The organism is Enterococcus sp. AZ163 (genome assembly GCF_050498925.1).
Classification (GTDB): Bacteria; Bacillota; Bacilli; order Lactobacillales; family Enterococcaceae; genus Enterococcus_A; species Enterococcus_A ferrettii.
This window is the reverse complement of record NZ_JBIPAO010000001.1, coordinates 2,182,672-2,240,342: the sequence shown is the minus strand read 5'-3', so window position 1 is coordinate 2,240,342 and position 57,671 is coordinate 2,182,672. Positions and strand designations below refer to the sequence as shown.

The 57,671-nt window shown below is 40.8% G+C and carries 57 protein-coding genes and 1 pseudogene (2 of these 58 only partly in view); 11 read left to right on the top strand and 47 right to left on the bottom strand.

What is annotated here, in order from left to right; all coding sequences use genetic code 11:
- The 14 genes and pseudogenes from IGI46_RS10595 to IGI46_RS10530 all read right to left on the bottom strand — a co-directional run.
- On the bottom strand, positions 1-198 hold the 5' portion of the coding sequence (locus IGI46_RS10595) for a CobW family GTP-binding protein (protein ID WP_207703409.1). The gene continues 792 nt to the left of window position 1, outside the view; 198 of the gene's 990 nt are visible here — the first part of the coding sequence; it begins with the start codon at positions 196-198; the stop codon falls past the left edge of the window.
- A 21-nt stretch (positions 199-219) separates the two neighbouring features.
- Positions 220-369 carry a 50S ribosomal protein L33 gene (gene rpmG, locus IGI46_RS10590; RefSeq protein WP_207703408.1) on the bottom strand — a complete coding sequence of 50 codons (150 nt, stop codon included), beginning with the start codon at positions 367-369 and terminating at the stop codon, positions 220-222.
- A gap of 13 nt (positions 370-382) precedes the next feature.
- Entirely contained in the window at positions 383-760 is a 378-nt protein-coding gene (locus IGI46_RS10585) for a hypothetical protein (protein ID WP_207703407.1), read from the bottom strand.
- A 12-nt stretch (positions 761-772) separates the two neighbouring features.
- Positions 773-940: a 50S ribosomal protein L32 gene (rpmF, locus tag IGI46_RS10580; RefSeq protein ID WP_207703406.1), complete on the bottom strand. Its 168-nt coding sequence runs from the start codon at positions 938-940 to the stop codon at positions 773-775.
- 14 nt (positions 941-954) lie between these two features.
- Entirely contained in the window at positions 955-1,224 is a 270-nt protein-coding gene (rpsN, locus tag IGI46_RS10575) for a 30S ribosomal protein S14 (protein ID WP_207703405.1), read from the bottom strand.
- 206 nt (positions 1,225-1,430) lie between these two features.
- Positions 1,431-2,465 (bottom strand): glycosyltransferase, encoded by a 1,035-nt coding sequence (locus IGI46_RS10570; RefSeq protein WP_207703404.1) that lies wholly within the window; start codon positions 2,463-2,465, stop codon positions 1,431-1,433.
- A gap of 41 nt (positions 2,466-2,506) precedes the next feature.
- The gene (locus IGI46_RS10565; protein ID WP_429973418.1) at positions 2,507-2,728 is read right to left on the bottom strand and encodes a hypothetical protein; all 222 of its coding nucleotides are present in this window, start codon (positions 2,726-2,728) and stop codon (positions 2,507-2,509) included.
- 89 nt (positions 2,729-2,817) lie between these two features.
- Positions 2,818-3,171: a hypothetical protein gene (locus IGI46_RS10560; protein WP_207703402.1), complete on the bottom strand. Its 354-nt coding sequence runs from the start codon at positions 3,169-3,171 to the stop codon at positions 2,818-2,820.
- The gene (locus IGI46_RS10555; RefSeq protein WP_429963149.1) at positions 3,168-3,863 is read right to left on the bottom strand and encodes an ATP-binding cassette domain-containing protein; all 696 of its coding nucleotides are present in this window, start codon (positions 3,861-3,863) and stop codon (positions 3,168-3,170) included. The genes IGI46_RS10560 and IGI46_RS10555 overlap by 4 nt, the downstream gene beginning before the upstream one ends.
- Positions 3,860-4,225 carry a GntR family transcriptional regulator gene (locus IGI46_RS10550; RefSeq protein ID WP_207703400.1) on the bottom strand — a complete coding sequence of 122 codons (366 nt, stop codon included), beginning with the start codon at positions 4,223-4,225 and terminating at the stop codon, positions 3,860-3,862. The genes IGI46_RS10555 and IGI46_RS10550 overlap by 4 nt, the downstream gene beginning before the upstream one ends.
- 151 nt (positions 4,226-4,376) lie before the next feature.
- A pseudogene (locus tag IGI46_RS10545) lies at positions 4,377-5,075 on the bottom strand (CPBP family intramembrane glutamic endopeptidase).
- Between the two features lie 300 nt (positions 5,076-5,375).
- Complete coding sequence (locus IGI46_RS10540) at positions 5,376-5,687, bottom strand: DUF1292 domain-containing protein (protein WP_207703397.1); 312 nt, start codon at positions 5,685-5,687, stop codon at positions 5,376-5,378.
- 15 nt (positions 5,688-5,702) lie between these two features.
- A complete protein-coding gene (gene ruvX / locus IGI46_RS10535; RefSeq protein ID WP_207703396.1) occupies positions 5,703-6,131 on the bottom strand; it encodes a Holliday junction resolvase RuvX in 429 nt (142 codons plus the stop codon).
- Positions 6,128-6,397 carry an IreB family regulatory phosphoprotein gene (locus IGI46_RS10530; protein ID WP_010755917.1) on the bottom strand — a complete coding sequence of 90 codons (270 nt, stop codon included), beginning with the start codon at positions 6,395-6,397 and terminating at the stop codon, positions 6,128-6,130. The genes ruvX and IGI46_RS10530 overlap by 4 nt, the downstream gene beginning before the upstream one ends.
- Before the next feature lie 257 nt (positions 6,398-6,654).
- On the opposite strand from IGI46_RS10530, the gene IGI46_RS10525 reads away from it, so the two are divergent.
- Positions 6,655-7,530 (top strand): LysM peptidoglycan-binding domain-containing protein, encoded by an 876-nt coding sequence (locus tag IGI46_RS10525; protein ID WP_429973417.1) that lies wholly within the window; start codon positions 6,655-6,657, stop codon positions 7,528-7,530.
- Between the two features lie 77 nt (positions 7,531-7,607).
- Here IGI46_RS10525 and IGI46_RS10520 read toward each other — a convergent pair whose 3' ends face one another.
- The 8 genes from IGI46_RS10520 to IGI46_RS10485 all read right to left on the bottom strand — a co-directional run bounded on the left by IGI46_RS10520 (position 7,608) and on the right by IGI46_RS10485 (position 14,905).
- A complete protein-coding gene (locus IGI46_RS10520; RefSeq protein ID WP_429973965.1) occupies positions 7,608-8,180 on the bottom strand; it encodes a peptidase dimerization domain-containing protein in 573 nt (190 codons plus the stop codon).
- A gap of 101 nt (positions 8,181-8,281) precedes the next feature.
- On the bottom strand, positions 8,282-9,622 hold the full coding sequence (gene glnA, locus IGI46_RS10515) for a type I glutamate--ammonia ligase (protein ID WP_207703393.1): 1,341 nt from the start codon (positions 9,620-9,622) through the stop codon (positions 8,282-8,284).
- 44 nt (positions 9,623-9,666) lie between these two features.
- Positions 9,667-10,047, bottom strand: a complete 381-nt coding sequence (locus IGI46_RS10510) for a MerR family transcriptional regulator (protein WP_010755909.1) — start codon at positions 10,045-10,047, stop codon at positions 9,667-9,669.
- 173 nt (positions 10,048-10,220) lie between these two features.
- Positions 10,221-11,486: an aminotransferase class I/II-fold pyridoxal phosphate-dependent enzyme gene (locus IGI46_RS10505; RefSeq protein ID WP_429973416.1), complete on the bottom strand. Its 1,266-nt coding sequence runs from the start codon at positions 11,484-11,486 to the stop codon at positions 10,221-10,223.
- Positions 11,470-12,714: a GTPase HflX gene (hflX, locus tag IGI46_RS10500; RefSeq protein WP_429973415.1), complete on the bottom strand. Its 1,245-nt coding sequence runs from the start codon at positions 12,712-12,714 to the stop codon at positions 11,470-11,472. The genes IGI46_RS10505 and hflX overlap by 17 nt, the downstream gene beginning before the upstream one ends.
- Before the next feature lie 3 nt (positions 12,715-12,717).
- Entirely contained in the window at positions 12,718-13,638 is a 921-nt protein-coding gene (gene miaA, locus IGI46_RS10495; protein ID WP_429973414.1) for a tRNA (adenosine(37)-N6)-dimethylallyltransferase MiaA, read from the bottom strand.
- Entirely contained in the window at positions 13,635-14,369 is a 735-nt protein-coding gene (locus IGI46_RS10490) for a glycerophosphodiester phosphodiesterase (RefSeq protein WP_429973413.1), read from the bottom strand. Before IGI46_RS10490 ends, miaA begins: the two co-directional genes overlap by 4 nt.
- 20 nt (positions 14,370-14,389) lie before the next feature.
- Entirely contained in the window at positions 14,390-14,905 is a 516-nt protein-coding gene (locus IGI46_RS10485) for a hypothetical protein (protein WP_207703388.1), read from the bottom strand.
- 192 nt (positions 14,906-15,097) lie between these two features.
- Here IGI46_RS10485 and clpP point away from each other — a divergent pair, with 192 nt between their 5' ends.
- The gene (clpP, locus tag IGI46_RS10480; RefSeq protein WP_429973412.1) at positions 15,098-15,694 is read left to right on the top strand and encodes an ATP-dependent Clp endopeptidase proteolytic subunit ClpP; all 597 of its coding nucleotides are present in this window, start codon (positions 15,098-15,100) and stop codon (positions 15,692-15,694) included.
- A 64-nt stretch (positions 15,695-15,758) separates the two neighbouring features.
- Here clpP and IGI46_RS10475 read toward each other — a convergent pair whose 3' ends face one another.
- From IGI46_RS10475 to IGI46_RS10465, 3 genes are all read right to left on the bottom strand, one after another.
- The gene (locus IGI46_RS10475; protein WP_429973964.1) at positions 15,759-16,403 is read right to left on the bottom strand and encodes a DNA/RNA non-specific endonuclease; all 645 of its coding nucleotides are present in this window, start codon (positions 16,401-16,403) and stop codon (positions 15,759-15,761) included.
- Positions 16,404-16,476: 73 nt separating this feature from the next.
- The gene (locus IGI46_RS10470; protein ID WP_429973411.1) at positions 16,477-17,421 is read right to left on the bottom strand and encodes an SPFH domain-containing protein; all 945 of its coding nucleotides are present in this window, start codon (positions 17,419-17,421) and stop codon (positions 16,477-16,479) included.
- Positions 17,408-17,638: a hypothetical protein gene (locus IGI46_RS10465; protein ID WP_207703385.1), complete on the bottom strand. Its 231-nt coding sequence runs from the start codon at positions 17,636-17,638 to the stop codon at positions 17,408-17,410. The genes IGI46_RS10470 and IGI46_RS10465 overlap by 14 nt, the downstream gene beginning before the upstream one ends.
- 128 nt (positions 17,639-17,766) lie before the next feature.
- On the opposite strand from IGI46_RS10465, the gene IGI46_RS10460 reads away from it, so the two are divergent.
- Entirely contained in the window at positions 17,767-18,450 is a 684-nt protein-coding gene (locus IGI46_RS10460; protein ID WP_429973410.1) for a CPBP family intramembrane glutamic endopeptidase, read from the top strand.
- A gap of 72 nt (positions 18,451-18,522) precedes the next feature.
- Here the strand turns inward: IGI46_RS10460 and IGI46_RS10455 are convergent, their stop codons facing one another.
- Complete coding sequence (locus tag IGI46_RS10455) at positions 18,523-19,272, bottom strand: winged helix-turn-helix domain-containing protein (protein WP_429973409.1); 750 nt, start codon at positions 19,270-19,272, stop codon at positions 18,523-18,525.
- A gap of 376 nt (positions 19,273-19,648) precedes the next feature.
- Between IGI46_RS10455 and IGI46_RS10450 the strand changes: the two genes are divergently transcribed.
- Complete coding sequence (locus tag IGI46_RS10450) at positions 19,649-21,193, top strand: helix-turn-helix domain-containing protein (RefSeq protein WP_429973408.1); 1,545 nt, start codon at positions 19,649-19,651, stop codon at positions 21,191-21,193.
- 240 nt (positions 21,194-21,433) lie between these two features.
- Positions 21,434-21,736 carry a bacteriocin immunity protein gene (locus IGI46_RS10445; RefSeq protein ID WP_207703381.1) on the top strand — a complete coding sequence of 101 codons (303 nt, stop codon included), beginning with the start codon at positions 21,434-21,436 and terminating at the stop codon, positions 21,734-21,736.
- 115 nt (positions 21,737-21,851) lie between these two features.
- On the opposite strand, the gene IGI46_RS10440 is transcribed toward IGI46_RS10445, so the two are convergent.
- The 17 genes from IGI46_RS10440 to IGI46_RS10360 form a co-directional block, all read right to left on the bottom strand.
- The gene (locus IGI46_RS10440) at positions 21,852-22,622 is read right to left on the bottom strand and encodes a helix-turn-helix domain-containing protein (protein WP_429973407.1); all 771 of its coding nucleotides are present in this window, start codon (positions 22,620-22,622) and stop codon (positions 21,852-21,854) included.
- 39 nt (positions 22,623-22,661) lie between these two features.
- The gene (locus IGI46_RS10435) at positions 22,662-23,126 is read right to left on the bottom strand and encodes a hypothetical protein (protein WP_429973406.1); all 465 of its coding nucleotides are present in this window, start codon (positions 23,124-23,126) and stop codon (positions 22,662-22,664) included.
- Positions 23,127-23,393: 267 nt separating this feature from the next.
- Complete coding sequence (locus IGI46_RS10430) at positions 23,394-24,002, bottom strand: hypothetical protein (RefSeq protein WP_429973405.1); 609 nt, start codon at positions 24,000-24,002, stop codon at positions 23,394-23,396.
- Between the two features lie 13 nt (positions 24,003-24,015).
- Positions 24,016-24,675, bottom strand: coding sequence for a CatB-related O-acetyltransferase (locus tag IGI46_RS10425; RefSeq protein WP_429973404.1), 660 nt, complete (start codon positions 24,673-24,675; stop codon positions 24,016-24,018).
- Positions 24,676-24,830: 155 nt separating this feature from the next.
- Positions 24,831-25,115 (bottom strand): hypothetical protein, encoded by a 285-nt coding sequence (locus IGI46_RS10420; RefSeq protein ID WP_429973403.1) that lies wholly within the window; start codon positions 25,113-25,115, stop codon positions 24,831-24,833.
- Positions 25,116-25,153: 38 nt separating this feature from the next.
- The gene (locus tag IGI46_RS10415; protein WP_429973402.1) at positions 25,154-27,802 is read right to left on the bottom strand and encodes a glycosyltransferase family 2 protein; all 2,649 of its coding nucleotides are present in this window, start codon (positions 27,800-27,802) and stop codon (positions 25,154-25,156) included.
- A 43-nt stretch (positions 27,803-27,845) separates the two neighbouring features.
- Entirely contained in the window at positions 27,846-28,553 is a 708-nt protein-coding gene (locus tag IGI46_RS10410) for a winged helix-turn-helix domain-containing protein (RefSeq protein ID WP_429973401.1), read from the bottom strand.
- Positions 28,554-28,587: 34 nt separating this feature from the next.
- Positions 28,588-29,289, bottom strand: coding sequence for a class A sortase (locus tag IGI46_RS10405; protein ID WP_429973400.1), 702 nt, complete (start codon positions 29,287-29,289; stop codon positions 28,588-28,590).
- A gap of 108 nt (positions 29,290-29,397) precedes the next feature.
- The gene (locus IGI46_RS10400) at positions 29,398-35,466 is read right to left on the bottom strand and encodes a MucBP domain-containing protein (protein ID WP_429973399.1); all 6,069 of its coding nucleotides are present in this window, start codon (positions 35,464-35,466) and stop codon (positions 29,398-29,400) included.
- 79 nt (positions 35,467-35,545) lie between these two features.
- Complete coding sequence (locus tag IGI46_RS10395) at positions 35,546-42,922, bottom strand: LPXTG cell wall anchor domain-containing protein (RefSeq protein WP_429973398.1); 7,377 nt, start codon at positions 42,920-42,922, stop codon at positions 35,546-35,548.
- A gap of 48 nt (positions 42,923-42,970) precedes the next feature.
- Positions 42,971-44,623: a hypothetical protein gene (locus IGI46_RS10390; RefSeq protein ID WP_429973397.1), complete on the bottom strand. Its 1,653-nt coding sequence runs from the start codon at positions 44,621-44,623 to the stop codon at positions 42,971-42,973.
- A gap of 91 nt (positions 44,624-44,714) precedes the next feature.
- The gene (locus IGI46_RS10385; RefSeq protein ID WP_429973396.1) at positions 44,715-44,900 is read right to left on the bottom strand and encodes a hypothetical protein; all 186 of its coding nucleotides are present in this window, start codon (positions 44,898-44,900) and stop codon (positions 44,715-44,717) included.
- Positions 44,901-45,740, bottom strand: coding sequence for a DivIVA domain-containing protein (locus IGI46_RS10380; RefSeq protein ID WP_429973395.1), 840 nt, complete (start codon positions 45,738-45,740; stop codon positions 44,901-44,903).
- A 15-nt stretch (positions 45,741-45,755) separates the two neighbouring features.
- The gene (locus tag IGI46_RS10375) at positions 45,756-46,571 is read right to left on the bottom strand and encodes a DivIVA domain-containing protein (protein ID WP_429973394.1); all 816 of its coding nucleotides are present in this window, start codon (positions 46,569-46,571) and stop codon (positions 45,756-45,758) included.
- A 15-nt stretch (positions 46,572-46,586) separates the two neighbouring features.
- Complete coding sequence (locus IGI46_RS10370; RefSeq protein ID WP_429973393.1) at positions 46,587-48,350, bottom strand: glucosaminidase domain-containing protein; 1,764 nt, start codon at positions 48,348-48,350, stop codon at positions 46,587-46,589.
- 124 nt (positions 48,351-48,474) lie between these two features.
- Positions 48,475-48,870 carry a DUF1149 family protein gene (locus IGI46_RS10365; protein ID WP_207705450.1) on the bottom strand — a complete coding sequence of 132 codons (396 nt, stop codon included), beginning with the start codon at positions 48,868-48,870 and terminating at the stop codon, positions 48,475-48,477.
- Positions 48,871-49,284: 414 nt separating this feature from the next.
- Positions 49,285-50,391 carry a tyrosine-type recombinase/integrase gene (locus tag IGI46_RS10360; protein ID WP_429973392.1) on the bottom strand — a complete coding sequence of 369 codons (1,107 nt, stop codon included), beginning with the start codon at positions 50,389-50,391 and terminating at the stop codon, positions 49,285-49,287.
- Positions 50,392-50,944: 553 nt separating this feature from the next.
- Here IGI46_RS10360 and IGI46_RS10355 point away from each other — a divergent pair.
- From IGI46_RS10355 to IGI46_RS10330, 6 genes are all read left to right on the top strand, one after another.
- Positions 50,945-51,706, top strand: a complete 762-nt coding sequence (locus IGI46_RS10355) for a hypothetical protein (RefSeq protein WP_429973391.1) — start codon at positions 50,945-50,947, stop codon at positions 51,704-51,706.
- 442 nt (positions 51,707-52,148) lie between these two features.
- Positions 52,149-52,364 carry a hypothetical protein gene (locus IGI46_RS10350; RefSeq protein WP_429973390.1) on the top strand — a complete coding sequence of 72 codons (216 nt, stop codon included), beginning with the start codon at positions 52,149-52,151 and terminating at the stop codon, positions 52,362-52,364.
- Positions 52,365-52,366: 2 nt separating this feature from the next.
- On the top strand, positions 52,367-52,609 hold the full coding sequence (locus IGI46_RS10345) for a DUF2922 domain-containing protein (protein WP_429973389.1): 243 nt from the start codon (positions 52,367-52,369) through the stop codon (positions 52,607-52,609).
- Between the two features lie 132 nt (positions 52,610-52,741).
- Positions 52,742-53,131 (top strand): hypothetical protein, encoded by a 390-nt coding sequence (locus IGI46_RS10340; RefSeq protein ID WP_429973963.1) that lies wholly within the window; start codon positions 52,742-52,744, stop codon positions 53,129-53,131.
- Positions 53,132-53,186: 55 nt separating this feature from the next.
- On the top strand, positions 53,187-53,780 hold the full coding sequence (locus tag IGI46_RS10335) for a DUF2922 family protein (RefSeq protein WP_429973388.1): 594 nt from the start codon (positions 53,187-53,189) through the stop codon (positions 53,778-53,780).
- Between the two features lie 80 nt (positions 53,781-53,860).
- The gene (locus IGI46_RS10330) at positions 53,861-53,953 is read left to right on the top strand and encodes a type I toxin-antitoxin system Fst family toxin (RefSeq protein WP_242704318.1); all 93 of its coding nucleotides are present in this window, start codon (positions 53,861-53,863) and stop codon (positions 53,951-53,953) included.
- Positions 53,954-54,215: 262 nt separating this feature from the next.
- Here the strand turns inward: IGI46_RS10330 and IGI46_RS10325 are convergent, their stop codons facing one another.
- The 4 genes from IGI46_RS10325 to IGI46_RS10310 form a co-directional block, all read right to left on the bottom strand.
- The gene (locus IGI46_RS10325; protein ID WP_429973387.1) at positions 54,216-54,773 is read right to left on the bottom strand and encodes an STM3941 family protein; all 558 of its coding nucleotides are present in this window, start codon (positions 54,771-54,773) and stop codon (positions 54,216-54,218) included.
- A gap of 306 nt (positions 54,774-55,079) precedes the next feature.
- Positions 55,080-55,859 carry a sigma factor-like helix-turn-helix DNA-binding protein gene (locus IGI46_RS10320; protein WP_429973386.1) on the bottom strand — a complete coding sequence of 260 codons (780 nt, stop codon included), beginning with the start codon at positions 55,857-55,859 and terminating at the stop codon, positions 55,080-55,082.
- Positions 55,860-56,144: 285 nt separating this feature from the next.
- A complete protein-coding gene (locus tag IGI46_RS10315) occupies positions 56,145-56,222 on the bottom strand; it encodes a helix-turn-helix domain-containing protein (RefSeq protein ID WP_242704375.1) in 78 nt (25 codons plus the stop codon).
- A gap of 459 nt (positions 56,223-56,681) precedes the next feature.
- A protein-coding gene (locus IGI46_RS10310; RefSeq protein ID WP_207702258.1) for a DarT ssDNA thymidine ADP-ribosyltransferase family protein crosses the window boundary here: on the bottom strand, positions 56,682-57,671 show its 3' portion. It continues 18 nt past the right edge of the window; only the last 990 of its 1,008 coding nucleotides appear in the window; its start codon lies off the right edge, out of view; the stop codon is at positions 56,682-56,684.

Below are 57,671 nucleotides of genomic sequence, written 5' to 3'. Positions count from 1 at the left end.
GATGCAGCCACCATTCATTTGAAAAATTCGTTCTTGGGAATGCAGCAGCAGTTCGTGATCAATCCCAGTCTCACCAAACTCATTTTCGATAATTACTATCTCTTCAGAAGCCAGATTAGTGCCTTTTAATACCTGATTGATCAAGGTCGTTTTCCCTGAACCTAAAAAACCAGAAATAATGGTGATTGGAATACCCATCTTGCTTCCTCCCACTCTAAACTATTTTGTTTCTCGAAAAATCGCCTTACGCCGTAGTTTAGGAGAGTACTTTTTCAGCTCCAGTCGTTCGGGAGTATTGCGTTTATTTTTGCTAGTCAGATACAAGCGTTCTCCAGTCTCTACACATTCCAAAATAATAGTTTGTCTCATATCTTTCTCCTTTTTATCGATCTGTTAAGTATTCTTTGAGCTGAAGTTCTTCATCATAATTAAAGATTTCCTCTGACAACTGTTGTAAAATCTGTTGCTTCAGACTAAGAGGAATTTCCCAGAAACCATTAATTTGCTGAAACTGATTAAGATCATACCGTTGAAATACTGGATAGAGTTTTAAAAAATTTTCAAGGCTGAGACCTTCTGCTTCATCAAAAACCTTGATCCAGCCTTGTTCAATTGCATAATCAGTCGGTTCCCCTGTTTCTGAAATCATCCTTTTTTTCACCATCGATCGATAAAATTCAGCCTTGCTGCCAACTTCCTGTTTTTGTCCCAGTAAATAGCTGAATCCTTCTTCAACTAACGGCGGGTAGATTATTTCCATCACGATCAGCTCCTAATCGATTACTTTCTTCCCTTTGTAGTACCCCTTCAACGAAACATGATGACTTCGGCGATATTCACCCATAGCTTCGTCAAAAGATATTTCAGGTCGAGAAACCTTTTGATGGGTTCGTCTTAATTTCTTCTTCGTCTTAGATGTTCTTCTTGCTGGTACTGCCATTCCAATTCCTCCTATTACCAACTAGCTTTTTTGACACCAGGAATCTTTCCTTGATGTGCTAGTCTTCTAAAATTAATCCGTGACATTCCAAATTTGCTCATATAAGCTCTAGGTCTGCCATCGACTAAATCACGATTTTTATAACGATTAGGGTTGGAATCCTTTGGTAACTTTGCTAAAGCCTGGTAATCACCAGCGGCCTTTAATTCTCGGCGAATCTCAGCATAACGATCGATCAATTCTCGCTGTTTGCGAGCTTTCGCAATTTTTGATTTTTTAGCCATTTAATCTTCCTTTCAGCATTACTATTTACGGCAGACAAAACGTAATGTTTACGATTTGATAAAATGAATTTACCACTAGTTAGAAAATGTGTCAAGGAAAAATAACATGAAATTTTGTTCAGATGAATGAAAAAGCATTTGTTAACCAAAAAATCACTAAAAAAACTGCACCTATTCTCGCTCTGGGTGCAGCCATGCTATCCTTATCAATTCTCACTTGTTGCCAAATCGCTTGAATAATTCAGTACGGACTGATAAACAGCCAGTAATTCCTTGCCAATGGACTCGATACTTCTCTTTTTAGCTGTCTGATAGCCATTTCTGGTTACATCTGGTGCTTGATTTCCAACAATTTGCTTAATTTTCCTTTTGAAACTCTTGTTATCGACTTCCATAAAACAATTCTTACCGCTTTCCAGCCACTCTTTATATACGGGAATATCTCGAACTAAAACATTCTGCTTACTAGCTAAAGCTTCTAATACTACAATTCCCTCAGTCTCTTCATAGGAAGGAAAAAAGAACAAATCAGCTGCAGAATAAGCGCCTTGAATAATATCTCCCTTGATATATCCAGGAAAAAGTACATTGCTAGGATGGTTGGTTTTCACTATTTTTCGGATTTCTTTAGGTATGCTGTACAATGGAACATATCCGAACCAGATAAATTTGTATTCCGGCATTTGTCGAGCAATTTCTACAAAGTCATAGATGCCTTTCCGTTTGAAATACAATCCCACACAAATGATCACTTTTTCGCCCGGTTTTAAGTCGAAGTACTGACGAAATTTTTGTTCCTTCTCACTATTCGGCTGATAATTCTTCATTTTGATTCCGTTAGAAACAACTTTAATTGGCATTTTGAGACCATAATTTTCTAAGAGCTCTTTAGAATAGTCAGTCGGTGTAATCAAGCAATCAGCCTTCGAATAAAGACGGACCAGATAATTTCTAAATAAAGGAGCCAATTGATTTGAACCAACAAACGAATTCCGAAAATCCTCCTCAGTAGAATGTGCATGATAAATTACCTTTTTCCCCAATCGCCGCGCCTTAGCAATCATGCGTTGGCTGTTGGGACCATAAGTATTGATATGAAGGATGTCATAATCTGTGCTGGCAGGATCTAACGTGTATTCAATGCCTACAGTAGAAAGAGCCTCCATTTGATGCTCTAACGCTCGACCAATACCAGATTTTGCTAAAACTTTTTTGCCTTCAAAATAGAGCAAAACTTTCAACCTGATCCCTCCTTCTTATGCTAAATTTATTTACTCGGTAATCAGTCTGTTTCTTCAATATACTTGTTGACGATCACCAATGAAGCTGCGATTGCTATAGCAACTAAAATAGTCAGATACAGGGCAAATGGAATCGTCGTCAAGACTCCTTGAAACAACTCTTGAATGTACAAGAAAGCCAGTACTAAAACCACGAATAGCAACGGCACCCATGCTTTAGAAATCTTAGAGGACCAACGCTGCCAGATTGCTTGAGTTGACAAGATAAAAAATTGCAAAAGAATATAAAAACCTAATAAACTTAAGCTATTCCATAAATCTCCCAAGTGCATAAAGTCAAAGTTAGGAACATTTAGACTATGAGATAAATCACTAAATGAGCTAGGCTGCAAATTACACCGTTAATTAGAGTAAAAAACACGAAATTACAAAGAGACAATAAAATATTTATTAAATACAGCTGACTGATCCTTAGAGGCAGTAAGCGAACTGTTCTTTTCGAAAAAAAGTTACCAAAGCGTGTTGTATCGCCAATTATGAATCCCCACGTCAGCAATCCGGCCACTAAAGGCAACACGCCAGGAGTATGGATATCTTTTGCTAAGTAAAAGTAGATACTTAAGCAGGTGTAGAAGAGACTCAGCACCGTACTTAATAAGTAAAGCTTTCTGGTATTATGGTCATTTAAAAGTGCTAGCCATTTCATTGTGTTAACGCCTCCCGATAAAGATTTTCCAAACCAATTCCTCTAGTTTCCCGAAGTAGTTCCATATCTTGATGCTGGATAATCTGGCGATTTTTCAAAATCATCACTTCATCAACAATATTTTCGATTTCAGTCATTTGATGCGTGGTAAGTAAAATCAAACTTTTTTCATCAAACCAACGAATTAAGGATTGAATTATTTTCTCTCTAGTCAACAAATCAATCCCACTCAGAGGTTCGTCCAAAAGATAGATTTCAGTCTTTCTAGCTAAGGTAGCGACTAAAGCCGCTTTCTCCAATTGACCACGGGATAGAGTTTTTAATTTAGATTGAGGGTTTATTTCCATGAAGTTCAATAATTCTTCAGCTCGTTCTGAGGAATAATCTGCATAAAAACGTCGATAAAAATCTAAAACCTTGCTAATGGTAAAGTCCTTAGGAAAATCATTTAAATTAACAATATAGGACACCTTGGATTTAGTTTCATCTCCGATAATTGTTCCATCAATACTCATCTGGCCTTTCCAATTAAGCGCCAACCCCGAAAGAAGTCGCATGATGGTCGTTTTTCCTGAGCCATTCTCACCTAACAGGGCTACGATCCTGCCTTTCCCTAATGAAAAATTCAAATCAGAAAATATTTCATGACTGTTTTTTCTATAATGTACGTTTTTTACTTCTATAAAACTCATTCCTGATCCTCCTCAATAAAGTGCTGCAGTTTTTCTAAGGCTTCTGTTGTGGAAAACCCCAAATGCTTCATATTACTCAAATAATCGTTCATCACTTGAGCAACCTTCTCTTGATTTAAATTTTCCAAAACTGTTTGATTTGAAGTTACGAACCGTCCTTTGCCTCGTTCCGAGTAAAGAATATTCATCCGTTCCAGCTCCTGCAGCGAGCGTTGGACAGTATTGGGATTCGTTGATAATTGGACCGCCATTTCTCGGACTGCTGATATTTTTTCACCTGGTTTAAGCTTGCCAGCAATAATTTGTTGGATGATTTCATCCATAATTTGCAAATAGATTGGTCGATCTTCCGCGAAGTTCATCTGATGCCTCCAATAGTGTACTAATACAATAGTACACTACAAAACAAAATTGTCAATAGTATGGCAGTGGAATTGTTGTACACAAAAAAACTGACTCTTCAATCAAAAGTCAGGTGGGTAAGTTCTATCAAAGTATTAGGGAGCTTCTGGATCAAGCAGCTTTTTTATAGTAAATCGACGTTTTTACTTTCGATTGATTGTTGTACATGTTGATGACAATTACCGCAACAATGATCATCATCAATAATGAAATTATCCCAGTCTCGCCTACTAGATAAGGACTCAGCGGACCTCCAAAAGATTGATCTAACAGCAGCTGACTGACAAAATTATCTAAAAAATGTAAAAAGACTGCTGGCCAAACACTTTTCGATTTCAAAATAAGGTAAAACATTGTATAGGACACAACAACCATTTGTAAAACATAAATTGGAACTTGATATCCTAACGAAATCGTTGATACATAGCCACTTAAAATTATCGGCGCATGCCATAATGCCCAGACAAATCCACTAATCAATGCACCCTTCTAAAAGCCATATAGTTCATTTAACTTAGGTACCATGTACCCTCGCCAGCCAAGTTCTTCTCCTAACGCAGTAACAAAATAAATTACCAGCATTATAAACAGCATCATTGGATTTTTGACCAACTCAAGTGGCATATTTGCCACAATGACATCTCTTCCATATATCAAGAAATAGATACCATATGAAATACCCCAACACAAGAAAGTCAGCAAAAATGTAATGGCGATATACTTTAGATGTGTTCGATTGATATGCAGTGCATTTTCTTTACGATGGTAAATCAAACTAGTAACAATCGCTGCAATTCCCGGACACCACATAAGAAGATAACTAAATTCCAGTATTTGTTTAGCAATTATTAAATAGTAAAAGATGAAGCTAATTGAAAAACATAAGATGAGAAATGTAAGTAAAGATTTTTTAGTTTTTGACATTCAAGTATCCACCCTTCAGTTATTATTTGGCTTTACTATACGTAAAAGTACCTTGAATGAACCTTGAATGGTTAGAACTTCTGAATAAGATGATTCGATAGTCAGCATGCGTTTTAAAGTTCTCGGTGGTAGCGAACAAAAAAAGGCTAAATCCTTTTTTGAGGATTTAGCCATAAGGTCTTATTTCTATTCTTCTTCTTCAGCCATGAACGTGTTGAAGACTTCTTCAATCATGTCCCATTCAGCATCCGTTTCAATTTGCAGCAATTCACCTTCGCTGCCATCTTCGTTTTCTACGTATGCGTAAGCTTGCAATTCAACATCTTCGTCCTCTGGGGCACCCGCAGGATAAAGCAATACATAATTACGGTTAAATTCTTCTTGTCCGTCAATTGTTAGTAAGATTTCATACAGGGTTTCATTTCCTTCATCATCCACCAATGTAATCATTTCATGTTCGTGATCGTGATCATGGTCATGAGTGTGTTCGTGTGCCATTTACTTTCCTCTTTTCTAAAATTTATTGCTGGTTCGATCGAGATAATTTTGTAAAATCATCACTGCAGCAACTTTATCAATCACTTTTTTTCGTTTGGAACGTGATGCATCAGCTTGCTCGACCAACATACGTTCAGCTTGAACGGTCGTTAAGCGCTCATCTTGATACTCAACAGGCAGATCAAAAAGTTCTTTGATCTTTTCGCCATATTCCATCGAAGCCTCAGCACGAGGTCCGATGGAATTATTCATATTTTTGGGCAGGCCCACTACAAATCGGTCAACGTTGTATTCCTTAACCAATTCCTTTAATCGTTCAAAACCGAATTCACCTTTGTGTTCGTTAATTCGGATGATCTCAATTCCTTGTGCGGTCCATCCAAATGGGTCGCTTACTGCAACACCCACCGTTTTGGAACCAACGTCTAATCCCATGATTCTCATGGAAGATCGATACCGTGGTTAGATAGATAGTATTTCACTAATACTTCCATCACTTCATCACGCTCGTGACGGCGAATCAGGTTACGCGCATCTTGGTAACGTGGAATATACGCCGGATCTCCTGATAATAAATACCCAACGATTTGGTTGATTGGGTTGTATCCTTTTTCTGCTAAAGCATTATAGACGATCGTTAACGTCTCGCTGATTTCTTTCTTGCGATTGTCATCAAAATCAAAACGGACTGTTTCATCTGTATATCCCATAAAGCTACACCTCTTTCTCAAAGTTTTCACACTTACCATTTTACTAAAAGAAGCACCAACTTACAAATATTGAATTCATTTATCCCGGACTTTCCACCTTTTTCTTCAGGATTCCATTAAAACCTGCTTGATAAGCTAAGCTTTTGGCTCAAACATGACTGAATGAATAAATTTTTTTAACAACTATTTTAGAAAAAGATTTTCCGGTCTTTATCCATTCTTTTCTGCTATGAGAAGGTTCACATAAGTCTATTCAGTTGGCAAAATTGATGATAGAATTTACTCATAATCAACGGAAAGAAGGAAAAATGATGAAAAAGCTGGGGAGTGTTTGTTTCGTATTAGTGATTACTTTTTTGCTCGCAGGCTGTAGCAGTAAAGTGACTGTAGAAGATTTAAAAGCACATGACTGGCAATTGGATATCAAAAAGAATGATGAGTCCATCAATTACTTGGCTACTTTCAGCAACGAGGTAATGACACTGTCCTTTGATACTTCGGATATGGAGTCTGAATCCTCCAACGAGTGGGAAAAAATGGGGGAAGATTTCGGGAAGCAGTTGTTAGAAAACATGAAATTTAAAGTTCAATACTCCTTAAAAGGTAACAGTATCCACCTTAAAAACAAGGACCTTGACCTAGATAATGATTATACCATTAAAAAGGACAATAAAAATTTAGTGCTGACTCCTGAAAAAACGGGGGAAAAACTTATTTTGAAACCCTATAAAAAAACTAAAAGCAGCTCAAAGACAACTGACACTACCACAACAACGACTAAAACTTCCAGTTCGACTTCTTCCAGCAATTTAGAGTCGTCTTCTACTGAAAATACTTATCAACAGTCAATTGATGAACAAAATGCTTCCTTAGAAGCCTTCCTTAGTGAACAGCAAGCCTCTCAAGAAGCGGAAGCTTCACGAGAATACGCTGAAGCTAGAGCCTCAATTGATGCTGACAATGCTAGTTGGGAGGCAGAGTCTCAGCGCCGAGCGGCGGAACAACAGGCTTCAGCTGATGCTGAAAACGCTCGTTACGCAGCTGAAGAGGAAGCCGAACGTTTACGGATGCAAGCCGAAGTAGATGCGCAGAATGCTTCGATCGATGCTGAGAATGCCCGTCAAGCTGAATGATAAGCCGTTACTTATATGTTTAAACTTCTTGAACAACAAAAAGCAGCGGACTCGTGCCACTGCTTTTTGCCTGTTCTTTAATTGGTAAATTCTTCGACTAGTGAAAGTAATATTTCCAGCATTTGATGTAAATCTGCTTCAGCAATACTTTCATCTGTCGAATGAATATTTTTCATATTTGTCGACAGGTTGACAGCATTTATTCCCCTCATGCGATACACATTGGTATTGCTTCCGCCGCCACAGGCCGCTCCTTGATAGCTGACACCTTGTTTTTTACAGGCCTTTTGAAAAGATACAATTAATAAGGCATTTTGATCATCGATGGCATAGCCTGGTGTTCCATAACTTAGTGTCTCTTCAAAAATAGCTCCGTTGGCCTGACAAACTGTTTGGAATTCAGTTTTCACCTGCTCGATCAATTTTTCTAATTTTACCCGATCAAAACTGCGAGCCTCAAATTGCATTTCGACCTCACCCATCACTACATTTGTGGCACTGCCGCCTTGTACGACTCCGATATTACAGGTCGTTTCTTCATCGACTCTTCCCATCGGCAGTTGGGTGATCGCTTTTGCAGCAACCGTTAAAGCATTAATCCCTTTTTCTGGGCAAACACCGGCATGGGCTTTTTTTCCAACAACTCGCAGAGTTCCTTTACAGCCATGGGGTTGTTTTGACTACTTTGGAAACGAAAAAAAAAGACCTAGTGAAGAGGGATTCTTCACTAGGTCTTTCCGTAAGTTAGGGATTAATATAATTCTAGGTACTGCTCACGTTCCCACTCAGACACCGTTTGACGGAACGCTGCCCATTCAATCTTCTTCGCTTCCGAGAAGTTGTTGTAGATGTGTGAACCTAAAGCATCCATCATTACTTGGTTTTCACGCAAAGCTTTAATTGCATTGTGGATAGTTGAAGGTAAATCAAGGATTTGTGCTTCTTTACGTTCTTCTTCTGTCATTACATAAATGTTGCGATCAACAGCTGCTGGCGGTGTTAACTTGTTGCGGATACCGTCTAAACCGGCTTCCAATAATACTGCCATTGTCATATAAGGATTTGCAGCTGGGTCAACAGAACGCAATTCTAACCGAGTAGAAAGTCCGCGAGATTCAGGTACACGAATCAACGGTGAACGGTTACGACCGCTCCATGCTACGTATACAGGTGCTTCAAATCCTGGTACTAATCGCTTGTAAGAGTTAACAATTGGGTTACATACTGCTGTGTAAGCACGAGCGTGTTTCAATAGACCAGCTAAAAACTGGTAAGCAATGTCGCTTAATTGCATTGGACCATCTTCATCATAAAAGACATTGCCTTCGTCGTTAAACAATGACATGTTGCAATGCATACCTGAACCATTGATTCCGTATAAAGGTTTTGGCATGAAGGTTGCGTGCAGACCATGTTTGCGTGCAATTGTTTTAACAACCAGCTTGAAGGTTTGGATATTGTCACAAGCTTCGATTGCATCGGCATATTTAAAATCAATTTCGTGTTGACCAGGAGCCACCTCGTGGTGAGAGGCTTCTACTTCAAAGCCTAGGCTTTCTAATTCTAACACGATATCGCGTCGGCAGTTTTCGCCAAGGTCAGTCGGAGCAAAATCGAAGTATCCGCCTTTATCATTCAAGTCTAATGTAGGATCGCCACATTCATCTAATTTAAATAAGAAGAATTCAGGTTCTGGTCCTAAGTTGAAAGAGGTAAAGCCAAATTCATCCATGCCAGCCAATACACGTTTTAGGTTTCCGCGAGGATCTCCTGCAAATGGTGAACCGTCTGGATTGTAGATGTCACAGATCAAACGTCCAACCTTGCCGTGTTCGCTTTCCCATGGGAAGATCATCCAAGTAGTCAAGTCTGGATATAGATACATATCACTTTCTTCGATCCGAACGAATCCTTCAATAGAAGAACCGTCAAACATCATTTTGTTGCTTAACACTTTTTCTAATTGACTTACTGGTACTTCCACGTTTTTAATTGTTCCTAAAATATCGGTGAACATTAAACGTAAAAAGCGGACGTTCTCTTCCTCAACGATTTTTTTAATGTCCTCAACTGATAAATCTCTCTTTGGCATAGTATCCCTTCCTTACGCTTCATTTTTTTATTATTCCACAACCACTAAAGCTTTGGCCCTTGCGATTGATATGGATGTTGTTGACTTAACCCGCTTTGGGTCAGCATTTCATCATAGAAGATTCGACGAACATCTTTGTCGGTCAACGGCGGCTTTTCTCTGGCCGCTTTTTCTTCGTCCTGGCGCATTTGATACACTCGTTTAATTCCAGCCATATTCAGACCGTCTGATAAATAATCCTTAATTTCCAGAAGCACATCAATGTCATTCAGAGAATACATTCTGCGGTTGCCTTCGCTCCGCTCTGGATGGATTAATTCTTGTTCTTCGTAATAACGGATCTGCCTAGCAGTTAAATCAGTTAATTTCATAACTGTACCAATTGGAAAAACAGCTAATGAACGACGCAATTCTTTCTCCCGCATCAAATATCCTCCTTGTTTCTTAATGTTGAAAATAGGATACCAAGCATTAGACCAGTTGTCAACCGCAAATGTTAGATTTTCTTACATAGACGCAAATAATTTTCTAACATGACTCTTTGAACGACATAAAAATAGACATCTCCCGATAGGAAACGCCTGTTTTTCAGTAAATTTTATTCAGCCTTAGACTGATGATAAACATCATTCACTGCATTTGAAACGGCTACCTTCACATGCTCAAAAGTTAAACCGCCCTGCAGGTAAAGAGAATACGGTTCACGTAAAGGCCCATCCGCACTTAATTCAATGCTGGCACCTTGAACAAAAGTTCCAGCTGCCATAATAATATCATCCTCATAGCCCGCCATGTAAGAAGGAATCGGCGCTACATAAGCATCAATCGGTGAGAATTTTTGAATAGACTGACAAAAGCGAATCATGGCATCTCGCTCCTTTAACTCTACCAATTGAATTAAATCGGTGCGGGGATCGTCCCACTTAGGGGTGGATTCAATTTGATATTCTGCTAACAGTGCTGAAGAAAAGATCGCTCCTTGAATCGCTTGACCAACTACGTGAGGGGCTAAGAAAAACCCTTGCAGCATATCATAAACATTGCCTAGCATCGCTCCACCTTCCGCACCAACTCCTGGCGTAGTTAAGCGATAAGCACAACGTTCAACGATCTCTTTTTTACCGGCAAGGTAGCCGCCGGTTTTAGCAATACCACCGCCAGGATTCTTAATCAAGGAACCAGCCATCAAGTCAGCCCCAACTTGAGTTGGTTCCAGCAATTCCGCAAACTCCCCATAACAATTATCGACAAAAATAACTGCTTCAGGTGCGACTGTTTTAACAAAGTCGCACATCTCTTTGATCTTATTGATCGTAAAAGAAGGACGAGCGGCATAGCCGCGCGAACGCTGAATCGCTATCACTTTAGTATTCTCAGTTAATTTTTGCTTCACGCCCTCAAAATCCACTGATCCATCTTCTAATAAGGCAACTTCATCATAGCCAATTTGATACTCTTTCATTGAGCCAATCCCATTGCCTTGGGTTCCAATAACTTCCAGCAATGTGTCGTAAGGTGTCCCAGTAATATAAAGCAGATCATCTCCAGGACGCAAAACACCAAACAAAGCAGTCGAAATAGCATGAGTTCCCGAAACAAGCTGAGGACGTACTAATGCCGCTTCAGCACCAAAAGTTTGGGCATAAATTGCTTCTAACGTATCCCGACCTAAATCGTCATTGCCATAACCGGTTGATGGCAAAAAATGACTTTCTGACACGTGCTGTTCCCGAAAGGCGGCTAAAACCTTTGCTTGATTGGAGAGCGCCGTTTCTCTCACTTTTTTTAAAGCCGGTTCAATTTTTTGATCAACTTTATCAATTGTTTTTACTAACTCAGGGGCTAAATTAGCCGTCCAACTCATCATCCATTCTCCTTATCCAAACGGAACTCCGCTTCGCAAAGCCACGAACTTGATAAACTTCTTTTTCTTCTTCAAATGTTTCACTCAATACTAAGCTTTCTCGTCGAACTGCATTTAGAGACTGCCCATCTTCGGCCTTAATTGTTAATAAATAAGGTTCCAGCAGTTCCATGATTTCTTTTTTGATTGCTTCAGCCAAGACTTCTTTACCTTTACTGGACTTAGCCGAAATCAAAGTATTAGGAAACAAGGTTGGCGTAAAACTAAAAGGATCAATCCGGTCGGCTTTATTGTAAATGGTTAAAATTGGGATATCATCCATTTCCAAATCCTTCAGCAAAGTCATAACTGTTTGCTCTTGCTGCAGGCGGTCCTCTGAACTAGCATCCACTACGTGCAGCAGCAAGTCCATTCCCTTACTCTCTTCAAGAGTAGAGTGAAAGGCGTCAATCAATTGCGTTGGCAAATCTTGAATGAAGCCAACAGTATCAGTAATGGTAGTTTGCATTCCTTGCGGCAATTGCCATTTCTTAGTCAACGGATCAAGGGTCGCAAATAACTGATCCTTAGAGTACGTTTCCGCATTGGTCAATAAATTTAAGATCGTCGACTTGCCAGCATTGGTGTACCCTATCAAGCCCATTTGAAAAACATTTGACTGTTGCCGCTTTTGGCGACTGCGTTCACGATGAGCTTCGACATTCTTCAATTCTTTTTTGATTGCAGAAATACGGTTACGAATATGACGACGGTCCGTTTCCAGCTTGGTTTCCCCAGGACCCCTTGTTCCAATCCCTCCGCCAAGTCGTGACAAACTATGGCCCTGTCCCATAAGACGAGGCAGCAGGTAGCTTAACTGAGCCAGCTCTACCTGCAGCTTGCCCTCTTTGGAACGCGCTCGCTGCGCAAAAATATCCAAAATCAGTTGAATCCGGTCAATTACTGGCACACCAACAATGTCTTCTACGGTTTGACTTTGTCTGGGGGTCATCGCATGGTTGAAAATAACCAGCTCAGCTTCGTGGGCATCCACTAATTGAGTCAGCTCTTCTACTTTCCCCTTACCAATGATTGTTTGACGATCTACTCTGGGACGTTTTTGCGTCATAGAAAAAACAATCTCTCCATGAGCGGTCTTGGTCAACCCAGCTAATTCCTGCATGGATTCCAGATAATTCTGTTTATTTTCTTCTGTTTCTACTCCGACAAGAATAACTCTCTCTGACATGACTTATCCCTCCTCGAGCCATTGTGCAATGGCTGATTCTATTTTTACAGTTTCATCCGGGTGCTGAACTAAATCAAACCAGTGGACCGGCATCCGATTACGAAACCAAGTCAGCTGGCGTTTAGCGTATCGTCTGGATTGTTGCTTCACATCTTCAACAGCCTGCTCTAACGATAGCTCCCCTTCGAAAAAGGGAAAGAATTCTTTATAGCCGATGCCTTGAGCAGCTTGCTGATCCTTGAAAGGGAACAGCTTCTCGGCTTCTTCCAGTACACCCTGTTGCATCATTAAATCCACCCGTTGATTAATTCTCTGATACAAGAGCGTACGATCCGCATCAAGTCCGATCAAATACGCATCATACAATAATTTCGGTGTTTCTTTCGGAGTTAAAATTGAATGTCCAGTAAGCTGATAAACTTCTAAAGCTCGAATAACCTTTTTCAAATTATTAAAATGGATTTTCTCAGCTGCCAAAGGATCCAGTGCTGCCAGCTTCTCCCACAAGGCTTGCTTGCCATGCTCTTCAGCAAAAGCGGCATATTTTTCCCGCAATGAAGGATCTTCCTGCTGGTTCTCATTGCCCAGCTTATAATCCCACAATAAAGATTGAATATAAAGTCCAGTGCCGCCTACAACAATTGGCAACTTCCCCCGTTGGTAAATCTCTTCAATTTTTTGTCTCGCAGCAACTTGAAAATCAGCTGCAGAATAGCTTTCAGTGATGTCGCGCACATCAATTAGATGATGAGGAACCCCTTCCATCTCTTCTGAGGTTACCTTGGCCGTACCTATATCCAAGGTACGATATACCTGCATCGAATCACCGCTGATGATTTCTCCATTAAAACGCTTAGCAAGTTCAATACTTAAGCTGGTCTTGCCAACAGCTGTCGGACCAACAATTGCGATTACTTTCTTCATCGCTTGATCCTGCTTCGTACTCGATGTGCCTTTTCCGGAAAGTCGGTAAACATCCCATCCACATTCAGATCCATACATTCAATCATCGATTGATAGAGATTGACTGTCCATGGACGAATCGGCTTCGGATAGCTCCCCACCATCGATAAATTCTCTTGTACCCACTCATAGCTGGGATGGATACCTTCGATAAAATCAATTTCTAAAGCCGCTTCAACCTTTGCCCGAGATTTCTTTAAAATCAAATCCAGCTGAGCCTCGGCTTCAATCTCGTGCATGATTCGCAAAGATTCCAGATTGAAGCTGGAATACCAATAAGTAAACGGCCAATCACGACTCTGCATGACCTCTGACAATGCGGCTTCAATATTAGGATAATGGTACTTATCAGTTTTAATTTCAATGTTCAAAATTCCACGATATTGCATTTGCAGCAGCAGGTTCAATACCTCCTGCAAAGTCGAAATTTTAGTAGCTTGATACTTTTTCGCAAACCAGCTGCCCGCGTCCAACTTCTTGATTTCCTCCAAAGTCAATTCGCGAACCAGCCCTTTACCATTAGTTGTTCGTTCCACACTTTCATCGTGAATCACGACCAGGTGCTTGTCTTTTGTCAAATGAACATCCAGCTCAATGCAATCTGCTCCTGCCCGTACAGCTTCTGCAAAGGCCGGCAAAGTGTTTTCTGGATGTGTTCCGCTGCTTCCACGGTGGGCCATAATTAAGGTCACGTAGTCTCACCTCTTACTTTTTACTTTACGTCAAAATAATGGAGTGGTTTTTTCGTCAGCTTACTTAACTGATTTTTCTTTTCATTAATGATTCCCACCAATTCGTCAGAAAAGGATTCCATCACGACACGACCACCCTTATAGGTGTAGCCTCCCATTTTTACGGTTTCTTCCGGCGACAAAATAGACTTCCGCTGCGAAATATTTTTGAAGAACTCTTCAATTAAATAGTTTGGCAAATAAAAATTATTTTGTGCTGCAAATGAGTGAAGATAGATGAAGTCATCAATAGTAATATAACAATCATCAAAAGAATTGAAACGGGCATAGTCTTCCATTAAAACATTCCGTTTTCCTAGCACTTCATTTATTTTTTTATTCAGAAGATTCAATGTTTCGATTTCTTTCACCCGATGTTCCAGGTCTCTTTTACGAATATCTTTTCTTTCTATATATCTGAAAAAAATAACAGCAGCAATTCCGACAATAGCTGCTCCGACCAATACGCCCAATAAGCCGATCAACGCTGTTTTCATTTTGTTCCTCCTCATTGTTTATGCGTTATTAATAGTAACATATTTTCCACTATCTGCGATAGCATTCAAACGTCAAAAAACAAAACTAAAATATTTGACCAAAACTGACCATTGGTGTATACTTTCTTTTAGGATTTAGCCTTTGAATGTGCTAAACTAATATATGACTACATTTTACAAGGAGGATTCACTATGAATTTAGTCCCTACAGTTATCGAACAATCATCCCGCGGTGAACGGGCCTATGACATTTATTCACGTCTATTAAAAGACCGCATCATCATGCTAAGCGGACAAGTAAATGACGATATGGCAAACTCAATTATCGCTCAATTACTTTTCTTGGATGCTCAAGACTCTGAAAAAGACATCTACCTTTACATCAACTCTCCAGGAGGAAGCGTATCTGCTGGTTTAGCGATCTTCGATACGATGAACTTCGTGAAAGCTGATGTTCAAACCATCGTTTTAGGTATGGCTGCATCAATGGGAAGCTTCTTATTGACTGCTGGTACCAAAAGTAAACGGTTTGCATTGCCAAACGCTGAGATCATGATTCACCAACCACTTGGCGGTGCACAAGGTCAAGCGACTGAAATCGAAATTGCGGCTCGTCACATTTTGAAGACCCGCGAACGTTTAAACAACATTTTGGCTGAACGTACTGGCCAACCAATCGAAATCATCGAAAAAGATACTGACCGTGACAACTTCATGACTGCTGAAGAAGCAAAAGCTTACGGCTTGATTGATGAAGTTATGGAAAACAAAGGTTCATTAAAGGGATAAACTGATTAAGGCCGAGACGTTTTGTCTCGGTTTTTTGTTTTGCACAAAAAAGTGAGTAGTCAGCCTACTCACTTTTCTGTGAACGTCCCGTTTGGTAATCAATCGTTACGCCCTCTTGGATATTATAAATGAAGACGTTATAGGAAACTTCATCATCCTCGATGCTCTGTGCTTCCATTTGAACCCCGCGGGCAACTAATTCATTCCCCTCAAAATAGGGAGTTACCCGATAGCGCACATGGTTTCCAGTCTTCTTTAGGTAGTCGGCTACTTGATTCTCATAGACCGTCATTCCCGGCGAATTCAGGCTGCTGGTTGCAGTCATTAAGTTCTTCAGGTTATTATTCTCTCCAGTTAGCCGAAAAGCAATTAAGTGCGCACGGTTGTATAAAGGCTGATCCTGATAAAACTTCTGCTGCCACCCCGTCGGCTTCACATATAGCCGCTCCCGTTCTTCTTTAGGAAATAAACTCTTATGCAGCATACCATCTGCTCGACCCACCCGGTTCAAGCTGTCTAAATCCGAAAACTGAGTACCCAGCGGCATTTTCAATTCTTCTTCAGTAAAATTCGGCTGATTATGATTCAGCTGAATGATCTGATGTTCTCCGTCATACGCAGGTATCTCAGCTAATTGTGCAACTTCAACTTTTTTTACCGAAGTATCCTCGGTGTGTTCCTGTGTATATAAGCCATATAAAGCAGCTATCAGCAATACGACACTGGTTAGAATCGTTACAGGAGTCTGCTTTTTACGTTTCTTTGCGATGGTGCTTCAACTCCTATTTGGTTTTTTGCCAAATTTCTTTGATTGCTGGCACATTCCCCAATTCAGTTAAATTGCTAGGCATAATAACGGTGTTGCTATTGTTTTCAACTACGTGTTTGAAGGCTTCAATACCTAGGTAGGCAATCATTTCTTCTGTCAATCCACTTTCAGAAATCGCTTGGTTGATTTCCTTGATCTTTAATTTTTCTGCTTCAGTAATCAACTTGATTCTTTCTGCCTCTGCAACAGCATCCATTTTAGTCCGTTCTGCCCTTGCCTGAGCGTCAATCTTCGTTTGCTTAGCCCGTGCTTCAGCATCAATTTGCATTTCTGAGGCTTTCGCTTCGGATTCTAAAATCACTGACTGCTTTTTACCTTCTGAAATTGTAATCAAGGATTCCTTGTCACGACTGGCGGTAATTAATTTGTTCATAGAATTGATGATTTCATTAGAAACCGAGATTTCTCCAATATTAATCCGGTCAATCGATAAGCCGTAACCAGCAGTGATGTGCTTCACACTTTCATACAAGCTCATGTTGATTTCTTCCGTTCCATTTAACACTTCATTCAATTCCATTTTCCCAATAATTCCCCGCAGGTTCGATTGACAATCCTGAATCATGGAAGTAACTGCATCCTCATTATCATAAACAAATGCACGTGCATCTGTTACATGATATTTAATAGCTTCATCAATCTCAACAATTACATTATCCCGCGTAATCACACTTTGCGGTTCAATCTGGATCGGTGTCTGCTTCAAAGAAACACGGCGACGTACATGATACAATACTGGGATTAAGAAATGCAAGCCTGGATCCAAAGACCGCACATATTTCCCAAAGCTTTCAACAACCTTCACTTCCCCCTGATGAACAATGACCACCATTCTGGAAACCACAAACAACACAACAACGACGAAAAATAAAAACAAGATGATATTAAAAATTATCAATGTAGTTCACTTCACTTTCTGTTTTTTCATTATTAACGACGACCAATAGTTCCCGACTGGTAAAATCAATCACCTCTAACATGCTTCCAGCTTCCGGTATCCCTTCAACTACTTTGTAATCGTACCAGCTGCCTAATATCTGAATGATACCAGTCTGCCTGTTGGTCTTACTGCGAAAAAGAGCACCTATTGCCTTTTGCATTTGATAATCCGCCACTATTCATCGACTCCTTTTTACTAGTATACCAAAGAAGTTTTATTAAACAGGTCATTTTTTGAAAAATTGCATATAGCTTTACATATTTCTGGAAATTTCTTACTATTAGGAAAATAAGGAGGAACAGCATGGAACAATCGAAAAAACAATGGTGGGCCTTATTAATTATTCCCATCGAATTACTTATAGGCGATTATATTTTTCCCCTCTTTTCTATTACGAACAAACCGATCCCTGCTCTGATTCTCACTACATTACTCTTTGGTACCGGCTTTGCCGTAATGATTTATATTTTTAAGGACTTTTTAAAAGCACAATGGCGGTTGTATCGCCACAAACTATTTTGGAAGCTGCTAATCAGTATTTTTCTGGTTGCTGGAGCCTTTCTGCTCTTGCATCTGGTTCGAGAACTAATCCCTGCTCATCTGTTAACAGTTAAAAGTGATTCTTCTGATACTGGTGCTCAATTATCCGCAGGATGGGCACTTTTGGCAGCTGTAATCCCCTTTATCGCACCATTCGCTGAAGAACTGACCTTCCGTTACCTATTATTAGGAAAGTTCACTAGCCGGGCAGTTAGGGGTGTTATGCTGATAGTACAAGGCATTCTTTTTGGCTTGATACATATCAGCAACTTTAACGGCAATATCTATGGAACGATTCCTTATATGGTAATTGGGATTTACTTTGGCGTAATTTACCTAGTATTTAACAACATCTGGGGGTCAATTATGGTTCACTGGATGTTCAACTCGATGAATTCGATTTTCCCTGCATTACTACTGTTTATCTTAAGCTTTTTTGGCGTTTAAGATAAACGAATAAACCCGTTATCCTGATTACGTGATTGCAATCAGGATAACGGGCTTTTTTTAGATTTTAAATCAATACTCTTCTATAGCTACTTCTTTTAATTCTTCTACATTTCTCATTTCATTAACCCTATTTATTTCTTCCAAAATATCCGGTGACAAACGGTAACCATATCCCCAGATCGTTTCAATAGCCTCTTCCTCAAATCCACCTTTCTCTAATTTGTGTTTTACACGCTTAATCAACAGCGACAGCTGGGATAAATGAGAGTTATTAGGCACATCGTTCCACAAAGCCTCACACATCTCTTGGCGAGAAACAGATTCACCCTGTGACTCGGTTAGACGCTGCAGCGTTTTTTTCTCCATTTTTGAGAACTTAATTTTAATGTCCTTTAAGTTCCTCTTTTTCATTTGATGAATGAGGTCTGTTTTGTGTGGATAACAACCTACTGTCCCCAGTTTTTCAACAAGCTGCTCCCTGAGTTGGTCCAACGTGTTTCCCTCGACTAGATAATCGTGTATTCCAATTAACTTTAATTGTTCTTTTTCTTTAGTAGAAGGATCGCTGGCAAATTTGCGCAACACCGCTCGGTTTTGACTCAAGAGATGTTCCAGAATTTGTTGAATCTCTTGGTTCGATATCGTTTCACTTAAAATAACCGCTTGATAAATAGGAAAGATAGGATCAATCGCATTGCCCATTAATAACTGATCCAAAAATTCAGTAGAGCAATAGACCTCATAGTTTAATCGTTGCAGCTGCTCCTGTAACTGTTGCTCAACCAGTAGATTTTTTGTTAAAACTAGAATTGAGCCCATAGTAGTTCCCCCTCGTAATAGTGATACTTTCATTCTTCGACCAGACAGCCTTCTTTTTAAAAGCAGCTGTCCTCCTCATGATGCCAGTAATAAATAGTTAATGCTTAATACTTCTTACCTTGAATTTTTTTCGGAAGGAAAGAAAGAAAAAAAGACCAACAAAGTTTGAAATCAAGCAGATTTTTTGTTAATTTATTAGTTGAGAAGAAATTAGTTTTATGAATTTTGAATTACATTCACCCGAATAATCTACCAATCTTTGAAACATGGATAGTTGTTTTTCTTTCAATCTCCCCGATCAAAATTAGTATAATTCTTTTTTTTAAAAAATGTGTATCCTGTTTTTGAAGAAAAGAGAATAAAAAGGAGAATACCCATGATTAACACACTATTATCAGAAAACAAATTTTTCAAACTCTGTATCCTTTACCGTTTTTATCAAAAAAGTAATGAACTACATACCATAAGCGATATTCAAGATAATTTAGGTGTCTACTTAGGAGTAACAGCGAAGACCACGCTCCGATATATTCATGAATTAAATGAAGAAATAGATCATCTGACGGGGCTTGACTCTTTCATCTACAAAACAGCACCCCATACTTATCAAATCAACCCAGCGTTTCTGGAGAAATCCTGTATGGTATTCAATACCATTCGATATTGCTATTTCAAGGAGTCGATCCCTTTCCAGGCTTGTTTGCAGCTCGTTATTGAAGGTGATCTTAGTATTAACGATCTCTGCGACTCCTTAGCAGTCAGTAGATCTTATGCTTACAAAGTCATACGAAACTTAAATAAATCACTAAAAAAATTCGATATAGCAATCACACAGGGCAACGATAAAAAACTAGCTTTTGAAGGCAACGAAGTAAATATTCGATTGTATGTATATAATTTTTTTATCTCTTGTGTTCCAAATTCTATCTGGTTGTTTCCAGTTGAAAAAGAAACGATTCAGAGACAGGTCCAAAAAATAGCCGCTAACCGGAAACTGTCAGAGTATTCCTTGAACAATTTATTGATTTTGTTTGGGATTTTGCATTGTCGTCTATCCAATGGGTTCTTGTTAAACGATCAAGAATTCGAAGTTTTGAGAAATTACTTTGAGCTCTCCCGTTTAGATTCCTTTGATTGTACTGACTACTTTTCTACTTACTGCAATGACCAGTTGAAAATAGCAAATGAGGAATTGGCTTTTAGCTTTTTTGTTCAGATTTTTCTAAATGATATTGTTTCAATTGATAAGATCTATCAAATAGCGGATCGGATTATCGCTGAAGACTCCACCATATATCAATTCATTGGACAGTTTATCAGCGATTATTCTGCCGACTTAAAAATTAGTCTGACCCAGCAGCAGTACAGACAGATTATTTATTACTATTATCTATTTTTTACCTTTTCCATTTCAGCTACTCGTGTGTATCTTTTAGATATTTGGAATCTGAATACGTTAGATTTTGAGCAATTACCTTACGTAAACGAACCCGTCCAACTTTTAGAGGCCGACGATAAAAAACAAAAGGAAATTGAACAAATATACACTAAGCTAATAAATGACCCGCGATTCGCTAGTATCCGTGAACTACTATTGGATAATAGTAATGTTAAGTACTTTATCAGCCTAACCTATATTCAATTAAGTATTCTTGATACTTCTCAAGTATCTATCTACCTGCATTTTATAAAGAACTATATCACTAAAAAATTTCTCAAAGAAAAATTACAGCTGATTTATCAAAATGGCCTGCTAAATTTTGTTGACGACTACGAAAATGCTGACATCATTATTACTGACAATCCAGAATATCTTAATGGTGACTATCGGATTGTTTTAGTCAATAACGTATTTGACCCAGTACAGTTTCTTCATATAATGAATGCTGTTAATAACGAAATACTCACTATTCTCAAATAATATCTTAGCGTTTCTAAAGCTAAAATCCCCGGCCAATCTTCCTCAATAGAGATAGCTGGGGATTTTACTTATTCCTTTATTTTTTTACATTCAGTTGCCGTTTCTCTTAAGTTTTTTTAACGTTTAGATTCAAAACGAACAATTTTGTCACATAGAAGCAAATCAATGTATTTTATTTAAACGTACTGATATGCTTGATAGTATCATTTTAGGATAAGTAAAATCTCAGGAGGTTAGATCATGAAGCGAGAGGAAAAGGTTACGCAAATGATGGATCAGATTAGTGCTGCTTATGCAGATGAAGCAGTCAAGCAAAGACCTGAGCTGCAGGATATTCTATTAGAAAATGCAGCGCTATTAGAAAAGAATGGCGAATACCAGCTGGTCGCCACTAAACTTTGCAAAGCTATCTCGTGGTATTATCTTTCCTACCGACAAGATTTTCCTAAAGCTATCGGCATTCTTTATAATCAAGTAAAAGGCGAAGCAGTGAAATATGATGCAGTTGCCATTAGTGCATTGATGATGCCGCTCTGGTTTTAGTTTATATATAAAGCAAGAACATGTTGCCGATTGTGGCAGCATGTTTTTTAATTTCTACAGCTTAAAACAACTCAAATAGCCGACAAAAAAAGCGAGATCGGCTATTCTTATTTTATCAAATCATCATACTATCCTGCTTACGATGATCGCGAATAAATTCAGGATAGCTCTCTTCTGCTTGATCAGTACTTAAATAAGTATAAAAATCAGGATTCAGCCCATATCCTTGGCCCCACTTGGTGATAATCGTGTCTCCTTGATAACCAGCTGCCTTGAACTTATTCTTAATCTTCGTAGTGATACAAGAAAGCTGGCTGCGATTCGAATCCGTCTCTCCTTCAGACCACAGCACTGCACAGATGTCACTGCGAGGAATTAATATTCCTTTCGCTTCCAACAACATCTTGAACAGCCGTTCTTCCTTCTTAGAAAAATAAATTCGACCTGCCGAAGTTTCGATGGTTCGATTCTCAATTTTATCAATCGCTGGAGATTCCAGCTTTTTATTTTCATGCAGCTCTTTGTAAAAGGCATTTTGCAACCGGACTAATTCTTCCCGGAATCCATCAAAGGAAAGGGATTTTTCCAGTCCACCAGTGACCCCCAACTCCTGCCAAACTCTTAGTTCTTCTTCATTCGGTTCATCCATCACCAAACGAACCACGAGACTATTGGTTTGATCAATGTAAGGGAGAAACTTCTCGATCTCTAAGTTGCTGATGGTTTCACTTAACATAATAACCGGGAAAAAATCGGTGATTGACAATAATTTTAGATTTCTGAAACTCTCTTTTGAACAAAACACTTCATAGTCCAACAATTGAAGCTGCTTTTGAAGCTGTTGTTCAGCTAAAATATTCTTGGTGAGAATCAGTACTTTATACACTTGTTCACACTCCTCGTTAGTCTCTGACTGTACAAATAGCTACTCTTGGTTTTCCGGATTCGCTTTACTAAAGCTTCCGTCTCTTGCCAGTCCATTTATTTTTAGTACCTCAGTGAACTTCTCCTTATCTGAAGCAGTCACTATATACTTATCTTCTAAATAGGTTAAGAATTCTTGTAAAGTTGTCGCTTCTGATTCCAGCATCAGGGTATACAGAATACCGAAGTTTACTTGATGCATCGCTTGTTCCGATCGCTCTTCATCTAAGTAGCGTTCAGAAATATGAAAAGCTTCATCCGTCGATCCGGTGTCTAACAAGTCATAGAGAACCTGTTGAACGGTGAGATTGGTTGATTTCCCAAATAACCGATTCACTCCCTGATGATCATCCTCCTGCACTAACGTATCCCTTTCTGCGAGACTCTCAGGAGCCGCAAAAAACTCACCTGCAAATAACCGCCCAGCCCTCCTTATAACTAATCTTTGGATCTGAATTGACCCCATAATGACTATCATACTCGCCGCCAGGCATTGCGAAGGTTGTATACATAGTCCAATGCGTCCACTCGTGCATAATATTGTGCATCAGCTTCTTTGTCTCAAAGTTCTTGTCACTGCGGTCATCCATCACAATGTCGGGAATTGCACGATTATCATGCCCATTGCGAGAAAAAGCATTGCTCTTATCAAGATATTTTCCCTGTTCAAAATTGATATTGATCGGTTTTATTGTGAACTTGGCAGTGTCAGGAAATAATTTGCGTGCCTGCTTTACAGCATTCGCCTGCGCCTGAACAGCTTGGTCAAAATAGTCATTGATTCGGCAGCTTGGAAATTATAGAAAAAGGTCTCTGCCTGTTTCTCTTTTCCAAACAACACCTGATGATTGGAATAATTAATGGTATTATCGCTACCTAATCTCAGTGTAAAAACAAAGCTGTAGGGCTTTTTATTATATTTTTGCACGTAGCCTCTTTGATCATTGCCTAAGATATAGCCTATTTTCAAGGAAGCACCTTGTGAAGGAATCGTGTGCAGTGCTACGTCCTTGATTTCCCCTTGGTTATTGGTGACCCCTTCGTGCAAAAACACTTCTTGCTCTTTCGTGACTAAACGAATAGTGTACCGGGTATTAGGTAACGGAACTGGAACAGAGTCCTCTGCACCATCTGTCACCCTCAGATAAAACCGTTTGAGCTGAACGGTCCGTGTTTTTTGGCTCTTTTTTCTTTTAGTACTGGTTTCTTCTGGATAATCGGCTGCGGCTTCGCCTGTTATGTCTACTGGGTCAAGGCAATCGGCGTCTTTTGCTTGCGTTATCAGTTGAAAGGCAAAGAAAAAAATGAGTAGCAGCAGGATGGATATTCCTTTCTTTTTCACAGGAACCTCTTTCCTATTCTTCAGCAGCCTTCAGAAAATCATCAATCATCGTTACGGTTGGCGCAAAGGGTTTTACTTGCTGCTGATCAATTAATTGTTTCACCTTACTGATAAAATCTTCGATCGATTCGTCTCCCCGGATCGTCGAAAACTGGCCAAAATCATACTGCCACCACTTTAATTGAAGCATCTGCTGAATACATTCAGGCGAAAAACGGAAGTTGATGATTTTTGCTGGACATCCTGCAACAATTGCATAAGGCGGGACATCCTTCGTAACAATCGCATGCGCAGCAATCACTGCCCCATCGTGAACCTTAATCCCTTTTGAACTAAACGTAACGTTCTCACCGATCCAAACATCATTGCCAATGTCAATTGGCTGACGTCGTAACTGATTTGGTGAAGGTTCAAATTGATTGGTCCATTTTTCCTTATAGGTATTCAGAGAAATATTCTTGGTTTCATACGTAATCTGGGAGGTGGTGAAGCGATCCATTGGATGATTCGGCCCCATTCGGCTTACACCTGGGGCAATCGAAGAGTAACGGCCAACGATTGTGTCCACTGGCAGATTACTGCGACTGTAACTGAAAGCTCCCATGGTGTGCAGATGAGTGCCCTTAACAAAGATTGAAAAGGGCTCAATCGCCACTGTACTATTCACAAACATCGGATCCTTCCCATGTACAAACCGGTTTTCTCGTGTGGTTAGTTTGGTAAAAATATCTCGTTCTATCAAAAGTCGATCCAACCCTTTGGAAAAAATAAATTTGTGGGTTCTCTGCCGTTTTTTTATTACAACAACCTCCTTTCCCATGAATGATACTACGACCACCTTCCCCGTTTTGGCCCCGCATTGTGAATGTATTTCTTCGCATCTTCTGGAATCCGCTGGGGAGAATCATCGGTATCCGCCTCCCAAGGATAAAGACCATTTTCATCCTTTTGGTAGCTATCTTCCACTGCATCCAATTCATCATAGGAGCGATGCTTTTTTAGTCGTTGCTTTAAAAAGGTAATAAAGGTTACTGTGATGAAAAGAATCAAGATCAGCTTTCGCATCCCTAAATTTTTTATCACTTCAAGAATGAGTTGTCCAAGCTCTGCCATTTCAATCCCTCTTTTCACGGCCTGTCTGTATGCGTCTACTATTGAACGTCATATTTTCCACTGTATAAGTCATTGATAAACTGCTTGGCTTCCGTATCCAAATAGGTACTTCTTTTGAGGAAGTAGAGCGAATGGCCTGTCTGGTCGAATAGCCGGGTCGGCGCATACCTTCCACGTTTGATCATGGTCGCATAGCGATTCAGATAAATCGCTAAAATGTCTTCTTTGCGCTTTTGCGGCACTTCTTCCAAACTAAAAACAAAACGAAAGACCTCTGCATAAATTTTCATCGCATCTCGTGGGGGTGTGCCGATTTTCGAAAGGGAAACCGTATCCCACTCGCCGCAGAAATAGTAGTCCTTCATATTCCCTAAAAACGCAATCTTGCGAACCACCGCATAAAGCTTCATTGAAAACCAATTGTCTTCACGTACCCTAATCTTGGTTGGGAATTCCAACTGATACCGATCCACAACTTCTTTACGCATCAGCTTGCCAACGATGTTCAAGCTGTTGTACAGCTTAGTATCAAGGAAATCCACTCCTTTGATAGCTGTAGGTGATTGGAAGCACGAACGACCAAGTGCGCGACGACTGCCCTCTGCTCGGAAATAAGGCATACAAACCAAATCCGTTTCTTCCTCCTCGATTGCCAATTGGTACGCATCCTCCAAGGCATGAGGGGTAAGGTAATCATCCGAGTCCACGAAGACCACCCATTTCCCTTTGGATTGCTTCAATCCTAGATTTCTAGGCACAGACGCACCGCCAGAGTTTTCCGCTAAACGCAGCACCCGCAAATGGTCAAAGTGTTCCTGAAATTCCTCAACCACTTTCACCGTCTGATCCGTCGAAGCATCATCGACCACAATCACTTCAAACTGCGAGTGGTCAAGAGTGGATTGCGCCAATTGAGTCAAACAATTGGCCAGTTCTTTTTCCCGATTGTAAACCGGAATAACCACAGAAATAGCCAGTGACTCTTCCTCTGAATTCTCAATAACTTCTGAATCCTCATCCGCTTCGTTAATCACTGCCTCAGTAACTTCTTCTGGTGAACTGTACACCTGATAATTAATCAACCCCGATAAGAAATGTTCCGCATCATCAATCCGCATTCGGCACCGATCATGACGCACATAAAAACCGCCAACAATCGTTTCCGGCTGGGCAAAGAACATCGCCAGCTCCGGCCACATGGTTCCCGTTCTTAATTCATGGATGGCTCGCTTCTCCATCACGCTCTTTAGCCAAGTGAACTCTTCTAAGGTAAACAGCGGTTCTTCAAAATCAATCTCTTGAATCCGATCGAACATTTTAACTGCCGCCACCACTAGTTCCAACATCGTTGGATAAGCGGTGTCTCTTTTCTCAATAAAGGCTAAATTCTCCAAGGCATTCCGAATCCCAAACTCAAAATACTTTCGTTTCGGTAGGTAAGTCGTCAGTTCATTGACTGAATAACTCAGCCAATGATCATGGTATCGTTCATACCTTTTTTGAATAAAGTGATTCATTAACAGCTCCGCCAGGTCCAGCCATTCTTTTTTACCGACTAATGGGTAGGCCCGCATAATCGCAAACAACGCTTCCCCATCGTAATAAATAATCCTGAAGGCTTCGCTCTCTGTTAACTCTTCATTCAGCACATGAGTGGTTGACCCATCTTCTGCAATAAACGACTTCATCCCATGTAAGAACTTTTCAATTGAAGGTAGAAACTGTTGATTCCCAGTGACTGTTTGATACTTGGTCAATGCCAAAATAACCATCGCCTGAGCCCCCAGCTTTACTTCCTCGCCGTCAACCACATAGTAGGCATCTTCAGTCACTTTGGTCAGATGCATGAGTCCCCATTGCAGACCCTGTTCAATCTTTTCTAAAAAGTCAGCTCTCACCAATTCCTGTTCTCGCAAATAATCGTAGGCTTCCAGCAACGCATACAAACTGGAATAGTGTCGGACACTGTTGTAGCTATTGATTTTCCTGCCACGTACCGGGAAATAGCCATAGATAAACTTGCCCGTCCCGGTAATCTGATCCACCAAGTATTGAGCCCCATGTCGAATGCCCTGCTCCAAGATGGTCCACTGATTGTCTGCTCCAATTTTCCGTACGCCCTGTCCATAGCCCTCCGTTTCCATCGAATAAGTTTTTCCGTCTTCAATAAAGACGCCCTTCTTTGTGAAAAACGTCCACTCTTCACCAAAATGAACTGGCGAGTTTCCCTCATCCTTTTGATCGCGGTAGTGACTATATTTTTGGATATTCTCTTCACTACTCATTAAACGCGCATCTCTTCTAGCTATTCGATGCTCTGGATGAGGAACCAGTAGCGCATTCCCAGTAATTTCTTCAGGTAAAAAGGTCGAACAAGGATCTTCGTTGAAGGACACACCATAAGGGAAATAATTATTCCGCTGTGTTTGAAAGATGGCCTGTTGTCCTTCTTTTGCACTCACCTTCTTCACTGTGTTCAGTCTTTCAATTTTTACCCATTTGGGAAAAATCGAAAAGGCATCTAAATACTTTTCTATTTTTAGCCAGCCCTGTTCAAAATTATCGCTGCTAGTCTGCCAGACCTGTCCCCGTTTATTTTCCGAACAGGTAGTCACAAAGAAATGAACCGGTTCATTTTTGGCTTGGTCAAACAATTTTTTTCTTGCTTCTGCTAACTCTTTTCTCACACCATCACCTTACTTCTTTTTTTAAGATTGCCGCTGGTTTAATTTACTCTATAAGTTCCAGTGAAAACTCAGGCGTTAAGCAATACCCGCTGCCCCAAATAGTCCGCAGTAAGTCTTCGCTAAACCCTGATTCTTTCAGCTTTTGCTTAATTTTTTTCACTAACACGGACAACTGTGACATGCGAGAATGATTAAGCTCTTCTTTCCATAAGTAGTCGCACAGCTCCTCGCGGGAAACAATTTCACCATTGGCTTCCTGTAAATAAAGGAATACCTTCTTTTCCTTTTTCGTTAATGTCTTTAGAAAATGTTCCAGCAGCTTTTCCGTCATAACGGAATGCTGCTGGTGAGAAGCACGTTCCTGCTCTTCGGTTTGCTGCAGCAGCTCCATCTTCTCAGCTAAGCGCTCCCTCAGCTGGTCACAAGGAATATCGCCTGAAATCCATTCCTTCAATCCTAACTTCCTCAGTTGTTCCTGTTCCTCTAAAGAGGGCGCCACACTGAATTTGCGAAAGATCACAAGGTTCCCTGAGACCATTTTCGGTAAGAGTTCCGCAATTTCTCGATTGGTGATGGTTTCACTGAAGATGATCACCTGGTGGTCCACCATTACATACCCTTCTTTTCTCAATTGGTGAAAGGCTTGAACCGAGCACAGCACTTCATAATTCAACTGCTGCAATTGTTCCTGTAACTGTTGTTCTACTAAAATATTCTTGGTTAATAGTAAGATTAGCCGCATACCATTCATTCCCTCTCTTCCACATAAGCCATCTGCTGGTCCTTCAATACGATTGAATCGGAAGCTGAAAGGCTTGGGCAGCTGCTTCTGACAGCTGCTTCATCGGTGTCACTTCAATTAATTCTGCCTGAACCACCAACCGATTCGTTGCATACAAGTCCCCGCAAGTAATCAGTGTCAACAGCTTTTTCTCAGGTACGACATCCAATACCTCTGTTTTAGTTGGCACAACCTTTTCCTTTTCAATTACTTCGTATGTATACACATAGGAAAGGTCGGTTAAATAAATGAGGTCACCCAACATGATATTCTCTAATGGCGTAAACAATAAATCCGGCTGATCCGACCGATGACTGGCTAAGGCATAATTGCCTGCACCCATCTCCTGATCAGGCGAAAGTGTACCTGCACCATAAAGCAAGGCCTCATTCGATAATCCCTTAAAAATCGGCAGCCGAATCTTCACACTTGGAATCGCAATACTGGCAATCACTGGCAGTTCTTTTTTTTCTCCAGCCAGCTGAGATTTTACCACTGCTTCTGAAGAGAGAGACTTCACTTGGTCGAAATCGAAAGTTTCTTCTTTCTGCTTGTTCTTTTCTAAGTCCCGCTTAGAAAGCTGACTAATGTCATAAACAGCACCCGTGTGACGTATGAAAAAATTGATTAGCGGTTTATTAAATAGAAGAAACAGACCCACAACGATCAGTAAAAAAGAACAAAATCGCAAAACTTTTTTCTTCATATTTTCCCTTTCTGTTAAAAAGAAGCTTGTAAGGGTAAAAAAACGAACGATCCGTCTAAAAAGATTAATTCTTTGTTCTAGAGAGATCGTTCGTTTCCTTATTACTTCCTACTCATCTTTATCGAAAAACTCATCAATCGTGTCTTTGGTCCTGCTTTTTTTTCGTTTAAGTTTATCTTTTAGTCCCAATAATCCAAGACCTAGCAAGCCGAGCCCGGCTGCTGGATAAGCAGCTTCCTTCACATCGGCCCCTGTCTTAGGTAATGCCCCTGTCTTCGTAGTTCGACCGGTTGTCTTTTTCAGGTTTGAACTTACCATAGGTTTACCATCGGAATCTGAATCGCTATCCGAGTCCGAATCACTGTCTGAATCTGAGTCGCTATCCGTATCTGAATCACTGTCTGAGTCTGAGTCACTGTCCGAATCTGAATCACTATCAGAATCTGAGTCACTATCCGTATCTGAGTCACTATCCGTATCTGAATCACTATCCGTATCTGAGTCACTGTCAGTGTCTGAATCACTGTCTGAGTCCGAATCGCTGTCCGAGTCTGAATCGCTGTCAGTGTCTGAATCACTATCGGAATCTGAGTCGCTGTCCGAATCTGAATCACTGTCTGAGTCCGAATCGCTGTCCGAGTCTGAGTCACTGTCTGAGTCCGAATCGCTGTCAGTGTCTGAATCACTATCGGAATCTGAGTCACTATCCGAGTCTGAATCGCTATCCGATTCATTATCAGCTCTTACGATATCCTTCACCTTTTCGCTCTCTTTTTGTTCTTCTCCAGGCTGATGCCCCTTCAGAATAATTTCAACTACGTCACCTTCTTCCAAGGTAATACCTGCCATACGAGCAAGATAGTCATTTAAGTCAATCGAGAAGCTGCTTCCAGGAGTCATTGGAACATCTGCGATAAACAATTGGCCGTTAATATATAGATCCATCGTGTAGTACCGGTCAAAATCAGTATCTTGATCTGGCACAAAGCCAGTAATGACTGAGCCACCTACATAGTTTGGATCCAGTGTTGGTGGAGTAACCACCCAATCTTCATAGTCAACATCCCCATCAGAATCCGAGTCGCTGTCCGAATCTGAATCACTGTCTGAGTCCGAATCACTGTCCGAATCTGAGTCGCTATCTGAATCTGAATCACTGTCCGTATCTGAGTCACTATCCGAGTCTGAATCACTGTCCGTATCTGAGTCACTATCCGAGTCTGAATCGCTATCTGAATCTGAGTCACTATCCGAGTCTGAATCACTGTCCGTATCTGAGTCGCTATCTGAATCCGAATCACTATCTGAGTCTGAGTCACTATCCGAGTCTGAATCGCTATCTGAATCTGAGTCACTATCCGAGTCTGAATCGCTATCTGAATCTGAGTCACTATCCGAGTCTGAATCGCTGTCTGAGTCTGAGTCACTATCCGAATCTGAATCACTGTCTGAGTCCGTATCGCTATCCGAATCTGAGTCACTATCCGAGTCTGAATCGCTGTCCGTATCTGAGTCGCTATCCGAGTCCGTATCGCTGTCTGTATCTGAATCACTATCCGAGTCTGAGTCACTGTCTGAATCTGAATCACTATCCGAGTCTGAGTCACTGTCTGAATCTGAATCACTATCCGAGTCTGAGTCACTGTCCGAATCTGAGTCACTATCCGAGTCTGAATCGCTATCTGAATCCGAATCGCTGTCTGTATCTGAATCGCTATCTGAGTCCGTATCGCTATCTGAGTCCGTATCGCTATCCGAATCACTGTCTGTATCTGAGTCGCTATCTGAATCCGAATCGCTGTCCGTATCTGAGTCGCTGTCCGAGTCTGAATCGCTATCTGAATCTGAGTCGCTGTCTGAGTCGCTATCCGAATCTGAGTCACTGTCTGAGTCTGAGTCACTATCCGAATCTGAGTCACTGTCTGAATCTGAATCACTATCCGAGTCTGAGTCACTGTCCGAATCTGAGTCACTATCCGAGTCTGAATCGCTATCTGAATCCGAATCGCTATCTGAGTCCGTATCGCTATCTGAGTCCGTATCGCTATCTGAGTCCGTATCGCTATCTGAGTCCGTATCGCTATCTGAGTCCGTATCGCTATCCGAATCACTGTCTGTATCTGAGTCGCTATCTGAATCCGAATCGCTGTCCGTATCTGAGTCGCTGTCCGAGTCTGAATCGCTATCTGAATCTGAGTCGCTGTCTGAGTCGCTATCCGAATCTGAGTCACTGTCTGAGTCTGAGTCACTATCCGAATCTGAATCACTGTCTGAGTCCGTATCGCTATCCGAGTCCGAATCGCTGTCTGAATCTGAATCACTATCCGAGTCTGAGTCACTGTCTGAGTCCGAATCACTATCCGAATCTGAATCACTGTCTGAGTCTGAATCGCTATCGGAATCTGAGTCACTGTCTGAGTCCGAATCGCTATCTGAATCTGAGTCACTATCCGAATCTGAATCGCTATCCGAGTCTGAATCACTGTCCGAATCTGAGTCGCTATCTGAGTCCGAGTCGCTGTCTGAGTCCGAATCACTATCCGAATCTGAATCACTGTCTGAGTCTGAATCGCTATCTGAATCTGAATCACTGTCTGAGTCTGAATCGCTATCTGAATCTGAGTCACTGTCTGAGTCCGAATCGCTATCCGAGTCTGAGTCACTGTCTGAGTCCGAATCGCTATCCGAGTCTGAATCACTATCCGAATCTGAGTCACTATCCGAGTCTGAATCACTGTCCGAATCTGAGTCGCTATCCGAATCTGAATCACTGTCCGAATCTGAGTCACTATCCGAGTCTGAATCGCTATCGGAATCTGAGTCACTATCCGAATCTGAATCGCTGTCTGAGTCTGAGTCACTATCCGAATCTGAATCACTGTCTGAGTCCGAATCGCTATCCGAATCTGAGTCGCTATCCGAGTCTGAATCGCTGTCCGAATCTGAGTCACTGTCTGTGTCCGAATCACTATCCGAATCTGAATCACTGTCTGAGTCTGAATCGCTATCGGAATCTGAGTCACTGTCCGAGTCTGAATCGCTATCGGAATCTGAGTCACTATCCGAATCTGAATCGCTGTCCGAGTCTGAATCACTATCCGAATCTGAGTCACTGTCTGAGTCCGAATCACTATCCGAATCTGAATCACTGTCTGAGTCTGAATCGCTGTCCGAATCTGAGTCGCTATCCGAGTCCGAATCGCTGTCTGAATCTGAATCACTATCCGAGTCTGAGTCACTGTCTGTGTCCGAATCACTATCCGAATCTGAATCACTGTCTGAGTCTGAATCGCTATCGGAATCTGAGTCACTGTCTGTGTCCGAATCGCTATCGGAATCTGAGTCACTGTCTGTGTCCGAATCGCTATCCGAGTCTGAATCACTATCCGAATCTGAGTCGCTATCTGAGTCCGAGTCGCTGTCTGAGTCCGAATCACTATCCGAGTCTGAGTCACTGTCTGTGTCCGAATCGCTATCCGAGTCTGAGTCACTGTCCGTATCTGAGTCACTATCCGAGTCTGAATCACTGTCCGTATCTGAGTCACTATCCGAGTCTGAATCACTGTCCGTATCTGAGTCGCTATCCGAATCTGAATCGCTGTCCGTATCTGAGTCGCTATCCGAATCTGAATCGCTGTCTGAGTCCGAATCGCTGTCTGAATCTGAATCACTATCCGAATCTGAATCACTGTCTGAGTCTGAATCGCTATCGGAATCTGAGTCACTGTCTGAGTCCGAATCGCTATCGGAGTCTGAATCACTATCCGAATCTGAGTCACTATCCGAGTCTGAATCACTGTCCGTATCTGAGTCACTATCCGAGTCTGAATCGCTATCGGAATCTGAATCACTGTCCGAATCTGAGTCACTATCCGAGTCTGAATCACTGTCCGAATCTGAGTCACTATCCGAGTCTGAATCACTGTCCGTATCTGAGTCGCTATCCGAATCTGAATCACTGTCCGAATCTGAGTCACTATCCGAGTCTGAATCGCTGTCCGAATCTGAATCTGAGTCACTATCCGAATCTGAATCACTGTCGGAGTCCGAATCGCTATCCGAATCTGAGTCGCTATCCGAGTCTGAATCGCTATCCGAATCTGAGTCGCTATCTGAGTCTGTATCACTGTCGGAGTCCGAATCTGAATCGCTATCTGAATCTGAGTCACTGTCGGAGTCTGAATCACTATCCGAATCTGAGTCACTGTCTGAATCTGAATCACTATCCGAGTCTGAGTCGCTATCTGAGTCCGAATCGCTATCTGAGTCTGAGTCACTGTCTGAATCGCTATCCGAATCTGAGTCACTGTCTGTGTCCGAATCACTATCTGAGTCTGTATCACTATCCGACTCATCATCTCTCAAGTATATAATTTCAGTTTCTTCCTCTGGATTCTCAACAATTGGAGCTTTATAACCTTTAGTTGGATCATTTTCGTCAACAAAGTCTAACTCTTGGCCATCTTTGTCAGTTGCTATGAAGCCTGGATAGTAAGGAACAACTAAATTTTCTGCTATACCACTTGGATTTTCTGGATCATTCTCATATTGTACAAATGCAGTTTCTGGTACTTCAGGATCTTCAGTAATAGGAACGGACCAAATAAACCCTCCCAGTTGATGATACACGTACGTAACTACTGGTGTGTCATCTGCACCAATCACCCCTTCAGATGATTCTGCTTGCTTCTCTATAAAGAGATAGCCAGTTTCAATGTCAATTTTATCCGTAATCGTATCGCCAACTTTTGCGGTCTCTGTTTTTTCATTAATTAAAAGACCATCTTTATCTATATATTGATAGGTAATTGTTTTCTCATGACCGTCATAGATATAGGTAACAACAGTTTGATCCTCTGCCAGAACGGTATTAGAATTACTATCCATTTGGACAAAGTCATAACCAGGAATGACTTCTTCTTTGTTGGTAACACTATCATCAAATCGTTGCGTATCCGTTACTTGTGGATGGATTTCCTCTCCATGTTGATTCAAATATCGATACGTAACTGTTGACGCGTTTCCTTCATAGATATAGATGATGACTGATGAACCATCTGGCTGAGCAACGATGTCTCCTTCTCTTCTCACAAAGGTATAATGGTCAAATGTCTTTGCTTCAGAATCAGTTATCGTTTGGCCAACTACATAGTCAGAATTCACTTCATCTTCAGTTAATTCCTTCCCAGTGTCACTTAGATAACGGTAGGTGACTGTGGTTGGGTTCCCCTCATAGACATAGGTCACTCGTGACTCATCATTTTCTAAAACCGTTTCTGCTGAACCTGCTTGCACTTCTTTGAAGGTATAGTTAGGAATATCCAATTTATTCTCTGGAACAGCAGCTCCTACTTCTTCTTCAAGAGTGGTCTCTTCAGCAATCATGTTACCAAATGTATCTACATAACTGTAGGTGACATTAGCTTTTGCCACCCATTGGTCAGAAAGAGGACCTGGTTGACCTCTGTACGCTTTAACCTCCTCGACAACCAAAATTCTCAATTGAGCATGTGCTGCGGTATCCGCTACTAGATCACTCGTGGCTTTCGTTGGTGGGTTGTCAGTAACAGCTTTATATGTTGCTTTTAAAGTATCATAGGCTGGACCAATGAAGTTTTTGTAGGTGGCGTTTTTACTAGGAGTCCGCTTATCATTATTTATTTCTGTCATTGCCTTCTGCATTGCATCATTTCTTAACCCTCTAGCCTCATCAATCGCTACATCCAATTCGTCAGCGGCAGCTTGAACAACTTCTCTATTCAAAGAATTAGCTGTTCTGACAGCGAGCATATTCTCTATTTTTTCAATAACCCCCGGTTCATTGATCAATGCTCCTGTTCTATTTAAAGCAGCGAGAACAACCTCTACCCAAATTTTCTTTTTTGCAGGAGATGCAGCAACATCATCAGGCTCTTCAAAGTAGTTTGTAGATTGTAGACCGATTTCATTACTCAAGGAAATAAACTCGTTCACTGTCTCAAAGGTAAACTCTGAATGATTATCTAACGTATCTTGTGGCAAAGCTGTCGTTGCGTACACATTTCCAGCTGTCAAAGAACTCAAAAACAATACCAATAACGGGCTGCTGGCCAAGACTATTTTCTTGCCGTTTCTTCGATAGATGATCGTTTTTTCATTTAAGGGTTGATATTCACGTTTCATCCCGTCTAAATCCATTAACATTTTCCTCCTCTTGAAAAAATGAAGCTGCACAAGCTTGGCTGCCCGAGCTGTGCAGCTTCATTCAGGTGCTTACTTATTCAGATAGTTCGTTTCTTTTTTTCTTTTTCTTTGAACCACCATAAAAAGTAAGTCCTAATCCAACCATTCCCAGTCCAGCTATAGAATAAATCAGTTGACTATCTTCTGCTCCTGTACTCGGAAGTGTCTTTTTACCAGCAGAAGTTCCAGAACCATTGTTTGTACTTGGAAGTTTTTTAGAACCATCGGAATCTGAGTCACTGTCCGAATCTGAGTCACTGTCCGAATCTGAGTCGCTATCCGTATCTGAGTCACTGTCTGAGTCCGAATCACTATCCGAATCTGAATCGCTGTCTGAATCTGAGTCGCTATCCGAATCCGAGTCACTGTCCGAATCTGAGTCACTATCTGAGTCTGAATCGCTATCCGAATCTGAGTCGCTGTCCGAGTCTGAGTCACTATCTGAGTCCGAATCACTGTCCGAATCTGAATCGCTATCCGAATCTGAGTCACTGTCTGAGTCCGAATCGCTATCCGAATCTGAGTCGCTGTCTGAGTCCGAATCACTGTCCGAATCTGAATCACTGTCCGAATCACTATCCGAATCTGAATCGCTGTCCGAGTCTGAATCACTATCCGAATCTGAATCGCTATCCGAGTCTGAATCACTGTCCGAATCTGAATCGCTATCCGAATCTGAATCACTGTCCGAATCCGAGTCGCTGTCTGAGTCTGAATCGCTATCCGAATCTGAGTCACTATCTGAATCTGAGTCGCTGTCTGAGTCCGAATCGCTATCTGAATCTGAGTCCGAATCGCTATCCGAATCCGAGTCGCTATCTGAATCTGAGTCACTATCTGAGTCCGAATCACTGTCCGAATCTGAATCGCTATCCGAATCCGAGTCACTATCTGAATCTGAATCACTGTCTGAATCCGAGTCACTGTCTGAATCCGAATCGCTGTCTGAATCCGAGTCGCTATCCGAATCTGAATCACTGTCCGAGTCCGAATCACTGTCTGAATCCGAGTCGCTGTCTGAATCTGAATCACTGTCTGAATCCGAGTCGCTGTCTGAGTCTGAATCACTATCTGAATCCGAGTCGCTATCCGAGTCCGAATCACTATCTGAATCTGAGTCGCTGTCTGAGTCCGAATCGCTATCCGAATCCGAGTCGCTATCTGAATCTGAGTCACTATCTGAGTCCGAATCACTGTCCGAATCTGAGTCACTATCTGAATCTGAATCGCTGTCCGAGTCTGAGTCACTATCTGAATCCGAATCACTATCTGAATCTGAATCACTGTCTGAATCTGAGTCACTGTCTGAATCCGAATCGCTGTCTGAATCTGAGTCACTGTCTGAATCTGAGTCGCTATCTGAATCCGAGTCGCTGTCTGAGTCTGAATCACTATCTGAATCCGAGTCGCTGTCTGAGTCTGAATCGCTATCCGAATCCGAGTCGCTGTCTGAGTCTGAATCACTGTCTGAATCTGAGTCGCTATCCGAATCCGAGTCACTGTCCGAGTCCGAATCACTGTCTGAATCCGAGTCGCTGTCTGAATCCGAATCACTATCTGAATCTGAGTCACTGTCTGAATCCGAATCGCTGTCTGAATCTGAGTCGCTGTCTGAGTCTGAATCACTATCTGAATCCGAGTCGCTGTCTGAGTCTGAATCGCTATCCGAATCCGAGTCACTGTCCGAATCCGAGTCACTGTCCGAGTCCGAGTCACTATCTGAGTCCGAATCACTATCTGAGTCTGAATCACTGTCCGAATCTGAATCGCTATCCGAATCCGAGTCACTATCTGAATCTGAATCACTGTCTGAATCCGAGTCACTGTCTGAATCCGAATCGCTGTCTGAATCCGAGTCGCTATCCGAATCTGAATCACTGTCCGAGTCCGAATCACTGTCTGAATCCGAGTCGCTGTCTGAATCTGAATCGCTGTCCGAATCGGAGTCGTTGTCTGAGTCGCTGTCCGAATCGGAGTCGCTGTCTGAGTCACTATCTGAATCGGAGTCGCTATCTGAGTCTGAATCACTATCTGAATCCGAGTCGCTATCCGAGTCCGAATCACTATCTGAATCTGAGTCGCTGTCTGAGTCCGAATCGCTATCCGAATCCGAGTCACTATCTGAATCCGAGTCACTGTCCGAGTCCGAATCGCTATCTGAATCTGAGTCCGAATCGCTATCCGAATCCGAGTCGCTATCTGAATCTGAGTCACTATCTGAGTCCGAATCACTGTCCGAATCTGAATCGCTATCCGAATCCGAGTCACTATCTGAATCTGAATCACTGTCTGAATCCGAGTCACTGTCCGAGTCCGAATCACTGTCTGAATCCGAGTCGCTGTCTGAATCTGAATCGCTGTCCGAGTCTGAGTCACTATCTGAATCTGAGTCTGAATCACTATCTGAATCCGAGTCGCTATCCGAGTCCGAATCACTATCTGAATCTGAGTCGCTGTCTGAGTCCGAATCGCTATCCGAATCTGAGTCGCTGTCTGAATCCGAGTCGCTGTCTGAATCTGAATCGCTGTCCGAGTCTGAGTCACTATCTGAATCTGAGTCGCTATCTGAGTCCGAATCACTATCTGAATCTGAGTCGCTGTCTGAGTCTGAATCGCTATCCGAATCCGAGTCACTGTCCGAGTCTGAATCACTATCTGAGTCCGAATCACTGTCCGAATCTGAATCGCTATCCGAATCCGAGTCGCTATCCGAATCTGAGTCGCTGTCCGAATCCGAATCGCTGTCTGAATCCGAGTCACTATCTGAATCCGAGTCGCTGTCTGAATCCGAATCACTATCCGAATCTGAGTCACTATCTGAATCTGAATCACTGTCTGAATCCGAATCGCTGTCTGAATCTGAGTCGCTATCCGAATCTGAGTCGCTGTCTGAGTCTGAGTCACTATCTGAATCCGAGTCGCTGTCTGAGTCACTGTCTGAGTCTGAATCGCTATCCGAATCTGAGTCACTGTCCGAGTCCGAATCACTATCTGAATCCGAGTCGCTATCCGAGTCCGAATCACTATCTGAATCCGAGTCGCTGTCTGAGTCTGAATCGCTATCCGAATCCGAGTCACTGTCCGAGTCTGAATCACTATCTGAGTCCGAATCACTGTCCGAATCTGAATCGCTATCCGAATCCGAGTCGCTATCCGAATCTGAGTCGCTGTCCGAATCCGAATCGCTGTCTGAATCCGAGTCACTATCTGAATCCGAGTCGCTGTCTGAGTCCGAATCACTATCCGAATCTGAGTCACTATCTGAATCTGAATCACTGTCTGAATCCGAGTCGCTGTCTGAATCTGAGTCGCTATCCGAATCTGAGTCGCTGTCTGAGTCTGAGTCACTATCTGAATCCGAGTCGCTGTCTGAGTCACTGTCTGAGTCTGAATCGCTATCCGAATCTGAGTCACTGTCCGAGTCCGAATCACTATCTGAATCCGAATCACTGTCCGAGTCCGAATCACTATCCGAATCCGAGTCACTGTCCGAGTCCGAATCACTGTCTGAATCCGAGTCGCTGTCTGAATCTGAATCGCTGTCCGAGTCTGAGTCACTATCTGAATCTGAGTCGCTATCTGAGTCCGAATCACTATCTGAATCTGAGTCGCTGTCTGAGTCTGAATCGCTATCCGAATCCGAGTCACTGTCCGAGTCTGAATCACTATCTGAGTCCGAATCACTGTCCGAATCTGAATCGCTATCCGAATCCGAGTCGCTATCCGAATCTGAGTCGCTGTCCGAATCCGAATCGCTGTCTGAATCCGAGTCACTATCTGAATCCGAGTCGCTGTCTGAATCCGAATCACTATCCGAATCTGAGTCACTATCTGAATCTGAATCACTGTCTGAATCCGAATCGCTGTCTGAATCTGAGTCGCTATCCGAATCTGAGTCGCTGTCTGAGTCTGAGTCACTATCTGAATCCGAGTCGCTGTCTGAGTCACTGTCTGAGTCTGAATCGCTATCCGAATCTGAGTCACTGTCCGAGTCCGAATCACTATCTGAATCCGAGTCGCTATCCGAGTCCGAATCACTATCTGAATCCGAGTCGCTGTCTGAGTCTGAATCGCTATCCGAATCCGAGTCACTGTCCGAGTCTGAATCACTATCTGAGTCCGAATCACTGTCCGAATCTGAATCGCTATCCGAATCCGAGTCGCTATCCGAATCTGAGTCGCTGTCCGAATCGCTGTCTGAATCCGAGTCACTATCTGAATCCGAGTCGCTGTCTGAGTCCGAATCACTATCCGAATCTGAGTCACTATCTGAATCTGAATCACTGTCTGAATCCGAGTCGCTGTCTGAATCTGAGTCGCTATCCGAATCTGAGTCGCTGTCTGAGTCTGAGTCACTATCTGAATCCGAGTCGCTGTCTGAGTCACTGTCTGAGTCTGAATCGCTATCCGAATCTGAGTCGCTATCTGAATCCGAGTCGCTATCCGAGTCCGAATCACTATCTGAATCCGAGTCGCTGTCTGAGTCTGAGTCACTATCTGAATCCGAATCACTGTCCGAATCTGAGTCACTATCTGAATCCGAATCACTGTCCGAATCTGAGTCGCTGTCTGAATCTGAATCGCTATCCGAGTCTGAATCGTTATCCGAATCCGAGTCACTGTCCGAGTCGCTCTCATCATCATTTTGGTTATATCTGATTTCAGTATCTTCATCTAGTGAAGTTACCTCTGGTGCTTTATAGCCCTTGGTTTCATCTTCTGGATCCACCCATTCCAAAGGTGTTCCTGTGCTATCGACTGGTGTGTATCCTTCTTTTACATAAGGAATCACTTGATCTGGATTTCTTTGTGTAGGATCTGTTGAATGATTCTCATATTTAATTGATTCTGGTGAATCTGATCCATCCTCACTGACAAAGACATAGCTGCCCATTTCTTTATAGGTATACACAACTTCTGCTGTGCCTGAAGTTCCAACTCTTCCCAGTTCACTGGTGTTGCTGGCCTCTTCTCCTAAAACAGTGGTTTCTGATAAGTAATAGCCTTGTATTACATGCGCTCTATCTTCAATATCATTTCCTACTAGGCTTTCTTCTTCGATCCTTGCAAAACCTTCTAATGGCTGTCCTTGATCATCTTCGTAGGTATACGTTATCGTTGCATCATTTGGCACTAAGGTTAATATTGTATCTTCTACCGGACTTCTTGGGACAAAGTTATTTCCGTTTTGATAAACATTCCGTTCCTCGTCTTCTAAATGATAGCCATCTGGAATAAAGAGTATGTTAATATATTCTACTGTTTCATAATCGTCGTTAATCGTGTAAGGTCCACTAGTATTTGTCAACTGAGTTAAGTCTTCTGCAGGTCCTTTATAGGCTGTGGTGTTATAACTTAGGCTTCCTACCTCCTGATAAATGAAGTCATAGTTTTCTTCCATATCTGGTCCAAAAACAACCGTCATATCTGGTTGTTCTACTAACACTAACCCTCGATCACGATAATCATTTGCAAAGATAAATGTGTCAGTGTTCGTGACTCCTGATATCTCTTCATTATCGGCCTCATTAACCGGGATTAAGTTTCCCCTTGTGCCATCTGGATCAAAGAGATACCTCACGTCAGCCGTGTACTCTATAGGTGTATAGTAATACGTTATAGATTGTGGGTTTTCTGGATCTGGTTCTGGAAACGTGTATTCCAATGAACCGTCTGTTGCGTTTGCTCCTTCTGGTAAATTGGTTAAATCCAGTTCATAACCTAATTCCGTTAAATCAATGTCCTCTGAAGAGATTGCACTTGTTCTACCTCTAAATCCAGAAATTTGTGTGGGAGCTTGAATAATGTTATTAGTTCCCGATTCAAGATAATTGATATTCAATGCAGCTTGTTCCTGAATTGTGTATTGGTTTGGGATAGAAGTACCAACTATTGATAATACTTCGTTTCCTAATGAATCAAAATAATCCATTGTCGCTGTATGCGAAACACTATCATCTTCAAATGAAAACCAAACATTATTTTCTACGGACATTGCCTCATTACTATATACATCATTAATTCTATCAATTAAATTTTGGTCATTATATTCTATTCCTAGACAATCCCTTATAAAGTCTGCTGGTGTAGAACCCTCACCACTTTCTATATAGGCTCTATACTCATCTGTTTTTGTCAGAGTAAAAGCATTTTCCCCTGAAGTTACAACATTTCTTGCCATTGTATAGGTACCATCAGTATTCATTATTGACGTGTAAGAGTTTGGTGTCTCACGTAAAGCCGCCATTATTTGTTCATTAGAAGCATCCGCATTTACATTTACAAAAGTAAGTCCTTCACTTCTTAATAAAACTCCAATATAAAACAATTCTCCAGATCCATCTGGGTGAGGAACATAGAACCTTCCATAAACATAACTGGTTGATTCTGAACCGTCCATTCCCGTATAGTAGGATGGGGCAGAATCAAGACTAATTCGACTGATTTGCACGATTGATTCTGCTTCAGGTTCAGGTTCTATTTCTTGGATAATGTTTGATACCTTATTTGTGTTAGAATAACTAGCACCTACCATTATCCTGTGGGCTTGAGGACCTAAACCTCCGTATGCAGTTGCTGCACTACCAAAGCCAGGTTCCACAATATACGTGGAGCTAATTGTCTCAAGCATTTCTCCTGCAAAAAAGATAGATACATCGACTGCTTCCATTCTTTGTGATTCACGATTATACCTTACTGGAAAGGCTGTGCCCCCTCCCCCCGCCAATTCAGTATTAACTATTATTGAATTAGTGATATCATTATCAACCGTAATCAAAAATCCGACATCATCTGATATATACTCGATTGAACCTACTCCAGAAATGGTACCTTTCATCTCAGAAAAAGCTCCATGACCAGCAGCGCCTACGTATCCATCCTTGTCACTAGTGATAGGTATGTTAATTTTATCTCCAGATTTGATACTTGTTCGTGAACTATCAATTTCTAATTGAAATCTCAATCCTGCGTCGAAAACCCAATCTTCATATTCATTGGGAGCATCTGGACCTCCTGGATAGGTGATTCGCTGAATACTGTCTCTAAGAACAGTTACTCCTTCGTCTTCATTGGCAATCCAAGTAGTCGTCCCATCTCTATTGTCAGTAGCTAACGGTTGAATCTGCTGTGTGGTTGTATCAACATCCGCACTCACCACTTCATTTCCTGATTGTGTCACTTCCTCCACTGGATCACTGCTGGCAACAGTGCCTATCTCTTCACCAGTCGTGGCATCCGCAACCTCATTTTCTGTCGCCTGAGCAACCATGCTGCTGGCTGGAACTGCAACCATACTGACCAACATTGCCCCAGCAACGCCGCCTTTGACTACCCAATTCTTTTTCACTTTGTGCATCCGGTATTTCTTAATTGGTTCATGCCGGTACACCATTTTCCTTCTTTTACTCATACGTTTTGCAACTCCCCTTTTTTTACTATTTTCTCCCTTTGTATCTAATTATTCCATGTAGAAATAGGTATAGAAATTGATCAGTCCGCTGAGGAAGTGTTCCTGATCATCAATCCGCATTCGGAATTTATCGTGTCGGGTATAGAACCCATTGACGATTTTATCTGGTCGTTTCATGAACATTGCCATTTCAGGATGCATGACCCCTTTTTCGATCTCGATTACGGCTCGTTTAATGGCGACTTGTTGTAAGCGCCAGAAATCGGTTTTCGAAACAAATTGAGTGAATTTCCCTTTTTTATAGTCATCGGATGCCTTCAACTGATCCGTCATTTTAATGGCTGCTATTAGTAATTCCAATAAAGTAGGATAGGCGGTATCTCGATGCTCGATAAAGTTTAAATTCTCAAAGGCATTTTTTAGGCCAAACTCGTAGTATTTTTGTTCCTTTAGATACAACAAAATTTCATTGGTGGCGTAGCTTAGCCAGTGATCGTGGTACCGTTCATAATTTTTTGCTACAAAGCGATTGAATAGTTTTTTCGCCAAAGCTAAGTGCTGCGGATTCTTTGTGATGGCATAGCCTCGCAAAATGCTGAAGACAGCTTCTCCATCGTAGTAAATGATGTTGAACTTCTTTTTGGTTTCAAGGTTCTCATTTAGAATATGAGTGGTTTCACCTTTTTCATCGACAAAGTGGCGTTCCATGCCTAGAATCAATTGATTAATCGCTGCTTCATACTTGGTATTACCAGTAATCAGTTGAAATTTAGCCAAAGCCAACACAGCTAATGCTTGTGCACCTAATTTTAGGGAAATGCCTGATCTGGCTTTTTCTTTGATATACAAGGCATCATCTGTCTGAATCGTTAGATTGGCTAATCCCCAATCTAGTCCTCGTTCTGTGGCTTTTAATTCTTTACTTTGTTTTAAATACTCCTGGGCTTCTAACAAAGCATACAAACTAGAAAAGTGTCGAACAGAATTGTAACCAGTCAATTGATAATCATAGGTTGGATAGTAGCCATAAATGAACTGGCCGGAATCTTGAATTTGCCGCTGGAGAAAAGCGGCACCTTGCCCTACTGCGTAATCAATGGAAGGTGGCAGGGTTTTGTAATCGACTGTTCGCATTCCTGCTTGGACAGGTTGAGTAGCTAAGGTCAACCATTTGCCCTCTTCCAAGTAGTATCCTTGGGTTTCAAACACATAGAATTTCCGTTGGGGAATTTTGTTTTTTAATGTTTGTCCGTATTTTTTCTTCATGTAGCTGTCGATATTCTTTTGATTGAAGGACAATTCTGGTGAATTGAATCCTACCTTGTGTTTAGCTGAAGGCCGAATCAAGGCATTACCCATCAGTTCTTCGGCTAGAAAAGCGGTGTTGAATTTCTTATCGAAAGCAATACCTCTGCGAAAGTAATTATTCCGCGTAACGACAGAAAATTTCCTCATTAATTCTAGATAGCTACATTCTTCTATCGTTTTGACTACGTCTACCCGAATGTACTGCTTCTTACTATCGACTTTCGCTAGTTCTTTCTTGAGCCATTCCATGCAGCCCTCTAAGGTTGTTGCTCGAATATTTTTTACTTTGGCTCGATTGTTTCCTTTAGAAACCGACAAAAATACCAGTCGCTCCGCCGTCTCAATCGGCACTTGTTTGATTAACTTTTCCAGTTTGTTTACTTGCTGCTCCACTCAAAAATATCTCCTTCTCCAACAATCTACTTGCCGATGCTTATCGCCATCGACCACGTTTGACTTATTCTTTAAATGACATCCAGAACTATCAACGATGCTCCACTCTAGCAAGTTCTTTGACTCTGTCAGCTAACAATAGAATCTCCTTGAGAGTTTTGTATTCCTTAAATTCATAAAGAAATACAACCTTGTGATTGAATCTTTTCGCTAACGTGAGATAGCGCAGCACAAAAGGATCATAGATGGAAGTTAGCCGCGGCTCTTCATTCTTCACTTACATAACCTCTTTTTCCTGTTCCAGCACATGAATAGCTGGCTGGTGGCTGATTTTGGTTTCCTTTCGTACGACTTCGTTTTTCTTGGTGAGTGTTTCAATACTGTCGGTATATTCTTGGCTGATTTCCTGCCTTGTTGCGGTCATCATGCCTGCGAAGGTTTGAATGTCATTGTGAATCTCGGCTTTCAGCTGGACTAGTTCTTGCTGCTTGTGTTCTAGAATCTGCCGTTGCCGCTCTAGCTCAGCTGCTTGCTCTTCCTGTTCCTTTTGCAGGGCACTGATTTCCAATTTACTATTGAAGAGATTTTGGAGTCGTTCTTCTTCAGCTTGGTTTCTCATGGCTTGCGTTTGTTGTTCCACCTCAGTTAACAATGTCTTCTTTTGATTCTCAGCGGTAGTCAGTACTTCCTGCTTTTTCCGTTCGGCTTCTTCCAATAGTTTATTGGCAGCTTTTTCTGCAGCCTCCAAGGTCTGTTGGGCAATGCGTCTCATCTTGGAAATATCTTGATACTCCAGATGCAGCTGCTTGAATTGATCCCATTCAGCTTTTTGTGTTTTTAGCTGACGAAGTTCTGCTTCTAATTGTTGCAGCTTTTGTAGTAAGTTATTCTTTTCAGTTTCTTGCTGGGTAGATAGTCTATGTTGACTAGATTGTTTCGAATTGAGCTCTTTTTCCAGCTTTTCTTTGTCTTCAACGAGACGACGAATCCGTTCATCATAGGTTTCATAGTCATCGGCGACGTTTCGCAAGAAATCATTGACATCGCTTTGGCGGAAGCCGCCTAAGGCGTTCTTCTTAAAGGTGAGCTTGCGCAGTTCCACTGCTTCAAAATTCATGGATCGATTTCCTCTCTATGCTTGGATTTGATGCAGCTTGTCTTCAAAGGTCTGTTGCCAGCTTTGCCACTTCATATCGTTGACTTTAGCTAGGGCTGCTTTGTAATCGTAGATCAGCGTGTCGCGGAAGTTGATTTCTTCTCGTTTGGCTGCTTCGATTTCCTGTTTGGTTTGAGCCATTTCTTCCGCTAATAAATTCAATTCGTGTTTGGCTTGCTGCAACATAACTTCTTTTTCCTGTTCTAACTTATGCAGCTCTTCTTGGCAGTGGGCTTCCACTTCGTTTTTTTTCTGTTCTGTTTCATTTAGTAATTTTCTCGCTTGTAGTTGCAGGGCATTGCGTTTGGCTTCGGCTTCTTTTAGGATTGTTGCTTGCTCTTCCTTGGCTTCTTTAATAATTCGTCCACGTTCCACATGGGCTTCTTCAATGATCTTGGCGCCTTCTCGTTCGGCACTGCGCTCAATTTCCAGTGCTGTTTCCTGGGAAATCAGAATGGCTTCTTGGAACGTACTGCTGGATTTCTTAGCAGCTTCCTGTTCTTTTTCCAGTGAAACCTGCTTTAGTTGTTCTTCCAGTATTTCCATACGTTTCTTTTGTTCGTGCAACTCGATCACATAACGAGAGCGTTCTTTACTGAACTCGTCTTCTTGCTTCTTCTGGCGCTCGGTAATCATTTCAATGTCTTCTTTTAAATCCTCTTTGTCTTGTTCAAAGCGTCGATAATCCTTAGCTACATAATGGAGAAAATCATCCACATCGTACTTGCGATAGCCGGAGAAGGACGCAACGGGGAAAGTTGTCTTTTTAATTTTCTCTGAATCAAATTTCATCCAATTCCACCTTTCCTAAAACAGCACAGTCGCTGGATCAACAAGCCGCTCCACTGCTAATGTTGAATCTAAGCACAATTCAAAGTGCAAATGGCTGCCGGTACTGTTACCCGTTGAGCCAACAAACCCGATCGTTTGTCCCTGTTCTACGCGTTCCCCTGCATTGACTGCAAAGTTACGTTGATGGGCGTACAAAGTTGTTTCACCGTTGTCATGTTGGATTACAACGTAATTGCCCCAAGAATAGTGATACTCTGCGATTAGGACTGTTCCACTCTTACTAGCGAAGATTGGCATGCCTTCACCAGCGGCTAAATCAATCCCGCGATGGAATTCACTACCGCGCATTCCGAAAGAACTGGATACCACAAAATCATTTAAGGGAAGTAGATAACCAGATGAAGCGACTTGATTAGTTGCCGTTCCCTCTTCCTTTGGATGATCGTATTGGGTCAAATTGTACGTTTCAATCAAGCCATTCAGCTTCTTATTGTAAGAAGTGTCCGTCGCATACTTACCAGTCAAGAAAGCTGTAGCCTCTTCATAATTTTCAGTCGTTGTTTTCCAAGCTCCTTTGTAAAAATCAGGATTGCCGGAAATGCCTTCTTTCAACAATTCAGCGTAATCTTCAAAGCAATCTTCATAATCGTCATAGGCTCTGAAGCTGGCTTGGATGGTGGTCATATTGCCGCCACCCGTGTCTTCTTGAGTGGCGAAACTAACACTCTTGCCTTCGTGTGTTCCTTTAATCCCAAACAAATTGTAATTGGGTGCTTGTGCCAATTGACTACCACCAGAACCGGATTCCAAAATCGCTTGGGCGATCATGACTGAAGCATACAAGTCATGTTCTTGCCCGACTTCTCTCGCTGCTTCACCGATTTCTTCAATAAACTCTGTCGTGGTCAAATTGCGATCGAACTTGATGGAACCATGACTAACTGTTGTCTGTTGTGGACCAACGGACACTATATTTTCTGGTGAGTGAATGACAATCGGTTCAGTTATTTGTTCTTGAACCGATTGTTGTTCAGGCTGTTGCACATAAATGACTTCAAACTCTGATTCAGGAATGGGTACTTCCTTTTCTGGTTCAGTTGGTTTTGGCTGTTCAGGAGCTGGAACTTCCTGTTCAGGTTCTGGCTTTGGATTTTCTGGTTCAGGTTTTGGTGCTGGTTTCTCTTCTGGTTTAGGAGTAGGAGCCGGTGTTTCTTCTTCATCACCTGGATCAGGAGTAGGTGTTTCAACCTCATCTCCAGGATTCGGTGTTGGCCTCTCCTGTTGACCTGGATCAGGGAGCGGCATCTCCTCTTCCTCACCCACATTACTTATTGGTAATTCTTCCGTTTCCGAAATCGCGGGTTCTTTCTCTTCGCCAGAGCTTTCCTCTTTTTCATTTATTTCTGAAGCTTGAGTGGAATCAGTAGTGGTAGTTGGTGCTAAATCCTTTTCGTCTTTTTGTTCCGATGCCACTGCTTCCTCTTTATCAGATACAATTGCTGGTTCTTCAATATTCTGTCCCACTTTCTCAGTCGTTTCTGCTTGGGAAACAGCCGGTGTATCCTTTTCCGTTTTGATTAGTTCACTTGAACTGAACGTAATAGAACCGCTGTTTGGTGCCGCTTCATTAATCGCTTTATTCTCAGTCAATACGGTCTCTTCTGCTGCATGGGCAAAAACAGAGGTACTGTTTAATACAATCGAAGCCGAACCTAGCAGCGTAGTAGTGCCAATAATCCCTTTCTTTATTTTTGGATGTTTACTTTGTGAACGAAACACTTCTCGGTTCCACACGCGCTGATATTTTTTTTCAAATTATTTTTCTCCTATCCCGTTACTTTTTGCTATAATCGAATCAGGTCGTTTCTTGAACAACACCTGTAGTTGCAGATACTTTATTCATTCATAAGGGACTAGAACCATTCACTTGATTAAAATCTAAAAAGGTTCCTGGCTCATTTAGAGCGATTTCACTCGTTTCGTATGTTAAGCGCTGCACAATTTCTAATAAGGGGGTGACTAATTCCGTAATTTCAGACTCTGTGAGATCGTCTTGGGATTCAACCAGTTTATTTTTAATATGGTTGATTTGGCTAATGCCACCTGAAACCTTAAATTGCTTAACCGTTAATGAAAAATCTAGCCGCGTTCCAATCGTACAGGTTTGCTGTTCTAAAGATTCTGGCTGTTCGGTATCCAGTGGAAGGATACTTAAATTAAGCAGTTGCTGCTCCGTCGTATCTTGTATTCGATCGTAATGAAACGATTCCACTAGCGGGTTTCGTCTGTGAATGTCCATGGCATTTCCTCCTGACAGTTAATTTCTATGCGATTAAACGCTGTATTTAATCATTTATTTATGATTAAAAATGTACGATTCCCCGTTTTACCTTCTATAAAATGGGAGAATTTATGTCCTGGTCTTCTCAAGACTAAGACACACACTAAAAAACCTCTAAAGCCAACAAAAAAGCCATCAACTGACGGCCTTTGACGGTTTAAAGAGAGTTAAAAAAATTTTATGCTCAGATTTTTTAAATTTTTCTAAAGATCAAATGACTAATTTTTCTGGATTTTTAGACACAACGAACTGAATTTTCGAAGAAATTGATTAGCCAATCCGAGTAAGCGTTTTCCTTAAAAAATGCAAAAAAAGCCACCCTGTTGTTCCAATCAACACTTTTTGATAATTATTATTATCTAGTGTTCATTTTTAACTGATGGCTTTTTCCATTTGTTTCACTACTTGAACCTTTTGTTCCATAAAGGAAGACGTGTAGGTATCCAGCGTTAATTGTGTTGAGCTATGCCCCATCATTTGACTAACACTCTTAATATCTCCTTGGCTTTCAATGCAGCGCGTCGCAAAGGTATGGCGCAGTTGATGGAAATGAATGTGCTCAAGGTTCGCCTTCTTACGAATTTTATGAAAATGATAGGTCAGTAAACGTGGTTCTGAAGGGTTTTCTGCAGTCGAAAAGACAAATCTCCCACTGGATTGCGCCTTATGCTTCAGTAATACCTTTTTTAGTAACTTACTCATTGGAATAGACCGAATAGAGGAAGCTGTTTTCGAGCTTGTATAGATCAGCTTGGTTTTTTGTTCTTCCAATAGAGAAAATACTCGTTGAAAGGTTGACCGGACATGAATGGTGTTTGTCTTAAAGTTGATGTCTTCCCACGATAAGGCTGCTGCTTCACCAATTCGTAACCCAGCATGTAGAGCCAATAATGTCGGCAAGCCTTTACTTGTCTCTTCCTCAATGGCTATCTCTTCCAAGTTTTTTTGTTCAACTTTAGTAAGTGCCTGCTGCTGTCGCTTTTCTACTTTAGGTAGTTTGACTGATGTAAAAGGATTCACATGTAATAATTCCTGATTGATGGCTTGATTCATGCACTGCTTTACAATACGGAAGACCACTTGGATCGTTGAAGCTTTCAGACCCCGTTGCTGTAAGGAGTTCAATAGTTCTATCCCTGTTTCCTTATCTAATTCATTGAGACTATACTCCCCAATTACCGACAGAACATAATGACATAATTTGTGTTCATAGTTCGCATATGTCGATTCCTTTACATCTTGCTTCACCTGCTGTAACCACTGCATGCCCCACTCTTGGAAGGAAAAGCAAGCTAAGCCTTGTTTTTCTTGAAGCAATTGATACTTCATTTTTAATGGATACAGCTTCTTACGAACGCCTTGAAGCGTCCTAGAGTACACAGATCGGTACTTCGTTTTTCCATCTGCCCGCTTTCCAATCGGATAACGTCCCTCCCAACGTTTATCTTTTCGTTTATATATATTCTCGCCTCTGCGCATAATTCATTTTCCTTTCATTAAATGACGGTATTTTTGACGGCAAATAGAAAGTATCCTTTATTCTGCCATTTGTAGTCGCTCTACTTAATAGGAATAAATAAAACAAATCACAATAATTATTTTTTTAAAAGATATTGCGTATTCAAACCGCTTATTCTATAATTAATTCAGTTAACAATAATCTTTTAGGCCGAACCTCTTTCAAAATTTTATAAGTTCTTAGTCTTGAGAAGACCAGGACATAAATTTTACAACAGAACCCCTTCAAATTAACCATTATGTTCATTTCGATACCCCCAAAGGTTAAATAGAACTTCCCTTAAAATCATTTCTATATATTTATTATATTACACAAATGACCAAAAAGTTAAAATTACATAAATTATTTTATAGTTGTTTCAGAGAAAAATTCGAATAACCCCTTTTTTGCACCTATTCCAAAATTTAATTTTTATAGTATTATTATTATATGGCTACGATTCGTTGGTAAGAATCAAAGAAATCAGCCGCCATTAATTAAATTATTTTTTTGAGAAGAACTGGAGTGAAAAAAATGAAAAAGAAAAAAGGAAAAGATTCACAGGGGAATGAAAGCGTTAAATACTTAGACTGCACCAAATGGTCACCTGAATGGGAGGAGTTGCTTGAAGAAGCCTATACCAGCTACCCACGCTTAGGGATTCGAACCATTCACATGGTCTTGCCCATTCCTGGAAAAAGAGGCACCCTTGTCTTCCATGACAGCAATCAATGCTACCATTCAACGTTCCACACCTTAACTACCCTACTTCGAAAACAGGAGTCTTCAACGTTCTATAATTACTATTTAACTTCTAACGTTTTAAAACAAATTAAAGGGTTTCAAAAACGGCTATTGCCCATGATTAATGCCAAATTTGTTCTATTCCCATTAGCTTCACCTAAAAATTCCATCTGGCTTAATCCTTTGTCGATGAATAAAGTTCGAGAAGAATCTGAACGAACATTCATCAAAATGGCGACTGGTCCAGGGCTAGTGGTTCACACCAGCAAACAAGCGATTGATAAGTATGCGGCGAATGCACTATTGAGCTTGACATGTTCCAAGCGGGATATGTCCTGGGTTACTGGTATTTCTCCAGACATGCACCCCTTAGATTACCTAGAGTTACCAGATACTCCATTTATTGATCAATTGAGCCATCGCCACCAGGATATACTGCAGGACTTCCCCATTACATATGGTGAATTTTTCCAACACTATTCACTTCACTATGCCTTGGCTCAACTTTTAGAAAAGAATCCGTTTATCACTTTTGATGACCTTTCTTTTTAGCTTTTACGCAATCAACGATCGATATAAATAACAATTAAAAGAAGTTCGTTCCACCTAAGTTCAGGTGGAGCGGGCTTCTTTTTTTGGTCTTTTTGTCCTTCCTTCTGTTCTTTTTTGGCTAGCAGAAAATAAATATCGAATTAACTTTTTGACAAGAATACTGTTATAGCAGTCTTTATCGTCATTTCCAATCAAAAAAGTCTCAAATAAGTTAAAAAAATTTTTTATACGTTATACGCAGGTTTTTGGCTTTTTTTCGCTTCTCCAAAAAATAGAATCCTTTATTATCAACCTTTCTATTTTTCAAATCGGCGTATAACTCACTTTTTTTGTCTATAACTGCTCTAGCTTTTTTTTGAAAAATTCTATATCTTTTAGTCACCGGCCGGAACAAAAACAAAATAACGACAAACAAACCTTTACAGAAAACGGAGGAATCGAAATGATTCAAAATCTGGGTACCAAATTACAAGTACAAATCGAACAAGCAGGCGAAGACAAACAGAAAAAAGTGAATTTCTCAAACGTAATTGATAATCCACCTGAAGCGGATGTAGTCAAATTAGGAGAGATCATGGCAGAGCTATCCCAGCAAGGCAGTTCATTGGATAGTGTCATCCTGACTGTGCAATCTCGAATCACCAAGGAGGTTGAATAAGTATGAGTAAAGTTGTTAAGTTAGTTTCTATTTTCAGAAATGGTATGGGAAAAAGCCAAACCTGGAGTTTGAGCAACCCAGATACCACGAAGACCCCTTCTCAAATCAAAGGCCTTTTAGAAGAGATGGCTAAATTGAATCTTTTCCAGAAGGATGGCATTCGTCAATATGAAACTGTCGTAAGTGCGAAATATGTAGAAACAATTGAAACAACGATATTTGAAGAAGTTCCTGTCACACGTTAATTACTGTTGAGAAGCCGTGGCAGACGTGCCGCCCTTCTCTTATCTTATTCACTCAAGCTGGGTTTTCTAGGAATCTGGCTTGAATGATACGTATCAATTTATTTACTAATGAAAAGAAAGTGGGAATATATTATGCCAGAGCAGCCCTTCACTCACCAACAATTATTTAACCTCAAACGCGAGACGATCGAGGAAAAAGTCATGGAATACTATCAAGAAACTCAGAATGGCACGATGACCATTAAATTATTACTTGCTTTGCGTGTCCGATATCAGCTTGGTGCGAAGGAGTTCGCTCTGGTATTGCAGGATTTAGTTCATTACTTATTTAAGAACACGAAAGCAACCAAAACGATGAAGCGATTTTTCTGGTACTTTGCGGATTACTTTGAAACCAGTGAATTACGAATTTTAGCCTTGAAGCTCGACCCTATTCGCAATTTTTTTGAAGCCACTAAGTCTCTTATCAAGTCACAGCTAGCCAAGATTTTCCAAATCGAATCTGACACTGAAGCCACCTGATAAAAAATAATTATTGTTTGTCACCTACGCAAATAGACTATGAAAGGAGCAGAAAATGATCAAACTAGTTTCCACCTTCCTTAACAGTGAAGGCAAGAAGCACAACTTTACTTTTAAAGATCCGGACACTACTAAGAGTCACGAAGAAATCAAAGAGTCCTTGGAGCTTTTGAGCAGCTTAGCCCTGTTTGAAAAAGACGGTGTTGGTTTGTTCCAACAAGTGGTTAAAGCGAAATATGTAGAAACGATTGAACGTCCGATTTTTGAAGGCGATGAGCTATTTGGTGATCCTCAAACAGAGGAAAAACCGGAAGTGATTGAAGAAAATGGTAATGCGGAACAATTAATGGCGCTTCGCTGCACTTGGCAGGAAAAGCCTCAGGTTCCTGCAGTAACCTTAGAATCACCCATCAGAAGTGAGGTGCATGACACGCTGCGTTCTGTAGCTAATACCTCTACGGACAGTGAAGGTATCACAAGTAATTCTCCTTCTAATAAAATAAATACTGGACTGAATACGAAAGAAGCTTCCTCTTCTGCTGGCAGCCCTTATGATGTCGTCAAGGAATTAGTAAGTCGAAGAAGACGGAGGAAAGCTAAGAAAAAGGAACGGCGGAAACGACAGCTTCCTCCTGAATCTCCCTCTTGATCGTTTGATCATTTACCAGCGTAGGTAAGACAAGATCCATGTCTGGATCATGGGTATGCGCTTGAGAGGAGGTGATGCATTTGCAATCTCTCGTGCAGTACATCTTAGCCCCGATTTTTGTCGGATTGGTTATCGCTTTGGTTAACCATTGGCTAGATGATCATGATCCATGACAAATTGAAAACTACTGACACTTGCGAATCGGGCCCATTCGCAGGTTGTCTCGTTTTTCACTACGGTGCTTTGCCCTTTGATAATTACATATTTTCTTTTGTGCTAGAACTCTATTTATGAGGGATACATTCGCAACTTTACTTACTTCATTCCAATTCCTTTAGCGGGAAGACTGGAATTTTATATATAGAAAAAGGCCAAGCTTCTTTTACAGAAAGAGCTTGGCTGCTTCATTTGATATTGTTTAACTATTTATAAGAGCTAATTTGATGATACTTGGTTAGTTTCTGCGAATTCTCTGGCTGGCGAAGGGTCTAAATAGCGATTCATTCTGCTCAACAGATCATCATTCGTGCAATTCTTTGCACTTTGCAGATTCACATTGATTTCGCCAAAGCCCATAGCAACATTGGCACTGATTGCTTTTTTCTGAAAAGTGGATAATTGAGATAAGATTGGATCTGGCTCCTTTAGATAAGCAGAAACAAAGGTCTGACCTGCCATACTTTTATTCTCAATCTTTTCGATGCCGCTCCAAGGAATTAGACGATCCTTTGTTGCAAGGGCACTACTATAATCGTAAAAACCTTCACTGGTTAAAACAACCAGCTTCTTGCCTACAAAAACTTGTTTCAAAATAAATATCTCACAGGCACCAAAGAATAATCCGCCGATTAGACCAATCCCGATCATTAGATACTGTGTTTCCACTACTCCAGCAAGTAAAACAAATAGGCAGACTGTCACCATTAACAATCCTAAAAAGGATAGCCCGATTTGTTTGATTTTGCTTTGATAAACAATGTACTCTTCTTTCATACACATACCTCCATGTAGAAGTATACCAGAAGCTTTTACTCAAGTGGATAGAGTATTTAAATTGTTTAAATGCTTAGTTATTAACATATCAAGGTGTCAGTCTGCTAATTCTTTTTATATGCTGTTCATTTGGTTAGTTCACATACTCTTGAAAAAATAGTGCGGGTAAGTTCTTATTCTGCTTTGTATTTGACCGATTAAGCCAAAATAATACTTTTCCGCTGGTGTTCATTTTGATCATTAAGAGTATCTCTAAGCTATAAACCCGTTTAGGAAGATAATATACTGCATTTTCCCAACCAGAAACTACTCTCCGTAAAAATAACGAGAACTACTCCCTTCTCCAAAAAGAAACATTCTTCTGAGCTTGTCTGCTTCTTGGCTAACTGCCTTTGAAGGGAATTCCTGTTTCTTAGCGGGGATTATCTGATTCAATATAGATTTTCGTTTATTGTTTACCTTGGGCTGTTTCTTTTTAGCGCTCTCGATTATTTGTCTTACTCGCTCACCACTTTTACCCAGTTCTTTCGCAATCTCTTTAAAAGATTTACCTGCTCTGCGCATTATGACAGCTTTCTTGTGTTCATCACTCAAGTCTTCTAGATTAACAGCAGCTAAATCACTTATGATTTTATTCAATTTCTTCTGTTTGTTTCTTAAAATTTTTTGTTCTCTTTGCTGCTTCATTCTGCAGGCAACACAGCTGTTCCTATTGTTCATGGTCTCGCCACAGGCAGAGCACTTAACTCGTCTTTGCTTCAGGTCTTCCATTTTTCTTTTTCGCGAAAGGCTGCCATCATCCCACATTAAGTTTTCGACTTTAAAGTCTTGTGGATTCCCATTTTTGAATAGTACAAATTTCTTTTGTTCAGGATTCGGAAGAAAGGCTTCAGCCATCAATCGATGAACGTATAAACAACCTGTCTTGCCTTCTTTTGTCTTGTTACTGACTACTGGATATTTCTTGTTTCCAGACTTGAAATAGCGAATAAAAGGTACCACTTTCGTCCCGTCCTGCTTTATTTTGAGGATTGTTCCATCCTCATGTATTTCAAAGTTTCCATCGCCTACTATCGCACGTCTCATGTCTCCACTCATTTCTTCAATAATTTAGCTTTTTTTATTTGCACCTGTCATGCGGCTACGAAGTATCTATCCAAATGCACTTTCAGTTATACGTACACCACACGCACAATTTATTTTTGCCTATAATATGCTCATCCCTTTAAATAAGAAAATTAAGATTCGAGAATTCGATCCACAATGAATTATACTAAAATATTTCATTTAATAAAACTAAATACTGAAATTTTATTACGATTCTCAATAGAGAAATTGAGTTAGCTATAATTGGAAGATTTTTTTTACTTGTTAAACTTGTTGATTAAAGAAGACGACTTGTTCTTCTGTTGGATAGATGCGGTACTTGTATGCTTTTAGTTGTTCCATAAGGTCAACCCCCTCGTCAGTTTTGAAGACACGAACATTTGTTCTTTGGATGATTATATCATGCGGAAAATAGCGTAGCAATAGCTTTTTTTCATTTTTTAGTTGCACCGTCCCCCTAAAAAAAACGGCATTCATCACCCACCTATAGAGGATGGGCGACTTCTGCCTGAAATTCTGTTAAATCAGAAGACTATTTGAAGTACTATGTAATAAAAAACTTTTTAATATACTCATTTGGAGAAGTGTATGGATTTGATAAAATATGATGCAGTTTAAGGAAATAGAAAAAAGACCAGCATTCATTAGAAATGCTGGACTAAAATGATCTTCTTATAAGAATCGAACTCGCGACGGAAGCTTCTATATTTCATATAGACCGTAGTAGCATCGTATTTTAAACGATTTTACATAGAGGTTGGGGCTCTCACTGAATTGACTCCTCGAATAAACAATAATTCTTTAGAAGGGTAAATCCGTGCTAACTGCATCATATCTATTTTGATAAATTTTAATGTCATCTAAATAAACATTTACTTCATAATGTTGCAAGTTTTCCTTAGATAAATCAATAATAGGCATATCTGTGAGTTTTATTCTTTTTGGTCCCCAAAAATAACCACCCTTTTCAGAATCAAAAATTTCCATTCTTACTTCAAATTCAGGATCGCTATTTCCAGGATTGAATTTTAAAGTAATGCTTTTTGAATCAATCGTGCTGTCTATGAGATATGCTCGAGATCCATAGAAATAATTTTTCTTATTATCCACTAAAATTATATCTTCATATAGGATTCTGATTTCAGGATCGAGCATCGCTAATAGAAACTCTTTCTCAGGTAGACTTCTTACATAGATATACTTCAATTTATCAATAGTAAACTCATCTTTTACAACTAGTTCAGCTTGTCGATGAGATATTATTGCCGATTTTTTGGGATTATTGTACAAAGATCGATTATGGAGTATCAAATCAAAAGGTAATTGTTTAAATTCTGCTACGCTATTATACAATTCAACATTATAGCGTTTGGCTAAAGTTTCTCGACTAAAATAAACTTCTTTCAACCCTAAAATTTCCCATGAATTAAATAAAAAAAACACTGGTACTGGACAATGAGCTTTGAAATCTGAATTTTCAATTTCTGTTTTGCTCATAATCCCCTCATTCCTATATTGAGTAGGAGTCTTAGGCCTAAAATAGAATCTGACATAGTCCTTTACATAAAAACCAGTTCCTGAAATTACACTTTCTGATGCATTATCATTTAACATCAAATTCAGTTCTTTAGCTTTATTTCTAGATAAAATTTTGCCAGTATTAAGAATCGAAGCAGCATTTCTTATATCAGTAAAATGGTAAACATATTCAGCATAGGCTCTTTCTTTCTCACTCAAGTCCTGTGAATCATTGCTCCATATTAAAGTATTTATCGCATCATAAAACTCCTG

What these genes read in the sequence shown, in the direction of transcription:
- rpmG (WP_207703408.1), bottom strand. Translation starts at nt 369, where the DNA reads ATGAGACAAACTATTATTTTGGAATGTGTAGAGACTGGAGAACGCTTG.
- IGI46_RS10315 (WP_242704375.1), bottom strand. Translation starts at nt 56,222, where the DNA reads ATGGAACAACTAAAAGCATACAAGTACCGCATCTATCCAACAGAAGAA.
- IGI46_RS10450 (WP_429973408.1), top strand. Translation starts at nt 19,649, where the DNA reads ATGATTAACACACTATTATCAGAAAACAAATTTTTCAAACTCTGTATC.
- IGI46_RS10400 (WP_429973399.1), bottom strand. Translation starts at nt 35,466, where the DNA reads ATGGATTTAGACGGGATGAAACGTGAATATCAACCCTTAAATGAAAAA.
- hflX (WP_429973415.1), bottom strand. Translation starts at nt 12,714, where the DNA reads ATGTCAGAGAGAGTTATTCTTGTCGGAGTAGAAACAGAAGAAAATAAA.
- IGI46_RS10420 (WP_429973403.1), bottom strand. Translation starts at nt 25,115, where the DNA reads ATGGCAGAGCTTGGACAACTCATTCTTGAAGTGATAAAAAATTTAGGG.
- IGI46_RS10455 (WP_429973409.1), bottom strand. Translation starts at nt 19,272, where the DNA reads ATGGGCTCAATTCTAGTTTTAACAAAAAATCTACTGGTTGAGCAACAG.
- IGI46_RS10365 (WP_207705450.1), bottom strand. Translation starts at nt 48,870, where the DNA reads ATGGACATTCACAGACGAAACCCGCTAGTGGAATCGTTTCATTACGAT.
- IGI46_RS10530 (WP_010755917.1), bottom strand. Translation starts at nt 6,397, where the DNA reads ATGGGATATACAGATGAAACAGTCCGTTTTGATTTTGATGACAATCGC.
- IGI46_RS10460 (WP_429973410.1), top strand. Translation starts at nt 17,767, where the DNA reads ATGGAACAATCGAAAAAACAATGGTGGGCCTTATTAATTATTCCCATC.
- IGI46_RS10410 (WP_429973401.1), bottom strand. Translation starts at nt 28,553, where the DNA reads ATGAATGGTATGCGGCTAATCTTACTATTAACCAAGAATATTTTAGTA.
- IGI46_RS10320 (WP_429973386.1), bottom strand. Translation starts at nt 55,859, where the DNA reads ATGAGACGTGCGATAGTAGGCGATGGAAACTTTGAAATACATGAGGAT.
- IGI46_RS10550 (WP_207703400.1), bottom strand. Translation starts at nt 4,225, where the DNA reads ATGAACTTCGCGGAAGATCGACCAATCTATTTGCAAATTATGGATGAA.
- IGI46_RS10540 (WP_207703397.1), bottom strand. Translation starts at nt 5,687, where the DNA reads ATGGCACACGAACACACTCATGACCATGATCACGATCACGAACATGAA.
- IGI46_RS10510 (WP_010755909.1), bottom strand. Translation starts at nt 10,047, where the DNA reads ATGCGGGAGAAAGAATTGCGTCGTTCATTAGCTGTTTTTCCAATTGGT.
- clpP (WP_429973412.1), top strand. Translation starts at nt 15,098, where the DNA reads ATGAATTTAGTCCCTACAGTTATCGAACAATCATCCCGCGGTGAACGG.
- IGI46_RS10350 (WP_429973390.1), top strand. Translation starts at nt 52,149, where the DNA reads ATGATTCAAAATCTGGGTACCAAATTACAAGTACAAATCGAACAAGCA.
- IGI46_RS10485 (WP_207703388.1), bottom strand. Translation starts at nt 14,905, where the DNA reads ATGAAAACAGCGTTGATCGGCTTATTGGGCGTATTGGTCGGAGCAGCT.
- IGI46_RS10340 (WP_429973963.1), top strand. Translation starts at nt 52,742, where the DNA reads ATGCCAGAGCAGCCCTTCACTCACCAACAATTATTTAACCTCAAACGC.
- IGI46_RS10355 (WP_429973391.1), top strand. Translation starts at nt 50,945, where the DNA reads ATGAAAAAGAAAAAAGGAAAAGATTCACAGGGGAATGAAAGCGTTAAA.
- IGI46_RS10405 (WP_429973400.1), bottom strand. Translation starts at nt 29,289, where the DNA reads ATGAAGAAAAAAGTTTTGCGATTTTGTTCTTTTTTACTGATCGTTGTG.
- IGI46_RS10335 (WP_429973388.1), top strand. Translation starts at nt 53,187, where the DNA reads ATGATCAAACTAGTTTCCACCTTCCTTAACAGTGAAGGCAAGAAGCAC.
- miaA (WP_429973414.1), bottom strand. Translation starts at nt 13,638, where the DNA reads ATGAAGAAAGTAATCGCAATTGTTGGTCCGACAGCTGTTGGCAAGACC.
- IGI46_RS10555 (WP_429963149.1), bottom strand. Translation starts at nt 3,863, where the DNA reads ATGAGTTTTATAGAAGTAAAAAACGTACATTATAGAAAAAACAGTCAT.
- IGI46_RS10585 (WP_207703407.1), bottom strand. Translation starts at nt 760, where the DNA reads ATGGAAATAATCTACCCGCCGTTAGTTGAAGAAGGATTCAGCTATTTA.
- IGI46_RS10360 (WP_429973392.1), bottom strand. Translation starts at nt 50,391, where the DNA reads ATGCGCAGAGGCGAGAATATATATAAACGAAAAGATAAACGTTGGGAG.
- IGI46_RS10560 (WP_207703402.1), bottom strand. Translation starts at nt 3,171, where the DNA reads ATGAAATGGCTAGCACTTTTAAATGACCATAATACCAGAAAGCTTTAC.
- IGI46_RS10380 (WP_429973395.1), bottom strand. Translation starts at nt 45,740, where the DNA reads ATGAATTTTGAAGCAGTGGAACTGCGCAAGCTCACCTTTAAGAAGAAC.
- IGI46_RS10505 (WP_429973416.1), bottom strand. Translation starts at nt 11,486, where the DNA reads ATGAGTTGGACGGCTAATTTAGCCCCTGAGTTAGTAAAAACAATTGAT.
- IGI46_RS10425 (WP_429973404.1), bottom strand. Translation starts at nt 24,675, where the DNA reads ATGTTTGTGAATAGTACAGTGGCGATTGAGCCCTTTTCAATCTTTGTT.
- IGI46_RS10325 (WP_429973387.1), bottom strand. Translation starts at nt 54,773, where the DNA reads ATGAAAGAAGAGTACATTGTTTATCAAAGCAAAATCAAACAAATCGGG.
- IGI46_RS10395 (WP_429973398.1), bottom strand. Translation starts at nt 42,922, where the DNA reads ATGAGTAAAAGAAGGAAAATGGTGTACCGGCATGAACCAATTAAGAAA.
- ruvX (WP_207703396.1), bottom strand. Translation starts at nt 6,131, where the DNA reads ATGAGAATCATGGGATTAGACGTTGGTTCCAAAACGGTGGGTGTTGCA.
- glnA (WP_207703393.1), bottom strand. Translation starts at nt 9,622, where the DNA reads ATGCCAAAGAGAGATTTATCAGTTGAGGACATTAAAAAAATCGTTGAG.
- IGI46_RS10445 (WP_207703381.1), top strand. Translation starts at nt 21,434, where the DNA reads ATGAAGCGAGAGGAAAAGGTTACGCAAATGATGGATCAGATTAGTGCT.
- rpmF (WP_207703406.1), bottom strand. Translation starts at nt 940, where the DNA reads ATGGCAGTACCAGCAAGAAGAACATCTAAGACGAAGAAGAAATTAAGA.
- IGI46_RS10345 (WP_429973389.1), top strand. Translation starts at nt 52,367, where the DNA reads ATGAGTAAAGTTGTTAAGTTAGTTTCTATTTTCAGAAATGGTATGGGA.
- rpsN (WP_207703405.1), bottom strand. Translation starts at nt 1,224, where the DNA reads ATGGCTAAAAAATCAAAAATTGCGAAAGCTCGCAAACAGCGAGAATTG.
- IGI46_RS10375 (WP_429973394.1), bottom strand. Translation starts at nt 46,571, where the DNA reads ATGAAATTTGATTCAGAGAAAATTAAAAAGACAACTTTCCCCGTTGCG.
- IGI46_RS10435 (WP_429973406.1), bottom strand. Translation starts at nt 23,126, where the DNA reads ATGGGGTCAATTCAGATCCAAAGATTAGTTATAAGGAGGGCTGGGCGG.